The organism is Kribbella sp. NPDC104740 (assembly GCF_055583505.1).
On sequence record NZ_JBVJNV010000005.1, the window covers coordinates 336,386 to 392,088 of the forward strand.

54 protein-coding genes, 2 tRNA genes and 1 pseudogene (2 of these 57 running past the window's edge) are annotated in these 55,703 nt (G+C 70.4%); 27 read left to right on the forward strand and 30 right to left on the reverse strand.

Features of this window, described 5'->3' with window-relative positions; genetic code table 11:
* Together ACZ6Z4_RS27195 and ACZ6Z4_RS27200 are read left to right on the forward strand one after the other, a co-directional pair.
* On the forward strand, positions 1-346 hold the end of the coding sequence (locus ACZ6Z4_RS27195) for an ABC transporter ATP-binding protein (RefSeq protein ID WP_465569870.1). The gene continues 1,466 nt to the left of window position 1, outside the view; 346 of the gene's 1,812 nt are visible here — the last part of the coding sequence; the start codon falls outside the window, past its left edge; it ends in the stop codon at positions 344-346.
* A complete protein-coding gene (locus tag ACZ6Z4_RS27200) occupies positions 343-834 on the forward strand; it encodes a S26 family signal peptidase (protein ID WP_465569872.1) in 492 nt (163 codons plus the stop codon). The genes ACZ6Z4_RS27195 and ACZ6Z4_RS27200 overlap by 4 nt, the downstream gene beginning before the upstream one ends.
* Here the strand turns inward: ACZ6Z4_RS27200 and ACZ6Z4_RS27205 are convergent.
* Positions 827-1,705: an alpha/beta hydrolase gene (locus ACZ6Z4_RS27205; protein ID WP_465569874.1), complete on the reverse strand. Its 879-nt coding sequence runs from the start codon at positions 1,703-1,705 to the stop codon at positions 827-829. The genes ACZ6Z4_RS27200 and ACZ6Z4_RS27205 overlap by 8 nt on opposite strands.
* Positions 1,706-1,802: 97 nt before the next feature.
* On the opposite strand from ACZ6Z4_RS27205, the gene ACZ6Z4_RS27210 reads away from it, so the two are divergent.
* The 6 genes from ACZ6Z4_RS27210 (at position 1,803) to ACZ6Z4_RS27235 (ending at position 7,128) form a co-directional block, all read left to right on the forward strand.
* Positions 1,803-2,336, forward strand: a complete 534-nt coding sequence (locus ACZ6Z4_RS27210) for an EXLDI protein (RefSeq protein WP_465569876.1) — start codon at positions 1,803-1,805, stop codon at positions 2,334-2,336.
* 135 nt (positions 2,337-2,471) lie between these two features.
* On the forward strand, positions 2,472-3,416 hold the full coding sequence (locus ACZ6Z4_RS27215) for an ATP-binding cassette domain-containing protein (RefSeq protein WP_465569878.1): 945 nt from the start codon (positions 2,472-2,474) through the stop codon (positions 3,414-3,416).
* Complete coding sequence (locus tag ACZ6Z4_RS27220) at positions 3,413-4,204, forward strand: ABC transporter permease (protein ID WP_465569880.1); 792 nt, start codon at positions 3,413-3,415, stop codon at positions 4,202-4,204. Before ACZ6Z4_RS27215 ends, ACZ6Z4_RS27220 begins: the two co-directional genes overlap by 4 nt.
* Positions 4,205-4,260: 56 nt before the next feature.
* Positions 4,261-5,169, forward strand: a complete 909-nt coding sequence (locus ACZ6Z4_RS27225) for a hypothetical protein (RefSeq protein WP_465569883.1) — start codon at positions 4,261-4,263, stop codon at positions 5,167-5,169.
* Positions 5,162-6,448: a methyltransferase family protein gene (locus ACZ6Z4_RS27230; protein ID WP_465569885.1), complete on the forward strand. Its 1,287-nt coding sequence runs from the start codon at positions 5,162-5,164 to the stop codon at positions 6,446-6,448. The genes ACZ6Z4_RS27225 and ACZ6Z4_RS27230 overlap by 8 nt, the downstream gene beginning before the upstream one ends.
* Positions 6,449-6,483: 35 nt before the next feature.
* The gene (locus tag ACZ6Z4_RS27235) at positions 6,484-7,128 is read left to right on the forward strand and encodes a TetR/AcrR family transcriptional regulator (protein ID WP_465569887.1); all 645 of its coding nucleotides are present in this window, start codon (positions 6,484-6,486) and stop codon (positions 7,126-7,128) included.
* A gap of 14 nt (positions 7,129-7,142) precedes the next feature.
* Here ACZ6Z4_RS27235 and ACZ6Z4_RS27240 read toward each other — a convergent pair whose 3' ends face one another.
* On the reverse strand, positions 7,143-7,835 hold the full coding sequence (locus ACZ6Z4_RS27240; RefSeq protein ID WP_465569889.1) for a pyridoxamine 5'-phosphate oxidase family protein: 693 nt from the start codon (positions 7,833-7,835) through the stop codon (positions 7,143-7,145).
* A gap of 67 nt (positions 7,836-7,902) precedes the next feature.
* Here ACZ6Z4_RS27240 and pdxR point away from each other — a divergent pair, with 67 nt between their 5' ends.
* The gene (gene pdxR / locus ACZ6Z4_RS27245; RefSeq protein ID WP_465569891.1) at positions 7,903-9,306 is read left to right on the forward strand and encodes a MocR-like pyridoxine biosynthesis transcription factor PdxR; all 1,404 of its coding nucleotides are present in this window, start codon (positions 7,903-7,905) and stop codon (positions 9,304-9,306) included.
* Here pdxR and ACZ6Z4_RS27250 read toward each other — a convergent pair.
* From ACZ6Z4_RS27250 to arfA, 6 genes are all read right to left on the reverse strand, one after another.
* Complete coding sequence (locus ACZ6Z4_RS27250) at positions 9,295-10,197, reverse strand: glycoside hydrolase family 43 protein (protein WP_465569893.1); 903 nt, start codon at positions 10,195-10,197, stop codon at positions 9,295-9,297. The two genes, pdxR and ACZ6Z4_RS27250, sit on opposite strands and share 12 nt — an antisense overlap.
* Before the next feature lie 83 nt (positions 10,198-10,280).
* Positions 10,281-12,500 carry a family 43 glycosylhydrolase gene (locus ACZ6Z4_RS27255; RefSeq protein ID WP_465569895.1) on the reverse strand — a complete coding sequence of 740 codons (2,220 nt, stop codon included), beginning with the start codon at positions 12,498-12,500 and terminating at the stop codon, positions 10,281-10,283.
* A 25-nt stretch (positions 12,501-12,525) separates the two neighbouring features.
* Complete coding sequence (locus ACZ6Z4_RS27260; protein WP_465569897.1) at positions 12,526-13,353, reverse strand: carbohydrate ABC transporter permease; 828 nt, start codon at positions 13,351-13,353, stop codon at positions 12,526-12,528.
* Complete coding sequence (locus tag ACZ6Z4_RS27265) at positions 13,350-14,231, reverse strand: carbohydrate ABC transporter permease (protein WP_465569899.1); 882 nt, start codon at positions 14,229-14,231, stop codon at positions 13,350-13,352. The genes ACZ6Z4_RS27260 and ACZ6Z4_RS27265 overlap by 4 nt, the downstream gene beginning before the upstream one ends.
* Positions 14,228-15,556, reverse strand: coding sequence for an ABC transporter substrate-binding protein (locus ACZ6Z4_RS27270; protein WP_465569901.1), 1,329 nt, complete (start codon positions 15,554-15,556; stop codon positions 14,228-14,230). Before ACZ6Z4_RS27270 ends, ACZ6Z4_RS27265 begins: the two co-directional genes overlap by 4 nt.
* Positions 15,553-17,061: an arabinosylfuranosidase ArfA gene (arfA, locus tag ACZ6Z4_RS27275; RefSeq protein WP_465569903.1), complete on the reverse strand. Its 1,509-nt coding sequence runs from the start codon at positions 17,059-17,061 to the stop codon at positions 15,553-15,555. Before arfA ends, ACZ6Z4_RS27270 begins: the two co-directional genes overlap by 4 nt.
* A gap of 154 nt (positions 17,062-17,215) precedes the next feature.
* Here arfA and ACZ6Z4_RS27280 point away from each other — a divergent pair, with 154 nt between their 5' ends.
* Positions 17,216-18,217 (forward strand): LacI family DNA-binding transcriptional regulator, encoded by a 1,002-nt coding sequence (locus ACZ6Z4_RS27280; RefSeq protein WP_465569905.1) that lies wholly within the window; start codon positions 17,216-17,218, stop codon positions 18,215-18,217.
* On the opposite strand, the gene ACZ6Z4_RS27285 is transcribed toward ACZ6Z4_RS27280, so the two are convergent.
* Complete coding sequence (locus tag ACZ6Z4_RS27285; RefSeq protein ID WP_465569907.1) at positions 18,214-19,833, reverse strand: M14 family zinc carboxypeptidase; 1,620 nt, start codon at positions 19,831-19,833, stop codon at positions 18,214-18,216. The genes ACZ6Z4_RS27280 and ACZ6Z4_RS27285 overlap by 4 nt on opposite strands.
* Positions 19,725-21,134, reverse strand: coding sequence for an FAD-dependent oxidoreductase (locus ACZ6Z4_RS27290; RefSeq protein WP_465569909.1), 1,410 nt, complete (start codon positions 21,132-21,134; stop codon positions 19,725-19,727). The genes ACZ6Z4_RS27285 and ACZ6Z4_RS27290 overlap by 109 nt, the downstream gene beginning before the upstream one ends.
* Before the next feature lie 86 nt (positions 21,135-21,220).
* Between ACZ6Z4_RS27290 and ACZ6Z4_RS27295 the strand changes: the two genes are divergently transcribed.
* Positions 21,221-21,772 carry a TetR/AcrR family transcriptional regulator gene (locus ACZ6Z4_RS27295; protein WP_465569911.1) on the forward strand — a complete coding sequence of 184 codons (552 nt, stop codon included), beginning with the start codon at positions 21,221-21,223 and terminating at the stop codon, positions 21,770-21,772.
* Here the strand turns inward: ACZ6Z4_RS27295 and ACZ6Z4_RS27300 are convergent.
* Both ACZ6Z4_RS27300 and ACZ6Z4_RS27305 read right to left on the reverse strand, forming a co-directional pair.
* Positions 21,769-22,509, reverse strand: coding sequence for a rhomboid family intramembrane serine protease (locus tag ACZ6Z4_RS27300; RefSeq protein WP_465569913.1), 741 nt, complete (start codon positions 22,507-22,509; stop codon positions 21,769-21,771). The genes ACZ6Z4_RS27295 and ACZ6Z4_RS27300 overlap by 4 nt on opposite strands.
* Before the next feature lie 114 nt (positions 22,510-22,623).
* Positions 22,624-23,166 (reverse strand): peptidylprolyl isomerase, encoded by a 543-nt coding sequence (locus ACZ6Z4_RS27305; protein ID WP_465569916.1) that lies wholly within the window; start codon positions 23,164-23,166, stop codon positions 22,624-22,626.
* A 244-nt stretch (positions 23,167-23,410) separates the two neighbouring features.
* On the opposite strand from ACZ6Z4_RS27305, the gene ACZ6Z4_RS27310 reads away from it, so the two are divergent.
* On the forward strand, positions 23,411-24,190 hold the full coding sequence (locus ACZ6Z4_RS27310) for a hypothetical protein (protein WP_465569918.1): 780 nt from the start codon (positions 23,411-23,413) through the stop codon (positions 24,188-24,190).
* Between the two features lie 94 nt (positions 24,191-24,284).
* Here ACZ6Z4_RS27310 and ACZ6Z4_RS27315 read toward each other — a convergent pair whose 3' ends face one another.
* Positions 24,285-24,704 (reverse strand): hypothetical protein, encoded by a 420-nt coding sequence (locus ACZ6Z4_RS27315; RefSeq protein WP_465569920.1) that lies wholly within the window; start codon positions 24,702-24,704, stop codon positions 24,285-24,287.
* Between the two features lie 178 nt (positions 24,705-24,882).
* Positions 24,883-25,365 carry a methylated-DNA--[protein]-cysteine S-methyltransferase gene (locus ACZ6Z4_RS27320; protein WP_465569923.1) on the reverse strand — a complete coding sequence of 161 codons (483 nt, stop codon included), beginning with the start codon at positions 25,363-25,365 and terminating at the stop codon, positions 24,883-24,885.
* A gap of 156 nt (positions 25,366-25,521) precedes the next feature.
* Between ACZ6Z4_RS27320 and ACZ6Z4_RS27325 the strand changes: the two genes are divergently transcribed.
* The 4 genes from ACZ6Z4_RS27325 to ACZ6Z4_RS27340 all read left to right on the forward strand — a co-directional run bounded on the left by ACZ6Z4_RS27325 (position 25,522) and on the right by ACZ6Z4_RS27340 (position 29,853).
* Positions 25,522-26,355, forward strand: a complete 834-nt coding sequence (locus ACZ6Z4_RS27325) for a DUF4328 domain-containing protein (RefSeq protein ID WP_465569926.1) — start codon at positions 25,522-25,524, stop codon at positions 26,353-26,355.
* A gap of 205 nt (positions 26,356-26,560) precedes the next feature.
* Positions 26,561-28,696: a DUF4328 domain-containing protein gene (locus ACZ6Z4_RS27330; protein WP_465569928.1), complete on the forward strand. Its 2,136-nt coding sequence runs from the start codon at positions 26,561-26,563 to the stop codon at positions 28,694-28,696.
* A gap of 95 nt (positions 28,697-28,791) precedes the next feature.
* Complete coding sequence (locus tag ACZ6Z4_RS27335; protein ID WP_465569930.1) at positions 28,792-29,568, forward strand: sugar phosphate isomerase/epimerase family protein; 777 nt, start codon at positions 28,792-28,794, stop codon at positions 29,566-29,568.
* Positions 29,569-29,706: 138 nt separating this feature from the next.
* Positions 29,707-29,853, forward strand: a complete 147-nt coding sequence (locus ACZ6Z4_RS27340; protein WP_465569932.1) for a hypothetical protein — start codon at positions 29,707-29,709, stop codon at positions 29,851-29,853.
* A 33-nt stretch (positions 29,854-29,886) separates the two neighbouring features.
* Here the strand turns inward: ACZ6Z4_RS27340 and ACZ6Z4_RS27345 are convergent, their stop codons facing one another.
* From ACZ6Z4_RS27345 to ACZ6Z4_RS27355, 3 genes are read right to left on the reverse strand one after another with little or no spacing between them, the layout of a single operon-like run.
* Positions 29,887-30,921: an S-adenosylmethionine:tRNA ribosyltransferase-isomerase gene (locus ACZ6Z4_RS27345; protein WP_465569934.1), complete on the reverse strand. Its 1,035-nt coding sequence runs from the start codon at positions 30,919-30,921 to the stop codon at positions 29,887-29,889.
* A complete protein-coding gene (locus tag ACZ6Z4_RS27350) occupies positions 30,918-31,625 on the reverse strand; it encodes an SDR family NAD(P)-dependent oxidoreductase (RefSeq protein WP_465569936.1) in 708 nt (235 codons plus the stop codon). The genes ACZ6Z4_RS27345 and ACZ6Z4_RS27350 overlap by 4 nt, the downstream gene beginning before the upstream one ends.
* A gap of 34 nt (positions 31,626-31,659) precedes the next feature.
* Positions 31,660-33,846, reverse strand: a complete 2,187-nt coding sequence (locus ACZ6Z4_RS27355; protein WP_465569938.1) for a discoidin domain-containing protein — start codon at positions 33,844-33,846, stop codon at positions 31,660-31,662.
* Positions 33,847-33,943: 97 nt separating this feature from the next.
* On the opposite strand from ACZ6Z4_RS27355, the gene ACZ6Z4_RS27360 reads away from it, so the two are divergent.
* Positions 33,944-36,169: an outer membrane protein assembly factor BamB family protein gene (locus ACZ6Z4_RS27360; protein WP_465569939.1), complete on the forward strand. Its 2,226-nt coding sequence runs from the start codon at positions 33,944-33,946 to the stop codon at positions 36,167-36,169.
* Here the strand turns inward: ACZ6Z4_RS27360 and ACZ6Z4_RS27365 are convergent.
* Positions 36,166-38,016 carry an FAD-binding oxidoreductase gene (locus tag ACZ6Z4_RS27365; RefSeq protein ID WP_465569940.1) on the reverse strand — a complete coding sequence of 617 codons (1,851 nt, stop codon included), beginning with the start codon at positions 38,014-38,016 and terminating at the stop codon, positions 36,166-36,168. The two genes, ACZ6Z4_RS27360 and ACZ6Z4_RS27365, sit on opposite strands and share 4 nt — an antisense overlap.
* A gap of 82 nt (positions 38,017-38,098) precedes the next feature.
* Here ACZ6Z4_RS27365 and ACZ6Z4_RS27370 point away from each other — a divergent pair, with 82 nt between their 5' ends.
* The 3 genes from ACZ6Z4_RS27370 (at position 38,099) to ACZ6Z4_RS27380 (ending at position 41,537) form a co-directional block, all read left to right on the forward strand.
* Positions 38,099-38,719, forward strand: a complete 621-nt coding sequence (locus ACZ6Z4_RS27370; RefSeq protein ID WP_465570201.1) for a TetR/AcrR family transcriptional regulator — start codon at positions 38,099-38,101, stop codon at positions 38,717-38,719.
* The gene (locus ACZ6Z4_RS27375; RefSeq protein ID WP_465569941.1) at positions 38,720-40,261 is read left to right on the forward strand and encodes a glycerol-3-phosphate dehydrogenase/oxidase; all 1,542 of its coding nucleotides are present in this window, start codon (positions 38,720-38,722) and stop codon (positions 40,259-40,261) included.
* 76 nt (positions 40,262-40,337) lie between these two features.
* Positions 40,338-41,537, forward strand: coding sequence for a DUF4328 domain-containing protein (locus tag ACZ6Z4_RS27380; RefSeq protein WP_465569942.1), 1,200 nt, complete (start codon positions 40,338-40,340; stop codon positions 41,535-41,537).
* A 3-nt stretch (positions 41,538-41,540) separates the two neighbouring features.
* On the opposite strand, the gene ACZ6Z4_RS27385 is transcribed toward ACZ6Z4_RS27380, so the two are convergent.
* Together ACZ6Z4_RS27385 and ACZ6Z4_RS27390 are read right to left on the reverse strand one after the other, a co-directional pair.
* The gene (locus tag ACZ6Z4_RS27385; RefSeq protein ID WP_465569943.1) at positions 41,541-42,308 is read right to left on the reverse strand and encodes a protein phosphatase 2C domain-containing protein; all 768 of its coding nucleotides are present in this window, start codon (positions 42,306-42,308) and stop codon (positions 41,541-41,543) included.
* A gap of 12 nt (positions 42,309-42,320) precedes the next feature.
* On the reverse strand, positions 42,321-43,253 hold the full coding sequence (locus ACZ6Z4_RS27390; RefSeq protein ID WP_465569944.1) for an NAD-dependent epimerase/dehydratase family protein: 933 nt from the start codon (positions 43,251-43,253) through the stop codon (positions 42,321-42,323).
* A 106-nt stretch (positions 43,254-43,359) separates the two neighbouring features.
* Between ACZ6Z4_RS27390 and ACZ6Z4_RS27395 the strand changes: the two genes are divergently transcribed.
* Positions 43,360-43,959, forward strand: coding sequence for a pentapeptide repeat-containing protein (locus ACZ6Z4_RS27395; protein ID WP_465569946.1), 600 nt, complete (start codon positions 43,360-43,362; stop codon positions 43,957-43,959).
* A gap of 100 nt (positions 43,960-44,059) precedes the next feature.
* Here the strand turns inward: ACZ6Z4_RS27395 and ACZ6Z4_RS27400 are convergent, their stop codons facing one another.
* The gene (locus tag ACZ6Z4_RS27400; RefSeq protein ID WP_465569947.1) at positions 44,060-44,701 is read right to left on the reverse strand and encodes a VanZ family protein; all 642 of its coding nucleotides are present in this window, start codon (positions 44,699-44,701) and stop codon (positions 44,060-44,062) included.
* Between the two features lie 296 nt (positions 44,702-44,997).
* Here ACZ6Z4_RS27400 and ACZ6Z4_RS27405 point away from each other — a divergent pair, with 296 nt between their 5' ends.
* From ACZ6Z4_RS27405 to ACZ6Z4_RS27420, 4 genes are read left to right on the forward strand one after another with little or no spacing between them, the layout of a single operon-like run.
* Positions 44,998-45,441 carry a helix-turn-helix transcriptional regulator gene (locus tag ACZ6Z4_RS27405; RefSeq protein ID WP_465569948.1) on the forward strand — a complete coding sequence of 148 codons (444 nt, stop codon included), beginning with the start codon at positions 44,998-45,000 and terminating at the stop codon, positions 45,439-45,441.
* 5 nt (positions 45,442-45,446) lie between these two features.
* Positions 45,447-45,857, forward strand: coding sequence for a VOC family protein (locus ACZ6Z4_RS27410; RefSeq protein WP_465569949.1), 411 nt, complete (start codon positions 45,447-45,449; stop codon positions 45,855-45,857).
* A 49-nt stretch (positions 45,858-45,906) separates the two neighbouring features.
* On the forward strand, positions 45,907-48,321 hold the full coding sequence (locus tag ACZ6Z4_RS27415) for an ATP-binding cassette domain-containing protein (protein ID WP_465569950.1): 2,415 nt from the start codon (positions 45,907-45,909) through the stop codon (positions 48,319-48,321).
* Between the two features lie 25 nt (positions 48,322-48,346).
* The gene (locus ACZ6Z4_RS27420) at positions 48,347-48,865 is read left to right on the forward strand and encodes a hypothetical protein (RefSeq protein WP_465569951.1); all 519 of its coding nucleotides are present in this window, start codon (positions 48,347-48,349) and stop codon (positions 48,863-48,865) included.
* A 24-nt stretch (positions 48,866-48,889) separates the two neighbouring features.
* On the opposite strand, the gene ACZ6Z4_RS27425 is transcribed toward ACZ6Z4_RS27420, so the two are convergent.
* Both ACZ6Z4_RS27425 and ACZ6Z4_RS27430 read right to left on the reverse strand, forming a co-directional pair.
* Entirely contained in the window at positions 48,890-49,849 is a 960-nt protein-coding gene (locus ACZ6Z4_RS27425) for a threonine ammonia-lyase (protein WP_465569952.1), read from the reverse strand.
* A 19-nt stretch (positions 49,850-49,868) separates the two neighbouring features.
* Positions 49,869-50,306, reverse strand: coding sequence for a hypothetical protein (locus ACZ6Z4_RS27430; RefSeq protein WP_465569953.1), 438 nt, complete (start codon positions 50,304-50,306; stop codon positions 49,869-49,871).
* Positions 50,307-50,325: 19 nt separating this feature from the next.
* Between ACZ6Z4_RS27430 and ACZ6Z4_RS27435 the strand changes: the two are divergent.
* Positions 50,326-50,484, forward strand: a pseudogene (locus ACZ6Z4_RS27435) (histidine phosphatase family protein); the annotation flags it as partial.
* 56 nt (positions 50,485-50,540) lie between these two features.
* Here the strand turns inward: ACZ6Z4_RS27435 and ACZ6Z4_RS27440 are convergent.
* Positions 50,541-51,158: a P-loop nucleotide/nucleoside kinase family protein gene (locus tag ACZ6Z4_RS27440; RefSeq protein WP_465569954.1), complete on the reverse strand. Its 618-nt coding sequence runs from the start codon at positions 51,156-51,158 to the stop codon at positions 50,541-50,543.
* Between the two features lie 195 nt (positions 51,159-51,353).
* Here ACZ6Z4_RS27440 and ACZ6Z4_RS27445 point away from each other — a divergent pair, with 195 nt between their 5' ends.
* Positions 51,354-51,947 (forward strand): nucleotidyltransferase domain-containing protein, encoded by a 594-nt coding sequence (locus ACZ6Z4_RS27445; RefSeq protein WP_465569955.1) that lies wholly within the window; start codon positions 51,354-51,356, stop codon positions 51,945-51,947.
* A gap of 349 nt (positions 51,948-52,296) precedes the next feature.
* Here ACZ6Z4_RS27445 and ACZ6Z4_RS27450 read toward each other — a convergent pair whose 3' ends face one another.
* The 6 genes from ACZ6Z4_RS27450 to gyrA all read right to left on the reverse strand — a co-directional run.
* Positions 52,297-52,788 carry a hypothetical protein gene (locus ACZ6Z4_RS27450; protein ID WP_465569956.1) on the reverse strand — a complete coding sequence of 164 codons (492 nt, stop codon included), beginning with the start codon at positions 52,786-52,788 and terminating at the stop codon, positions 52,297-52,299.
* 311 nt (positions 52,789-53,099) lie between these two features.
* A tRNA-Ala gene (locus ACZ6Z4_RS27455) sits at positions 53,100-53,175 on the reverse strand.
* Positions 53,176-53,185: 10 nt separating this feature from the next.
* Positions 53,186-53,317: a DLW-39 family protein gene (locus ACZ6Z4_RS27460; protein WP_237771553.1), complete on the reverse strand. Its 132-nt coding sequence runs from the start codon at positions 53,315-53,317 to the stop codon at positions 53,186-53,188.
* A gap of 35 nt (positions 53,318-53,352) precedes the next feature.
* Positions 53,353-53,426: transfer RNA gene (locus ACZ6Z4_RS27465), tRNA-Ile, on the reverse strand.
* 95 nt (positions 53,427-53,521) lie between these two features.
* On the reverse strand, positions 53,522-54,529 hold the full coding sequence (locus tag ACZ6Z4_RS27470; protein WP_465569957.1) for a DUF3566 domain-containing protein: 1,008 nt from the start codon (positions 54,527-54,529) through the stop codon (positions 53,522-53,524).
* Positions 54,529-55,703, reverse strand: the final stretch of a protein-coding gene (gyrA, locus tag ACZ6Z4_RS27475) for a DNA gyrase subunit A (RefSeq protein WP_465570203.1). The gene runs 1,417 nt beyond the window's last position; the window shows 1,175 of its 2,592 coding nt (coding positions 1,418-2,592); the start codon falls outside the window, past its right edge; the stop codon is at positions 54,529-54,531. Before gyrA ends, ACZ6Z4_RS27470 begins: the two co-directional genes overlap by 1 nt.

A 55,703-nucleotide genomic window follows, 5' to 3' on the forward strand; every position in this document is an offset into this window, starting at 1 on the left:
AGTGACGCTGTCCGGTGGCCAGTGGCAACGACTGGCGATCGCTCGCGCGTACGCCCGCGACAATCACGACCTGGTCATCCTCGACGAGCCGAGCTCGGGCCTCGACGCCGAGGCCGAGGCGGCCGTCCACCAGGGACTGGCCGAGCACCGCGCCGACCGGACCAGCCTGCTGATCTCGCACCGCCTCGGTTCACTCCGTACGGCGGACCACCTCGTCGTCCTGGACGACGGCCGGGTCATCGAGCAGGGCGACCACGCCACGCTGATCCGCCGGCAGGGGCTGTACGCGCACCTGTTCGCGCTGCAGGCGGAGGGCTATCAGGACCTCGTGCAGGAGGCGTCGTGATCGTGGCGACCGCTGTGCTGATGCTGCTGCTGGCCGCTACGTTGGTGTGGGTACGCCGGACCTGGCTGCGGGTGACCGTGGTCGGGCCGAGCATGCTGCCGACGTACCGGCCCGATGACCAGGTGCTGACCCGCAAGGTGCGGGCGGGCCGGATCCGGGCCGGGGAGGTCGTGGTCTTCGAAGGGCCGGCGGCCGACGAGGAGCACGCGGCGGCGCTGCTCGACCAGTTCGTCCGCGACTACGCGGTCGTCGAGCGCCGGCCGCTCGCGGCCGCGCCGCCGGAGCGGGTCCGGCGGCGGATGATCAAGCGGGTCGCGGCGGTGCCGGGGGAACGCCTGCCGTTCGACGTACCGGGGTATCCGGCGGGTTCGATCGTTCCGGCCGGAAGCCTGGCCGTTGCCGGGGACAACGCGGCAGCGAGCGTCGACTCCCGGCAGTACGGCTTCATCAACTTCGACCAGGTGGTCGGGCGGGCGAAGGTCAGCTGAGTACGCCGGCCAACTGCTGGTCGAAGTCGGCCGGGAAGGTGTGGGCGAGGTCCGGCAGGACGGTGACGGTCAGGCCGTAGGTGTCGAGGTGGGCGTCGGTGACGACGTCGAGCAGGTCGTCGTCGGCGCCGATCCAGATCGTTGCCGGGGACAACTTATTGGTGGTGGCAGCCGGAAGGGTGCGCAGCGCGGGCGCGAGCGCGAGGACGCCGGCCGGAGGCTGGGGCAGGCCGGTGAGCGCCCAGTCGACGGCGACTCGTCCGCCGGCGGAGAACCCGGCGGCGATCAGCGGCAGACCTTCGAGCTCGGCGGGCAGGTGCGTCAGCGCGCGAGCGACGTCGGCGCGAGCGGCCTCGGGGTCGGGCCAGGTGCGGTACATCGGGGACATCAGCTGCGAGGACTCGACGCAGACCAGCGCACAGCCGAGGTCGAGCACCGGAGCCCAGTCCCGTGCCGCGTGAGCAGCCCGCTGGCCGGCCCCATGAAGGGCAACGACCACCTGAACACATTCTCCAGCAGGTAGTTGGATCAGTGGGGGTGTGGGATCTGCTGAACGACGTTGCCGACTCGTGGTGACGAGCTGCTGAAATTCCGGGCGCTGCTGGAGCGCGGCCAAGTCGTCGTCCTCGGTGAGGATCGACTCCTCCCACCAGCCGCCGTCCGCAACTGCGCGCTGGAGAACGGCCAGCGCCTCGTCCGGGCGATCGAGCGAGCCGAGCAGACACGCGCGCAGGTGCGCGAGCTCGGCCGACCACGGGGTCAGGTCCTCGGCGGCATCCATCAGCGCGAGCGCGTCGGCGGCGCGGTCGGCGTCGTACAGGGCGGCGACCTCGTCGGTCAGGGCGTCGTAGCGGTCCTCGGCAGCATTCACGGACGCATCCTCGCAGGCCGCTGAGAAATCTACGCAGACATATACGTAGACACCTACGTAGGGCATATGTATAGTTCTACGTAGAAGGAGAGAGCACATGCCGAACAAGACGATCTACGTGTCCGACGACGACCTCGCGCTCTACAAGCGCGCGCAGGAGATCGCCGGCAACCTGTCCTCCGCGATCTCGACCGCGCTCCGGCGCTACGTCGAGATGGAGGAAGGCCGGCTCGAGGGGTACGACGAGATCACCGTGCGGGTCGGCCGGGGCGCCGGCCGCAAGCAGCGGTTCTCCGGGGTCCTGCTGGCCGAGGGCGGCCGGTCGAGCAAGGACGGCTACGAGGCCTTCAAGGTCTACCGCAGCCGGACCGGCAAGTTCGTCCTGCACGCCGACCGGCGCGACCAGTACAAGCAGGGCTCGACCAAGCCCGCGGCCACCGACGACGGCGGCTGGCGGAGCTGGATCGGGACCCTCGGCCTGCTCGACTCGTCCTGGAGCATGGCACAGGGCGAAGCGACGCTGTACGTCGTGGAGACCGTCGCCGAGCTGCGCGAGCTGATCCCCGAGGACCTCTACGTCCTGGTCGAGGAGGCGGCGAACCAGCCCGCCGTCGAGGACCTCGACATCTGATCCCGCCGCACTGACCAACTCCACAGCACCACCTGCTCCGGCGGCCGCGGGCCGTCCGGTCTGATTCGCACACCCTCCTTCCGACTCCCCACCCCTTCGGCGGCGCGAGCCTGCCCAAAAACCGAACGAGGAACCATGAACCCAGCGATCGAGGTCCGCGGGCTGCACAAGTCCTACGGCGACCAGACCGTGCTCGACGGCATCGACCTGACCGTTGCCGAAGGCACCATTTTCTCGCTGCTCGGCCCGAACGGCGCCGGCAAGACCACCGTGGTGAACATCCTGTCCACGTTGATCACCGCCGACGCCGGCCAGGTCCGGGTCGGCGGCGTCGAGCTGGCCGGCGCGCCGGACACGGTCCGGGCCGCCATCGGGGTCACCGGTCAGTTCTCCGCGGTCGACGGGCTGCTCACCGGCGAGGAGAACCTCTGGCTGATGGCCGACCTGCACCACCTCGGCAAGGCCGCCGGGCGGCGCCGGGCGACCGAGCTGCTGGAGCAGTTCGACCTGGTCGAGGCCGGGCAGAAGACCGCGATGTCGTACTCCGGCGGCATGAAGCGCCGCCTCGACCTGGCGATGACGCTGGTCGGCGACCCGCGGATCATCTTCCTGGACGAGCCGACCACCGGGCTCGACCCGCGCAGCCGGCACAGCATGTGGCAGATCATCCGGCAGCTGGTCGCCGGCGGCGTCACGGTCTTCCTCACCACGCAGTACCTGGAGGAGGCCGACCAGCTGGCCGACCGGATCGCTGTGCTCGACCACGGCAAGCTGGTCGCCCAGGGCACGCCGGAGGAACTGAAGCGGCTCGTCCCCGGCGGCCACGTCCGGCTCCGCTTCACCGCGCCCGACGAGCTCGACCTGGCCGCGGGCGTGCTGCCGGCCGGCGTACCGGACCACAGCGCGCTGGTCCTGCAGGTCCCGAACGACGGCAGCGTGCAGTCCCTGCGCCAACTGCTCGACCGGATCAACGACGCCTCGCTCGAGGTCGACGAACTGACCGTGCACACCCCCGACCTGGACGACGTCTTCTTCGCCGTCACCGGCCACCCCACCGACGAGAAAGTGACGACCCGATGAGCACCACGACCCTGCACCCGCTGGCCGACACCGCCACCATGCTGCGCCGCAACCTGCGGCACCAGCAGCGCTACCCCTCGATGACGCTGAGCACGCTGGTCAGCCCGGTGATCATGCTGCTGCTGTTCGGCCTGGTCTTCGGCAAGACCTTCCAGGCCGGGATCGGCGGCAACGGCTTCGACTACCTCGACTTCCTGGTTCCCGGGCTGCTGCTGGTCACGATCGGCTCCGGCACCGTCTCGACCGCGGTCGCGGTCTGCACGGACATGACCGAGGGCATCGTGGCCCGGTTCCGGACGATGGCGGTCTTCCGGCCGGCCGTCCTCACCGGGCACGTGATCGGCAGTCTGCTGCAGACGCTCGTCAGCGTCGCGCTGCTGATCGGCGTCGGCCTGCTGATGGGCTTCCGCCCGACGGCGACGTTCGGTGAGTGGCTGCTCGCGACCGCCCTGATCGCCGGTACGGCGATCGGCCTGACCTGGCTGTCGGTCGCGCTCGGCCTGACCTCGAAGACGCCCGAGGCCGCCAGCAACATCGTCCTGCCGTTCAGCCTGATCCTGCCCTTCCTGAGCAGCACGTTCGTGCCGATCGACTCGATGCCGGCCGGGCTGCGCTGGTTCGCGGAGTACCAGCCCTACACGCCGATCATCGAGACGCTGCGCGGCCTGCTGATCGGTACGCCGTACAGCGGGACCGACGCCTGGCTCGCCGGGGTCTGGTGCGTCGCGATCACGATCGGCGGCTACCTCTGGTCGCGGCGCCTCTACAACCGGGGAACAGCGGCCTGACCTGCAGAAAGGCCAGGTTTTGAGCACTCGCTCAAAACCTGGTCTATGCTGCGTTCATGACCACTCCCGAGCAACCGCCGCCCCAGGTCGCCTGGACCAAGCGGCTCCCCGCCCTGCTGATCGTCGGCGCGGCCGCCGTCCTGGCCCCGCTGACCCTGATCCAGACCGGCCGCCTCGACACCGCCGCGCTGTTCGTCGGCGCACCGCTCGCGATCGCCGTCGTGATCGCCCTGCTGCCGCCCGCGAAGAGCCTGCACGGGCTGACCTTCCGGGTCGTGACGTTCGCGCTGATGATCACGTCGGCGTTCCTGCACGAGGGGGCGGCGTGCGTGCTGATGGCGGCGCCGCTGGTGTACGGCGTCGCGCACTTCGTGGCGGAGGTGGTGCGGCAGTCGCGGATCCGGCAGGCGGGCCGGCGATATCAGGCGGCGCTGGCGATCTTCCCGCTGCTGGTCGCCGGGCTGGAGGGGACGGCGTACCGGGTGGATCCGGTGCAGCGGGTGAGCGTCGAGCGGGTGGTGGCGATGACGCCGGCCCAGGTCGACAGCCGGCTCGCGGAAGGGCCGGACTTCTCGGCGGCTCGGCCGTTCTTGCTGAGGCTGACCGGGTATCCGACGCCGGAGGTGGCGACCGGGTCGGGACTCCAGGTCGGGAGCGAGTGGTTGTTCTCGTTGGGTGGCGACCCGATCGCGACCAGGGTGACCGCGCACGATCGCTTCCGGACCGAGTTCGCGGTGGTGGCGGATCAGTCGAAGACGCAGCGGTGGTTGCACTGGGAGGCCGCGACGGTCGAGCTGTCCCCGCGGCCGGACGGGACGACGAAGGTCAAGCTGACCGTCGAGTTCACCCGCCGGCTGGACCCGAGCTGGTACTTCGGGCCGATCGAGAACGCGATGGTGGGCGCGGGGCTCACGCACTTCGCGGACAGCCTCGGGCTCGATGAGGCTGAGCGCACCGATGACTGAGTTGGTCGTCATCCGCTGGCTGTGCCTCGGGGTCCCCGCGCTGCTCGTCCTCACCCTGTGGAAAACCTGGGACTGGCGGCGCGCGGAGGCCGGGCGGGGCGCGGGGCCGGGCGCAGGAGCGCCTCTGCTCGGGTTTCTGTTCGCCTTCGTTGCGCTGGGAGCGACCAACCGGTTGGCTGTTCGGCTGGGGTGGTGGTCGTTCGAGGAGGTGGCGGGGAGCTTTCTGGGGATGCCGCTGGATCTGTGGATCGGGTGGGCGATGTGTTGGGGAGCACTGCCTGCGCTGGTCGGTGGGCGGCTGGTGGTGTGGGTGCTGGTGTGCGGGTGGGTTGATGTGCTGGTGATGCCTCGGCTCGACGGGTTGGTGCAGCTCGGGCCGCACTGGCTGCTCGGGGAAGGGCTTGCGCTGTCAGCTGTGTTGGTTCCTGCGGTGCTACTGACTCGGTGGACCAGCGAGCGCACTCACCTGACCGGCCGCCTGCTCCTCCAGCTGTTCGCCTTCACCGGACTGGTGCTCTGGCTGTTGCCGTCGGCGGTGATGGGCGAGGGCGACGGCTCGTGGGATCACCTGGTCGACGGTCCGGTCTGGCGGACCTCGCTCATCCTCCAACTGATGGCCCTCGCGGCAGTGCCCGCGCTGGCCGCCGTCGCCGAGTTCGCCGCGGGTGGCGGTACGCCGTACCCGTGGGATCCACCGCGCAGGCTCGTCACGACCGGTCCGTACGCCTACCTGGCCAATCCGATGCAGGCGTCGGTCGTCGTCATGCTCGCGCTGATCGCGGTCGGCACGCAGAGCTGGTCGCTCGCGCTGGCGACCGTCGGCGCGGTCTGCTTCTCGCAGTTCGTGGCCGACCCGCACGAGCGCGCGCAGCTCGCCGCTCGTGAGCCCGAGTGGGCGGCGTACGACCGAGCAGTGCGGCCGTGGATCCCGCGGCGTCGCCCGTACCAGCCGCAGGGGGAGCTCTACCTCGCCGAGAGCTGCACGATCTGCAGCCAGGCCAGAACGCTGATCGAGTCGACTTGTCCACAGGGGCTCAGCATCCAGCCCGCCGAGACGTATACGGTGGCTGCACTCCGCCGCGCTCTGTACGTCGGGCCGGACGGCACCCGAGTGAGCGGGCTGGGTGCGCTCGCCCGGGCCTTCCAGCACAGCGGACCGGGTTGGGCGTACGCCGGCTGGCTGATCGGGCTGCCCGTCGTACGGCCGGTGCTGCAACTGCTGCTCGACGGCATGGGCGGCGGGGAACGCGATCTGCCGGGCCGGGAGCTCGGTCCCTGACGGCGACCGGTGGACTTGGAGAGGAACCTCTGACGATGGCGAAGACCACCCGAGCCGACCTGCTCGCGGCCGCGCTGCGGACGATCGGCGAGCGCGGGTTCGCGGGGGCGTCGGCGCGCACGATCGCGACCGAGGCCGGGCAGAACCAGGCGCTGGTCTTCTACCACTTCGGCACCGTCAACGACCTGATCGCGGCCGCCTGCCGGGAGAGCACCGAGCAGCGGGTCGCGCTCTACCGCGACCGGTTCGACCAGGCCGGCACGTTCGCGGAGCTGCTCGCCGTCGGCCGCGAGGTGCACGTGACCGAGCACTCCGAGGGCAACGTCGCCGTGCTCGCGCAGCTGCTCGCCGGGGCGCGCGGCAACGAGGTGGTCGGTGCGGCAGTCGCGGACGCGCTGAACCTGTGGGTGGTCGAGGTCGAGAAGACGCTCGCCCGGGTGCTCGCCGGCAGCCCGCTGCTCCCGCTCGTCGATCTCGGCGGTCTGGCCCGGTCGATCTCGGCCGGGTTCGTCGGGATCGAGCTGCTCGACGGCGTCGATCCCGAGGGCGCGACCCGGGCACTGGCGTCGCTCGAGCAGCTCGCCGTACTGACCGAGACGCTGCTGTCGGAGCTCGACAACCTCGGCCCGGTCACCAGCCGCCTGGTGAAGCGGAAGCTGAACGCGCTCACCAACCAGTAGCGGCGCCCAGGTCCTCACCAACCGGTCGCTGCGGGGGCGCCCAGCTGGTTCGCCCGAGTCCGGACGTGCGCGGGGACGAGCAGGTCGCAGTCGTCGTTGGTGATCGGCTCGTCGGCGACCACGCGCAGCGGGACCACGCCGGTCCAGTACGGCAGGTCGAGGTCCTCGGGCTCGTCGTTCGCGCCGCCGGCCCGGGTCTTCACCGAAGCCTCGGTCAGGTCGAGCGCGAGCACCGAGGTCTTGGCCAGCTCCTTCTTGTTCGGGACGCGCGATCCGTGCGAACGGCCGGGGACGAGGTGGTCGACGATCACCGTCAGCCCGTGCAGCTTCTCGGTGGGATCGGTGACCAGCCGCGGAGTCCCGAGGACGACAGCCGACCGGTAGTTCACCGAGTGGTGGAACGCCGAGCGCGCGAGCACGAGACCGTCGACGTGCGTCACCGTCACGCAGATCGTCTGGTCCGGCGCGGCGACCACGCTCCGGGCGGCGACCGAGCCGTGCAGGTACAGGGTTCCGTCGGGTCCGCGGTCGAGGTCCACCCCGTACGCCGTCGGCAGCACCAGCGGGTCGCCGTCGAGCACGACCCCGAGGTGGCAGAACATGCCGGCGGCGAGCACGTCGTACAGGGCCTGGCGGTCGGTGGCGGCGCGTTCCTTCGAGCGGCGCACCCGGGTCCGGTCGGTCGGCGACAAAGGAATCGTGGTCATGGTTCGAGCGTGGCAGAGTAGTGGCATGCCTGCCCGGTCCACTTCGCGGTCATTCGAGTAGTCCATTGTGAGGGCTTCGCTGCCGCTGACCGTCGATCGCGCCGCCGGCGTCCCGCTGCACCTGCAGCTCGCCGAGCAGATCCGCGCGGCGATCCGGGACGGGCGGTTGCAGTCGGGGCACCGGTTGCCGTCGACACGTGATCTGGCGCGCGAGGTCGAGGTCTCGCGCGCGGTCGCGCAGGCGGCGTACGACCAGCTGCACGCGGAGGGCTGGATCGCGGGACGCACCGGGTCGGGGACGTACGTCGCCGACGTGGCGCCGCTGCCCCCGGCCGAGCACCGCGCTCGCCGGCGGAACGCGACAGCGGACTCCGGCCCCGCGCAGCCGCCGCGCCGCGAGCCGGGGCTGCTGACCTTGCGGCCCGGCATTCCTTTCATCGCCCGCTCGCCGGATCCCGGCTGGCGCCGCGCCTGGCGCGAGGTTTCTGGCCAGTCACCGCCACGAGGCTACGACCATGCGGCCGGCCTGCCCGAGCTCCGGGCGGCGCTCGCCGAGCATGTCGGCCGCGTGCGCGGGATCGCCTGCGGCCCGGAGAACCTGGCGATCACCAACGGAACAGTCCACGGGCTGCACCTGCTGCTGTCGACCACACTCACCCCCGGGGACCGGATCGCGATGGAAGACCCCGGCTACGTCAGCGCCGCCAACGCCGCACGCGCGCACCGGGTCGACATCGTCGACGTCCCGGTCGACGCCGACGGGTTGCAGGTCGCGCAGCTCCCGGACGACGTCGCCGCGGCGTACGTGACGCCCTCGCACCAGTACCCGCTCGGCGGCCGGCTACCCGTTGCCCGACGCAACGAACTGGTCCGCTGGGCGCGCCGCACCGGCGCCACGCTGATCGAGGACGACTACGACAGCGAGTTCCGGTACGACGTCGCGCCGCTGCCCGCGCTGGCGCAGCTCGATCTCGACCGGGTCGTGCACCTCGGCACGCTGTCGAAGATGCTCAGCCCGTCGCTCCGCCTCGGCTGGCTGGTCGCCTCCACCGCCGTGGTCGACCGGATCACGGCGTACCGGGAGCACACCAGCGACTGGCCGGCCTGGCCGATGCAGGCCGCGCTGCTCGCGATGCTCCGCGACGGCTACCTCGACCGTCTCGTCCGCCGCTCCAGCCGCCTGTACGCCGACCGCCGCAACCTCACCTGCCGCCTGCTCGCGCCGTACGGGCGGGTGGTCGGGCAGGACGCCGGGCTGCACATCACCCTGCTGCTGCCCGACCACGTCGACGACAACGCCCTCGCCGCGAAAGCCCGAGCCGCCGGCATCGCCGTCGCACCGCTCCGCGACTACCGACGCACCATCCCCGGCCCACCAGGCCTCGTGATCGGCTACGCGACCCCGTCGGACGAGGACCTGCTCACCGCCCTCAAGCTCCTCGCGGGTCTGCTCGCTGCCTCACGGCCGTGACGGGTTGTCCTTCAGCGGCGGCTGGACCTTCGGGGTGTCGCCGTCCCAGGTGAGCTCCGACAGCCACATCGTCCGGCCGGGCGGGTCCACGCCGACCAGTGCCGGGTCCCAGGCGTGGTAGACGAACCAGTAGCGGCCGTCCTTCTCCAGCACCATGTTGTGGCCCGGGCCGGCAGCGGCCTCCGAGGTCGTGAGGATGGGGTCGCCCGACTTCACGCACGGACCGGCCGGCGTCGCACAGACCGCGTGGCCGACGGCGTACTCGGCCTTGTCGTACGCGTTCGCCGAGTAGAAGAGGTGGAACTTGCCGTTGCGCTCCACCAGGTACGGCGCCTCGACCAGGTTGCCCTCCCAGGGCAGGTCCTGCTTGATCAGCTTGGTCGTCTCGCCGACCAGCTCCAGGCCGTCGGCCGACAGCTTGGAGACGTAGATCCAGGTGTCGACGCCGACCGCGTTGCCGTCGTTCTTCCAGTACAGCCAGCGCTGCCCGGTCGCGTCCGTGAACGGGCTGGCGTCGATCGAGCCACCGGCAGCTGCCTGACAAACCAAGGGATTCCTCGATTTGTCGACATATGGACCTTCGGGCCGAGAGGCGACCGCCACCCCGATGCACTGCCGCCCGGCGGCGTCGTTCGAACTCGTGTAGTACATGACGTACCGGTCGGCGCTGTGGACGGCGACCTCCGGCGCCCACACCTTCCCGGCCGACGTCCAGGCGGGCAGCTCGGGCAGGGCGTCGCCGACCTGCTCCCACTCGACCAGGTCCGCCGACTTCAGCGTCTGGATGTTGCCGAGCGGCCCGTTGGTCGCGAACGCGTAGAACGTGTCCCCGGCCGCGATCACCTGCGGGTCGGCGAAGTTGTTGTCGTAGACGGGGTTGCTGAAACCCACACTCGCTCCTTCCGAAGGCGGACCGGAGCCGCCGCACGCCGCCACCACAAGCAGCAGCAGCGACAGGGCCGGTCCGCGCAGCATCATTTGCTCTCGAAGAACCGCAGGTAGTCGAACGTCGCGACCGGCGCCGGGTTCGCCCCGGTGAACTCGCCGTGCGCGAACAGTCCCAGCTTGGGCGTCTCGCCGGCCGGCAGCACCCACGACGCGCCCCAGACCCACTTCTTGCCGTCGACGCTCGTCCCGGCCTGGTAGACGTGCTCACCCGCCGCGTTCCGGTGGAACGCGAGCCGCATCCACAGGTCCTTCGCCGACCGCCCGATCGCCGCACCGCCGTAGCTGGTCGCGCCGTCGGAGGCCCGGGCGACGAGCTCCCGCCCGTACTCCGTCTGCCGGGTCCGCCAGATCGACACGTCGCCGAGCCGGGCGAAGTCGTCGTCGTTGCGGTACGCGATCATCCCGGCCTGCTGGTAGTTGCGGATGTCGCCCTCGCCGAGGTCGAGGTGCAGCTTGGTCTCCGCGATCCACCGGTCGGTGGCCGGCGTCCGGTGGAAGAGCAGCCCGGCGTTGTTGCCACCGCCGACCAGGTCGGCGTTCTGCAGCGGCCAGGAAAGCTTGCCATCAGCAACCACCGCGTTGCTGTCCGGACGGACCCACGACCACTGCGAACCGAGCGCTCCGGTGAACTCGTCCGCGGCGAGCAGCTTGCCCGGTTTCGGCTGCGGCGCCAGCGCCTTCACCGGCTTGGCGACCGGCCTGACGGTCAGGTTGTCGAGCTCCGCCGAGCCCAGCCAGCTCACCGGCGCGGCCTTCACCTGCAGCTTCGGTACGGCGAGCCGCGCCTCGGCGTACAGGTCACCGAGGCCGGAGTCGCTGAGCCGCACGGTCACCACGCCGTCGGCGACCTGCACGCTCAGCTTGTTCCACTGCGCCCGGTCGAAGTCGGCCGGGATGGCCGCACTCGCGGTCTTCCCGCCGGCGACCATGGTGATCTTGCTCGCCGACACCGACGCGACGACCGAGCCGCCGACGACCGTCGTGAAGCTGCTGCCGAGCCGGACATCCGCGTCGACCCGCACCGAACCAGCCGGCGCGGACTGCTTGGTCGTCGCCGCGCCCTGGATCTGCGCGGTCGGCCCACCCAAAGCATCACCCGTACGACGGGTCGCCAGCCACAACCCGGAGGCCGGGTCAGCAGCCGTGATTCCCGCGCTCGAACCCGTCGTCGGCGCCGGCTGCGGCGTGTCCGACGGACCGGCACCCGCGCGGGTCCGCGGCCAGCCGTCGATCCAGTCGATCCGGTCGACCAGCATCGGCCGCCGGTTGATGCCGAACGGGTCGGTCAGCCACGGCGTCGCGCGGTCGATCGCGTGGTACAGGATGTGGTCCTGCCCGGCCGCGTCGGTGAAGAACGCGTGGTGGCCGGGGCCGATCCACTTGTTGCCGTTCTGGGTGAGGACGGTGGTGCCGCCGACCCGGGACTCGTTCATGCTCGCGCCGTCGGCGTCCAGGAACGGGCCCTTCGGCGACTTGGACCGGCCGGCGAAGACGGAGTACCCGGTGGTCGGGCCCGCGCAGCAGTTCATCGACGAGGCCATCAGGTAGTACCAGCCGTCGCGGTAGACGACGTACGAGCCCTCGTAGCGGTCGCCGACGGTGACCTGGGTGGGTTCGCCGACCGCGTGCAGGCCGTCGGCGGTGACCTCGGTGACGGAGATGCCGCCGTAGAAACCGCCGTAGTACAGGTAGCGCTTGCCGTCGGCCGCGGTGAGGAGGGCCGGGTCGATGGTGTTGAACCAGCCGCCGTTGCCGTCGGACTTGGGCGTCACCACCGGGCCGCCGCTGGAGGTCCACGGGCCGCTCGGGGTCGGCGCGGTCGCGACGCCGATCGAGTAGTCACCGCCGGGGTTGGCGGCGCTGTCGGTGACGGTGAAGTACATGACGTAGCGGCCGCCGAAGTACCGGATGTCCGGCGCCCAGAAGAACGAGCCGGGCGCGGCCCAGGCCGGCTTCGTCTGGTCGTCGAAGACCGTGCCGAGGTACTCCCAGGAGCCGAAGTCCTTGGTCCGGGCCATGTGCATCAGGCCGAACGGGCCGCCGGAGACCAGCGGGTCGGAGGTGGCGTAGGCGTACCAGTAGCCGTCGCGGCCCTGGATGATCGAGGGGTCGGCGAAGGTGTCGGCGAACGGCTGGGAGATGTCGTTGGTCGTGGTCACCGGCGCGGGCGCCGCGACCGCGGCCGTCGTACCGGTGGCGACGGCCGCGACGGCGAGCGCCGCGGCGAGGAGACGTCTGGGAGGCACTGGCGGGTTCCTCTCGGGTGGGGTTTCAGCCTTTGATGCCGCTGCGCGCGACACCTTCGATCACGTACCGCTGGACGAACACGTAGAGGATCAGGACCGGGACGGCGGCGACGGTCGCGCCGGCCATGATGACGGGGTAGTCGGTCGTGTAGGCGCCCTGCAGCAGGCTCAGGCCGGCCGGCAGGGTGAGCCGTTCGGGACTGAACAGCACGAACAGCGGCCAGACGAAGTCGTTCCAGTTCGCCAGGAACGACAGCACGGTCAGCGTGGCCAGCGCGGGTTTCGCGTTCGGCAGGATGATCCGGGTGAAGATCGTCCAGGCGTTCGCGCCGTCGATCAGCGCGACCTCCTCGAGCTCCTTCGGGATCGCCAGGAAGAACTGCCGCATGAAGAACACCCCGAACGCGCCGGCCGCACCGGGCACCACGAGCGCCCAGAACGTGTCCAGCCAGCCGAGCTTGTCCATCAGCAGGTAGTTCGGCATCAGGAACACGAAGCCCGGGACGAACAGCGTGAGCAGGATGAACGTGAAGATCGCCTTCTTGAAGCGGAAGTCCATCCGGGCCAGCGCGTAGCCGGCCATCGACGCGACCACGACGACCAGGACGGCGTGCAGGCTGGCCGCGGCGAAGCTGTTCAGCGCCCAGCGCAGTACCGGGTTCTGACCGCCGGTGGTCAGGATCTCGCCGTACGCGCGGCCGCTCGGGTCCTGCGGGACCAGCGTCGGCGGGTCCGCCTGGGACTCGCCGATCGTCTTGAACGACGTGATCACCATCCAGAGCAGCGGAAGGACGACCAGCAGCGTCAGCAGGATCACCAGCACCCAGAAGGCGGGCGAAGGTCGGCATCTCATGACTTGCGCTCCCTCATCAGGGCGAACGAGATCAGCGCCACCACCGACAGGCAGATCGCCAGCAGGTAGCTCATCGCCGCCGCCTGGCCCATCCGGAACTGGCTGAAGCCGATGTCGGTGATCACCATCAGCGCGGTCGTGGTCGTGTCACCCGGTCCGCCCTGGGTGATCAGCAGCGCCTGGCCGAACATGTTCGCGCTGGCCAGCAGCGTGATCGTCACGATGAAGACGGTCACCGGCCGCAGACCCGGCAGCGTGACGTGCACGAACTGCTGCCACCGGTTCGCGCCGTCGAGCTCGGCCGCCTCGTACTGGTCGGCCGGGATGTCCTGCAGCCCGGCCAGGTAGATGATCGCGTTGAACCCAGTGGTCCACCAGACCGTCACCGCGACCAGCGCGACGAACGCGTACGGCTGCTCGGTCGTCCACCCGATCTGCGGTACGCCGAACACCCCGAGGAACGCGTTCAGGATCCCGAACGTGGTGTCCATGATGTAGCGGAACATCAGCCCGATCACCGCCACGCCCAGCACGTACGGCGCGAAGTACACGGCCCGGAAGAACGTCCGCCCCGGGAAGTGCCGGTTCAGCAGCACGGCCAGGCCGAGCGGCACCGCGACCAGGAACGGCACCGACGCGAGCGTGAAGATCCCGGTCGCCCGCATCCCGTGCCAGAACGGCTCCGCCGTCGCCGACAGCGGATCGAACAGGTCCTTGTAGTTCTGCAGCCCGACGAACGGCTTGCCGGGCAGCTGGAAGTCCCAGTCGTGCAGGCTCATCCACAGGCCGAAGACGGCCGGCCCGAGGACGAACACCGTGAACAGGACGAGGTACGGAGCGAGGAACAGGTACGGCGTGGCTCGCCCGTGTCCTCTCATGCCCCGTACTTCTTGCGGTTGGCCTCCAGGATCTTGTCCGCCCGGGCCGCCGCGTCGGCCAGGGCCTTGGCCGGCTCGGTCTTCTGCAGCACCGCCTCGTTGACCGCCTTGTTCAGCTCGGCCAGTGCGTCACCGATGCCCGGCACCGGCGGCGGGAAGTGCAGGTCGTCGATCTGCGTCGCGAGCGCGGCCTGCTCCGGCAGCGCCTTGAACTCGGCCGACTCACGGACCTGCTTGCGAGCCGGCACCTGGCCGCCCTTGGCCCACTCCAGCGACTTCTGGCTGACGTAGTTCACGAACACGCGGGCCGCGGTGGACTTGTTCTGGTCCGGCGTCTTCAGCTTCGGCAGGCAGAACTGGTGCGAACCGGCCCAGGCCGCCTTGGTGCCGCCGATGTTCGGCAGCGGAGCGACGCCCCACTCCAGGCCCTTCTTCTCCTTGAACGTGTTGATGTTCCAGATGCCGTTCCAGACGAAGGCGTTCTTGCCGTTCATCACCGCGATGTTGTCGGCGTCCTGGGCGACGTTCTTCGGGCTGTGCCCGTTCTTCACCAGGTCACTGAACCAGGTCAGCGCCTTCACCCCCGGCTCCTCGTGCCAGACCGTCTTCGAGGAGTCCTCGTTGAACAGGTTGCCGCCGTACTGCCAGAGCAGCGCCTGCACACTCAGTACGCCGGTGAACGGGAACGGCGTCGCCCAGTGGCCCTGGATCCCCTTGCCCTTCAGCGCGTCCAGCGCGGCGGCGTACTCGTCGGCGGTGGCCGGCGGCTTGGCCGGGTCGAGACCGGCCTGGGTCATCAGCGCCTTGTTGTAGAAGAACCCGAGCGGGTGCACGTCGAGAGGGATGCCGTAGCGCTTGCCGTCGTACTCGCCGGCCTTCCAGACCACGTCGGCGAAGTCCTCCTGCTTCAGCTCCAGCGCCTTCGCCACGTCGTCGAGCGGCTCGATCACGTTCCGGGCGGCGTTGGTGGCCAGCGAGTCCACGTGCATGATCGCGACCGCGGGACCACGGCCGCTGCTGACCGCGGTCGGCAGCTTGGTGTAGTAGTCCGACCACTGCATCACGGTCATCGTGACCTTGATGTTCGGGTTCTCGGCGTTGAACTGGTCGACCAGCTTGCGCATGAACGGGCCGTCACCACCGGTGAAGCCGTTCCAGAAGTCGAGCTCGACCTTCGGGCCCTCGTAGCCCTTCGCACCGCCGTCACCGGTCGCGGGCGCCGCGCCGGGCTTGCCCGCCGAGCCTTCCCCGCAGCCGGCCAGGACGCCTGCCGCGCCGAGTGCTCCGATACCGCCCAGCACGAGTCGCCGGTTGATGGTGTTCACCGTGTACCTCCAGGGGAGAGCCTGATCATGTGCCACGAAGCAGGGGGCAGCGTGGCGCGGCAGATGCCGTTGTCGATGCCGGTCCCGTCGACCGGTCGGGGGACGACCCGGTCCGGCTGGGCGGCTGTGTTCACCGCTGACCGGTCGTCGTCGTACACACCAAGGTGTTCCGTGAGCCGCAGGTCCCCGAGCGCCTGCAGCGGTACCTCGAGCGGGACCGTCTCGGTCTCGCTGCGGTTCACGACGAAGATCGCCACCTCACCGGTGCTCTCGTCGTACGTCGCGGTGCTCCACAACGCCGGTACGTCGCCGTACCGGGCGGTGCTGACGGTGGGCCCGGCGATCTCGGTCCGCAGGACGGTCGAACCGGCGTACCGGGCGGTGAGCGCGAACGGGTGGAAGGTGGTCTGCCGCCAGGCCGCGCCGCCGGGATCGGTCCGGATCGGGCCGATCACGTTGACCAGTTGCGCGAGGCAAGCGATCTTGACCCGGTCGGCGTGCCGCAGCAGCGTGATCAGCAGGCTGCCGACCACGACGGCGTCGTCGACGCTGTAGGTGTCCTCGATCAGCGGGCCGACCTCGCGGACGCCGAGGCCGAGCTCGCCGGGGAAGCGCTGCTGGTACCAGACGTTCCACTCGTCGAAGGAGAGCGTGATCTCCTTGTCGCTGCGCTTCAGCGCCTTGACGTGGTCGGCGGTGGCGACGATCGCGGTGATCATCTGGTCCATCTCCTGCGCCGAGGCCAGGAAGCTGGCCTGGTCGCCGTCCTTCGGCTCGTAGTACGCGTGCAGGCTGATGTGGTCGACCAGGTCGTAGGTGCGCTCCAGCACCGTGCGCTCCCAGTCGCCGAAGGTCTCCATCTGGGCGTTGCTCGAGCCGCAGGCGACGAACTCGAGGTCCGGATCGACCCGGCGCATCGCGTTCGCGGTCTCCTCGGCCAGCCGGGCGTACTCCTCGGCGGTCTTGTGGCCGATCTGCCAGGGCCCGTCCATCTCGTTGCCCAGGCACCAGACCCGGATGTCGTGCGGCTCCTTGGTGCCGTTGGCGACCCGGCGATCGGGCAGCTCGGTGCCGGCCGGCAGGTTGCAGTACGACAGCAGCTCGACGGCGGCCTGGATCCCCCGGGTGCCCAGGTTGACCGCCCAGATCGGCTGCACGCCGGCCTTGCGCGACCAGGTGACGAACTCGTCGGTGCCGAACTGGTTCGGCTCGATCGCCCGCCAGGCCAGGTCGAGCTTGCGCGGCCGGTCCTGCTTCGGGCCGACGCCGTCCTCCCAGTCGTAGTTGGAGACGAAGTTGCCGCCGGGGTAGCGGACCGCGGTGACGCCGAGCTCGCGGACCAGCGCCAGGACATCGGTCCGGAACCCGTCCAGGTCGGCGTCCGGGTGCTCCGGCTCGTAGAGGCCGGTGTAGACGCAGCGGCCCATGTGCTCGACGAACGAGCCGAACAGGCGCCGGTCCAGACTCCCGACCACGAACGCGGGATCGACCGCCAGACGTGCCACAGGCCCTCCTGAGTGGTGTTTACAACGTTTACCAGCGAAGCTGTTGGGGGATTTCTACAACGATTGACATCCGCTGTAAAGAGCTGACCGTTCCGAGCTGCGGAACCGGGCGTGGCAGACTTCGGCCGAGCGAGCAGGGGAGAGGGAAACGACGATGGTGACCAGGCTGAGCGACGTCGCGGCGCGGGCCGGGGTCTCGGTGAAGACGGTGTCCAACGTCATCAACGACTACCCGCACATCACCGCGCAGACCCGGGCCAAGGTCCAGGCCGCGATCGAGGCGCTCGACTACCGGCCGAACGTGAGCGCCCGCTCGCTGCGCAAGGGCCGCTCGGACTTCATCGCGCTGGCCATCCCGGAGATGGCCTCGCCGTACTTCGCGGAGCTCGGCGCGGCGATCTCCCGGGCCGCCAAGAAGCGCGGCATCACGGTGCTGATCGACCAGACCGAAGGCGAGGCCGCCGCCGAGAAGCTGGTCCTGGACGGGATGCGCGGGCAGCTGATCGACGGCATCATCTTCTCGCCGATCACCACCTCACCGGCCAAGATCGGCGAGACCGAGACCGCCAAGCCGATCGTGCTGCTGGGCGAGCGGGACGCGGGCGGCCGGCTCGACCGGGTCGCGGTCGACTCGGTCCAGGCGTCGTACGACGCGACGACGCACCTGATCGGGCTCGGCCGGCGGCGGATCGCGGCGATCGGTGTCGGCGGCGGCGCGGGCACCGGATCCGTGCGGCGGAAGGGCTACCGCAAGGCGCTGAAGGCGGCCGGGATCGAGCACGACCCGGCGCTCGAGCTGGCCGGGACCGGTTACCACCGCGAGGACGGCGCCGCGTCGATGCGCGAGCTGCTCGCGCTCCCGGAGCCGCCGGACGCGGTCTTCTGCTTCAACGACCTGCTCGCGCTCGGCGCGCTGCGGACGCTCGCCGAGGCCGGGCTGTCGGTCCCGGACGACGTCGCCGTGGTCGGCTTCGACGACATCGAGGACGGCCGGTACCACTCGCCCTCGCTGACCACGATCGCGCCGGACATGGAGTGGCTGGCCGAGCACGCGGTCGAGCTGCTGCTCGACCGGATCGCCGGGAACGGTGAGGCCGCGCGCCGCGACCTCACCGTCCCGCACACGTTGACGATCCGGGAGTCGACCGGCGGCTAGAAGGCGCTCGCGCAGGTCGTCAGGTTGGCCGTCACGCTTGCACCGCGGGCGACGGTGACCTGCCGGGTCTCCAGCACCTGACCGGTCGGGCGCTCACAGGTCAGCGTCCACGACTCCGTCCCACCCTGCTGTACGACGGCCGGCCGCGTCGACGGGTTGGTGTGCCAGGTGTAGCTGCCGCTCGCCGGGACGACCATCGTGGTGTCCAGGACGTCGGGCAGCTGGGTGCCGTTCCAGGTCTTGGTGGTGAACGACTTCTTCAGCCGGAGCACGGCGCCGGCCGGGCCGGAGCCGGTGACGATCGAGTGCCGCGCCGGGTTGATCGTCGACTCGGCCGCGAGCAGGAACGCCGAGCGGTTGCCCTTGCCCGCCGTACCGCCGGAGCCGAAGTAGTAGTTGACGACGTTCGAGAACGCCGGGTGGAAGCTGTTCGCGCCGTGCTCGAAGGTGAACCCGAGCCCGCCGGTCGCGTAGTACGACCAGTCCTCCGTCGTACCGGTGGTGTCGTACAGCTCGTAGCTGAACTGGCTGTCGTAGCCGTTCTGGGCGGCCATCTGGTCGCCGAGCGCCTTGTAGATCGCCTCGTCCGGCGTCGGGCCGGCTCCGGCGTACCCGGGCTCGCGGAGGACCAGGTTCGAGTAGGTGTGGTTGGTGATCAGCGTGGTCACCTGGTGCGCGGAGACCAGGGCCTGGACGTTGCGCGACTCGGGCTCGCTGAACGCACTCGCACCGCGGTACGTCTCCGAGGTGAGGCTGGTCGACGCACCCGGGCCGCCCCAGAAGCCGGAGTAGTTGCGGTTCAGGTCGGTGCCGCGGGAGCGGTTGGCGGACTGCGCGCACTGGCCCTGGGTCGGGATCTGGCCGTTGGTGATCCGGCAGTTCTTCCGCTTCAGCTCGTAGCCCAGGGTGCGGCTCAGGTTGAAGCCGTCCGGGTTCACCACCGGCACGAAGATCACGCGGGCCTTGTCGAGGATGTTGGTGATCCGCGGGTCGACGCCGTCGTTCTTCAGCAGGTCGTAGGCGAACTCCATCGTCAGCTCGCCGGACGGCCACTCGCGCGCGTGGTGCAGCCCGAGCATCAGGAAGACCGGCTTGCCGTTGCTGACGTTGACGTCCCGGGTCACCTCGATGCCACGGATCGCCCGGTTCTCCAGCGAGGTGTTCTTCAGCGTGAACTGCTTGACCTTCGTCGGGTACTGACTGGCCAGCGCGGCCATGTCGTTGGTGTAGTCGGCGAGCTGCCGGTACGCCGTCCGCCCGCTCGGCAGCGTGGCCGCGAGCTTGTTGCCGTGCACGGCTTTCGCGTACGCCGCGTCGGCGGCCTCGCGCTCCCGGTCGGCGCCCTGGAGGTCGTCCTCGAGCGTGGACCAGGTGAGGCCGGCCAGCTCCAGCAGCCGGCGATCGTGGTTGCCATAAGCAACGACATCGACGAAGGTCTTCCCGGCCGACTCGGCCAGGTCCAGGTCGAGCGTGCTCAGCCGCTGCTTGTCGGCGGCGGTCGGGGTGTTCACCCGGAGCAGCTGGACCAGCTCGTCGTTCTGGTACGCCGAAGCCTTCGGGTCAGGCGGCGCGGCCGCCTGCACCTGACCGCCGGCACCGACGGCGAGAGCCGCCACGAGCGCCAGGGGGACCAGTCGTTTCCATCGGGCGGGATGGGACACGGTGACCTCCAGTAGTGAGGTTGCAACGTTCGGTAACTGGAGGGTAGAGGTCGGCAGGGGGTCGCGGAAGCCATTTCGCCCGGCGGACGGGAAAACCCGCGCTCAGCGGGTCCGGACAGCCGACAAGCGCACGGCCAACCCGCGCTGGACGGCCGGCAGCTTGCCGAGCAGGCGCAGCAGCAGGTTGCGCGCCGGGCGGAGCGCGGGGGGGGGGGGGGGAGAGTGGCGATCCGGGTCAGGCGGCTGGCGAGCGACACCACGTCGAGTGCCTCCGCGCGGGCCTGCGTCGCGTAGAGGTCGAGCTGGTGCTCGTCACCTGTTTCCAGCGCGGTGTCCAGCGCCTCCCCGAGGGTGATCGCGTCGCGGAGTCCGAGGTTCATCCCCTGGCCGCCGGCCGGGCTGTGGGTGTGAGCGGAGTCGCCGGCCAGGATCACCCGCCCACTCCGGTACGCCGGCGCCACGCGCTCGTGGATCCGGAAGCGGGAACCCCAGATCACCTCGGTCACCTGCACCGAGGCCCGTCGGCCTGCCCCTGGTCCCCGGCTGTCGAGCAAGCTCTGCGCGTACGCGACACTCACCTGCTCCGGCGCCTCCTGGACCTCGGCGACCAGCCGGAACGACCCGTTCGGCAACGGTGCGACCACCAGCACTCCTTGGTTCGCGAGATAGAGCTGCACCTCCTCACCCGTGGGCCCACCGTCCACCCATACGTCGGCCAGGCTGAAGTTCAGCGGCAGCGTGTCGCCGATGTCGTCGCCGAGGCCGGCCAGATCGCGGATCCGGCTGTGCATGCCGTCGGCCGCGACGACGTACCGGGCGGTGAGCGTCTCGCCGGTGGCGAGTGTGACGACCGCGTGGTCGTCGTACTGGGTGAGTCCGGTCGCCTCGCACGGGCGGCGGACCTTGCCGCCGAGAGCCTCGAAGCGATCGACCAGGACCTGCTCGGTCAGGTCCTGCGGAATCATCAACGTGTACGGGTACTTCGTCGCCAGCCCACCGAACGGCACCGCGATCAGCTCGCGCCCACCGTCGCGGATGCTGAACCGCTCCGCCGGCACCCCGAGCTCCACCAGCCGCTCACTGGCCCCGATCCGCTCCAGCATCTCCAGCGTCCGCGCGTGAATCACCGCCGCCCGCGAGGTGTTCGCTCCCGCACCCACCTTGTCGATCACCACGACCTCACGCCCGGCCCCCGCGAGCATCACCCCGACCGCCAGCCCGACCGGCCCGGCCCCGACCACCACGACGTCCGTCATCTCCGCCTCCTGGTCAACGCTTGTTGACTTAGACGGTACGGCGGTCCCGCTGGCCAGGTCAACACCTGTTGACCTAGGCTGCGTCCATGCGACGCTCCGGCGACCAGACCAAGGCCGCGATCCTCACCGCCGCCCGCGAACGCTTCGCCGCCGACGGCTACGAACGCGCCACCATCCGCGCCATCGCCGCCGACGCCGCCACGGATCCGGCGCTGGTCATGCGCCACTTCGGAACCAAGGAGAAGCTGTTCGCCGCCGCGGCAGACTTCGACCTGCAACTGCCAAAACTGTCGACCCTGCCAAAAGAGGAACTGGGCGCAAGCCTGGTCCAGCACTTCCTCACCCGTTGGGAGCAGGACGACACCCTGCAAGCGCTCCTGAGAGCAGCAGTCACCAACGCCGCGGCTGCTGAGCGGATGCGGGAGATCTTCAGTACGCAGTTGGCCGTTGCCGCGAGTGGGCTGTCCGAAGAACCTGAAGTTCGCGCCGGCCTGGTCGCCGCTCAGACTCTCGGCCTCGGACTCTGCCGGTACGTACTGAAGCTCCAACCCGTGGCCGACATGTCTCGGGCGGATGTGGTGGCGTGGTTGGGGCCTACCGTCCAGCGGTATCTGACGGCGGCCGACCCGTCCGCCTAGGTCCTGGTCTTGTTGCGGCGGCGGTTGGTTTCCTGGAGGAAGAGCCAGGCCAGCGCGGCGCCGACGACGAAGCCGCCGAGGTGGCCCTGCCAGCTGATGTTGGGGAAGGTGAAGGAGATCACCGCGGTGATCGCGACGTAGGCCAGGATCCAGGTGACGTCCATGCCGCGGGCGCGGCTGATCACCAGGAGGGCGCCGACCAGGCCGAGGACGGCGCCGGAGGCGCCGAGGGTGGCGCTGAGCGGGTTGCCGAGGATCCAGACCGCGACGCCGCCGCCGAGCGCGGACAGGAAGTACAGCAGGGTGAAGCGCAGCCGGCCGAGCATCTGCTCCAGCTGCGGACCGACCTGGTAGAGCATGAACAGGTTCGAGAAGATGTGGAAGATCTGCACGTGCGCGAACGCGGACGTGAGCAGCCGCCACGGCTCGGTGTCGACCAGCGCGGGCACCAGGACCAGGTCGTTGACGAACCCGATGCTGCTGGTGCGGATCGCGATGAAGACCAGCACGTTGATCGCCAGCAGCGTCAGCGTGACGACCTGGGTGTTGCCGCGGGCGACCCCGCCGAGCGACGTCCGGGTCCGCGGGACCGACTTGACGCCCTCGCTGAAGCAGGACGGGCACTGGAAACCGACCGAGGCCGCGTTCATGCAGGCCGGGCAGATCGGCTTCTCGCAGCGCTGGCAACGCACCCCGGTGGGCCGATCCGGGTGCCGGTAGCAGACGGTCTCGGTCACGGGCTGGTCCTCTCGGTACATCGCCGGCGGATCGGTCGCGGTCCCCGGAGTCACGAACGGCCGATCCGTGAAGATCGGCCGTTCGGTGCCCAGGTACCGCGGTCGGGCGGTGGTTCAGCTGGTGCGGGTCTCGATCTTGACGCTGTTGATCACGACCGGCTCGACCGGGCGGTCGGCGCCGCCGGTCTTCACGGTGGCGATCGCGTCGACGACCTTGCGGGACTCGTCGTCGGCGACCTCACCGAAGATGGTGTGCTTGCGGTTCAGGTGCGGGGTCGGGACCACGGTCACGAAGAACTGCGAACCGTTGGTGCCGCGGCCGAACTGGATGCCCGCGTTGGCCATCGCCAGCAGGTACGGGCGGTCGAACTGCAGGTCCGGGTGGATCTCGTCGTCGAAGGCGTAGCCCGGCGAACCGGTACCGGTGCCCAGCGGGCAGCCGCCCTGGATCATGAAGCCGGAGATCACCCGGTGGAAGCCCAGGCCGTCGTAGAAGCGCTCGTTCTTCTTCTCACCGGTCTCCGGGTCGGTCCACTCCTGGGTACCGTCCGCGAGGCCGACGAAGTTCTTCACCGTCTTCGGCGCCTCGTTGGGGAACAGCCTGATCACGACGTCGCCCATCGTCGTCTGCAGGGTCGCGAACAGTTCTTCGGCCACGGGAGTACTCCTCATCGGGTTACAACTGACGCCCTCGATCCTGTCACGGCGCTCCAAGCCGGCGGGCACCGACCGGCCGGGACAACGTTTGCCACCGGACCGGTGGCCCGGCCGCCCGGTTTATCGCCTGGGTACGTCGTACGATGCAGATGCAGCCGGATTTGTCCAGAAGCCGTAGAGGTCGTCCCAACCCGTCAGTGGGCCGGACCGAGCCCGTGGCGCGGGCGACCACCGAGGAGGAACCGTGGGTTTGTTGAAGTCCAAGGGCCGGGTCGAGACCGCGAAGGACCGGGTCCGGCCGCTCGCCGAGTCGGCGTCGCACAAGGTCGGTGCGGGCGCGGGGCAGGTCCGCGACCACCTCGGACCGGCCGTGGGCACCGCACGGGAGAAGGTGTCGCCGTACGCCGAGAAGGCCGTCGAGCGGGGTGCGTCGATCGCGCACACCGCGGTGGAGAAGGCCGGGCCGGTGATCGACGACGCGCTGGCCAAGGTCGGACCGGCCACCGAGCACGCCGCCGAGAAGGCGCGCGAGCGGATCAACGACGACCTGCTGCCGAAGGTGACCGCGGCACTGGCCGCGCTGGCCGCCGCGGCCGAGCCGGTGGTCGAGGAGACGTCACGCCGCGGCAAGGCCACCAAGGCCGCGCTGAAGGGTGAGCTCGAGGTCCCGAAGAAGAGCCACAAGCTGCGCAACCTCGCGCTCTTCCTGGGCTTCGGTGCGCTGGCGGCGGCCGCCGTCCGCAAGCTGCTGACCCCGCCGGAGCCGGCCTGGCAGTCGACCCCGACCAGCGGTCGCGACTACAGCTCGGCGCCCGCGTCGCGCCCGACGCCGGCCACCGACAAGCCGGCCGCGGCCAAGCCCGCCGACACCGCCGCCTCGAACGGCACGCCGAACGGCAAGACCGAGGCCGACGACAAGGCCGACGAGACCAAGGCGGCGTCGAACGGCACCGCCAAGAAGGCCACCCCGTCGGCCCGCAAGCCGGCCGGTGGCACGGACAGCACCAAGCCGTCCGGCTCCTGACACCGCAACGACGAAGGCCGCGCACCCGTTCGGGTGCGCGGCCTTCGTGCTGCTCGGGGTGTTCCCGGGGCCACCGACCCCGGGGCTGCCGGGCTCAGTCCTTGGCGCCGCTCGCCTTGCCTTCGTCGCCGCGTACGTCGGCGGCTTCGCGCGGATCGTCGTCGCGCGGGTCGCCGGCGTACTCGTCGTCGAGGTCGACGTCGTCGCGGCCGGTCGTGGTCGAGATCCGGCCCGCCGACAGCAGCTGCGTCGCGTACCGGTGGGTGATGCACGGGTAGGTCGCGCCGCAGTGCACGCAGACGGCGTCGTTGCGGTGCATCCAGGGCAGGACGCCGAACCGTTTGGTCTTGGTCAGCGGCTCCCGGTCCGGGGCGTGCAGCTGGAGGGCTTCCCGGGCGGCGTTCTGGATCTCCGGCGCCGACCACTCCTCGGCACTCTTGTCCATCAACGCGTGCAGGTCCGGGGGGAGGGAGTCGCCGGCGGTGACCGGCGGTTCGGCAGGGGACTGGGTCATCTGTGGTCTCCGGGCTGAAGGTCGGGGCGGTGCACGACCGGACCAGGCTGGAACGGCTGTCTGAAGCGTGTCAGTCTGATCGCTCGCAGCGACACTAGCCGCTCAGCGGCCTACTCCTGCCACCGCCCGGCAGTACTCCCGAGTAAGGGTTTCGTCATCTTCTCGCCAGGGCCGGGAGTCAGCTCCAGAGGTTCTCGAAGGCGACCCGGGCCTCGAGCTCCAGCAGGTGCCGTTTGCGCGGGATGCCACCGCCGAAACCGACCATCTTGCCGCCCGCGCCGACCACCCGGTGACAGGGCACGACCAGGGGTAACGGGTTCCGGTTGCAGGCCACACCGACGGCCCGGGCAGCGCCGGCGTCGCCGACCGCCTTGGCGACGTCGCCGTAGGTCTGCATCTCGCCGTACGGGATGCGGGTCAGCTGCTGCCAGACCGCGCGCTCGAACGCCGAGCCGCCACGCACCGCCAGCGGCAGGTCGAAGTCGGTCCGCTCGCCCGCGAAGTACGCCTTGAGCTGCTCCTGGGTCTCGGTGAGCAGCGGGTCGGGCACGGTGACCGGCTCGATGTCGTCGAGGGCGCCGAACGAGACCCGGCACAGCCCGGTGTCGTCGACGGCCAGGGACAGGTCACCGATGGGCGAATCGATCACGGACCAGCGCATGAGCCCATCCTCCTCCCCGGCACCGACACTTTGTGCCGGTGCGGCGGCACAATGGGATGCGGGGCGTGACGCCGGACACACAATGTCCTGGATTCGTCACAGTGTGTGTGCTATTCCTGAGTCGCCCTCTTCCCGACCGGCAGCGAGGGGTTGTCCGTGACCGAGCAGACCCCCGACTCCGACCTCCCGCGGTACCTGCCGGGCACCTTCCGCTCCAGCACCCCGCCGGCCTACCCCCAGTACGGCGTACCGGAGGCCGGCGGCGCGCACCTGCTGCCGAAGCGCCCGCCCTCGCCGCCGCTGGACCGCTGGTTCACCTCGGAGCACGCGATGGGCCTGGCCGCGTCGATCCTGATCGGCGCCGTCACGGTGATGAGCTGGGCCACCGCCTGGTCGGACTGGAACTCCTACCGCACCCTGCGCCTGTACGCCGGCGACGCCGACCGGATGGACGACGCCGACCTGATCTCCGGCCTGTTCGGCATCATCGCCGCGCTCGCCCTGTTCACCTCGGCGGCGGTGTTCATCGTCTGGCTCTGGCGGGTCCGCTGGAACGCCGAGATGTTCTGCCGCGGCGAGCACCGCTACACCCGCGGCTGGGTGCTCGGCGGCTGGGTCGTCCCGGTGGTCAACCTCTGGTACCCCAAGCAGGTCGTCGACGACATCGTCGCGGCCAGCGACCCGCGGACCCCGCCGCACCTGCCGACCCTGCGCGGCATCCCGGGCACCCGGCTGGTCTGGGCCTGGTGGCTGACCTGGGTGGTCGGCCTGGTGCTCGACAACATCGGCCAGCGCAGCGTCCTGGACGGAGCCCCGCAGCTCGGCGAGCTGCGGGAGAACGCGTGGATGTCGACCGTCTCCGCGGTCAGCACGACGGCGGCGGCGGTGCTCGCGATGATCCTGATCCAGCGGATCAACGACCTGCAGACCGAGCGCCCGTGGACGCCGTGGTGGGCGACTCCGGCGGACCCGGGGAATCCTGCCCGGTGAACCACCCCGTCACGGACCGTCCACTGGGTCGTTACAAGTGGTGATGGGCGTTGGAAAAGAACTCGTTAAGTCGATACCCTCCGTGCTGGGCTCGGCTCCCCACGGGTACTTACTTCGTGGTATCAATGGGGCTCGGTCACGCGGGGGCAGGATTCGACCGAGACGCCGAACAGACGGAGTTCCAGCAACGCGAGGGACGCACGACGTGAGCCACCCGCAAACGGCGGTCTTGTCCGCTGCCGAAGACCACGACGAGTGGCAGCCACATGCTGCTGAGGAGTTCCAGCAGGTCGGTACCGTCGGCAAGATCGCGACCGGTCTGCTGGCCGCGTCCACGCTGACCCATCTGCTGGTCACCTGGTCGGACTGGAACACCTACAGCGCGGTCAGCCAGTTCCTCGGCGACGGCGCCGACGTCGACATGGCGATCCTGAACCGGGCCGACACGATCGCCCGGCTCACCTCGATCCCGAACGTGATCGTCTCGGTCGCGGCCGCCGTGGTCTTCGTGATCTGGCTGTGGCGCGCGCGGGTCAACTCCGAGGTCTTCTGCCAGGCCGACCACCGCCGCAGCCACGGCTGGGTGCTGGCGAGCTGGTTCTGCCCCGGCCCCAACCTCTGGTACCCCAAGCAGATCGTCGACGACGTCTGGCTGGCCAGCGATCCGAAGACGCCCGTGTACGCCGACGACCTGCGCCGGTTCAGGCCACCGCTCCTCACTCAGGTGTGGTGGATCACCTGGGTCGGCGCTCTCGCGTTCGACGTGGTGATCCGCCGGTTTCTGATGTGGATGAGCCCGACCAAGGCGACCCTGCTCGGGATCGCGCTGGCCGGTGCGGCGTCGCTGCTGCTGACCGCGGCCGCCGCGGTCGGCGGCACGCTGGTGATCCGCAAGATCAACGCGATGCAGGCCGGCCGCGAGTGGGTCCCGTGGTGGGACCAGCGCGAGCCGAAGCTGACCGCCGTCCCGACGTACGCCGACGACGACACCTCCGAGCAGCAGCCGATCGCCGAGCCGATCGCCACCGCTCCCGCGCTGCGCCTCGAGCGCTCCCCGGAGCGCCGTTCCGGCTACACCCAGCAGCCCCCGAACCAGTACGCCGCCAACGAGACGACCTTCGGCGGTGGAGCGGCCGGGACCAACCCGTTCGCCGCTCCCGCCGCGGGTGCCGGGCTCGCCGCCGAGGCCGTCAGCGGCGGAGCCACCGGCTCGCCGTTCGCGCCGCCTGCTCCCGCCGAGGAGGAGGCGCCGGCCTGGAGCCCGTTCGCGCCGGTGGCTTCGGAGACCTACCAGGACGCCGGTCCGGCGACCGAGCAGTTCAGCCCGGTGGAGACGTGGCGCGAGGAGCGGGGGCCGGTCGAGGAGGCCACCCCGTCGTACCAGCAGACCGCGTCCGGTCTGGAGTCGCCGAGCTGGGCCGACACCGGCAGCTACGGCACCGCCTCGACCTCCGACGACCTGCTGTCGGCGCCGCTGCCGAGCTGGCAGGCCGAGACGGTCGCCCCGCCGACGCTGAACGCCGCGCAGCCCGACCCGTACTCGTACCAGCCCGAGCCGGCCGCCCCCGCCGCCGAGCCGGAGCCGACCTGGTCGTCGTCGTACGCGCAGGGCTACTCCTACGAGACCACGTCGGACTACCTGACGTCGTCGGCGCCGATCCCCGCACCCGAGCCGGAGCCCGAGCCTGCACCTGTTGCGCGCGCCGGCCGCCGGGCCGCTCGGGTCGCGGTGGACAGCCCCTCGACGGTCCAGCAGCCGACGTACCAGGAGCCGAGCTACCAGCAGGAGAGCGACGACTACCTCACGCCGTCGAAGCCGCTGCCCTCGGTCCCGTCGTACGGCCCGGAGCCGACGTACTCCCCGGAGCCCGCCGCCTACACCCCCGAGCCCAGCTACGCGCCGGAGCCGACCTACGCGGCGTACGACGCCCCGGCGGTCCCGTCGAGCTACGAGACGGCGTACACCCCGGACTACAGCTCCTCGTACACCGAGTCGACGTACTCGGACTACAGCTCGTCGTACGCGCCGCAGCAGCCGGCCGAGCCGTCGTACGAGTCGTACAGCTCGACCTACGACTCCTACAGCTCGCCGGCGCAGAGCAGCTACTCCGACAGCAGCTACGACTACAGCCCGAACTACGCGCCCGAGTCCTACGACAGCAACTACGCGTCGACCGACTACAACTACTCCCAGCCGGCCGAGCCGCAGTACCAGCAGCAGGCGCCGTACTCGTACGAGCCGGCCGAGCCGCCGGCCGCCCCGGCCTCCGGTACGCCGGACGGCGAGGACACCGGCGAGCACAGCGCCCCGCGGACCCACCCCCGCCGCCGCTGGGTCTGAGACCCGCCCTCCCGAAGAGGCCTGATCCCTCCCCCCGGGATCAGGCCTCTCTTTCATCCTGCGCGGAAAGCGCTTGCACGCTAGGGTTGACTGTCATGACCCTGGCTTTCTCCACGCTCGGCTGCGCCGGCGCTCCGCTCGACACCGTCCTCGACCTCGCCCAGGCCAACCAGATCACCGGCCTGGAACTGCGGGCCGCCGACGAGGAGTTCACCCACATCGGGTTGACCCCGGCCGAACGCCGGACGCTGCGCTCCCGGATCGAGGACGCCGGCCTGGAGATCCTCGCGGTCGACAGTTACGTGCACCTGTGCGGCGTCGAGGAGCAGCCGCTCGCCGAGCACCTGGAACTGGCCCACGACCTCGGCGCCCGCGGCGTCCGGGTCTTCATGCGCGACGACCCCGAGGCGACCGGCGAGCCGACAGCCGGCGAGCTGCGCGCGATGGACCGGGTCGCCCGGTCGTCGACCGAGGTCAGCGTGCTGCTGGAGACCCACGACACGCACTCGTCCGGCCGGAGCATCGCCGCGTTCTGCGCGCTGCTCGACCGCGAGGTGCCCAGCCACAACGCCCGGGTGATCTGGGACGCCGCCCACACCCGCCGGACCGGCGAGACCGCGGCCGAGTCGCTCGAGCTGCTCCGGCCGTGGCTCGAGTTCGTCCAGATCAAGGACCACGACTCGCACAACAACTACAAGCCGGTCGCGATGGGCGCCGGCGATTACCCGATCGCCGACCTGCTGAAGGCCCTCGACGGCACCGGCTACCCGCTGTCGCTGGAGTGGGAGCTCAAGTGGCACCCCGACCTGCCGCCGCTGTCCGAGGCACTGCCGGCGACGCTCGCCTGGCTCGGCGGTTCAAAATCGAACTAATTGGCCTAGGCCACAATCACGACTCGATTCGGGCCAGGTGCATGACAACGGGCACCGGTCGGTCGTCAGACAGGTGAAGTCCCGACGGGGGACCTTGCAGGTAAGGACATTCACGATGACTGTTACCAGCGTGCGGTGGTGGGTCGGTTGAGTCCGCGGGCCGTGGACAAGCGGGCCCGGCCGGGGAACGAGGGCGGGTTGCCCGCGACGGAGCCGGCCGCCGACCTGAGCGGGGTCGGGCAGCCGGAGGAGACCAAGGAGCCGGTCGAGGCCGAGCAGCACTGAGCCGGACCGGCCGGCCTGCACAGGCCCGGCCGGTCAGTGCCGCAGCATCAGGCACACGTCGCCGAACTCGTGCCACAGGTAGTGCTGCTCCAGCGCCGCGTCGTACGCCTGCTGGACGACAGCACCGCCGACGACGGACTCCAGCAGGAGCAGGTGCGACGCCTCGGGTGCGTGCATGCCGGTGATCAGCCCGTCCACAACCGACGCCGGCCGGTCGGGCCCGAGGACCAGGTCGGTCCAGCCACTCGACGCCAGCACTGCTCCGCTCGGCAGCGCGGTCGACTCGATCGCACGCACCGCAGTGGTCCCGACAGCGATCACGCGGCCGCCGTTCGCCTTCACCCAGTTCACCAGGCGCGCGGTGTGCTCCGGTACGGCGTACCGCTCGGGCAGCGGGGGCTCGTGGCTCTCCAGCGACGACACCCCACAGTGCAGCAGGATCGGCGCGATCAGTACGCCGGCCGCCGCCAGCTGACTGACCAGCTCGAAGCTGAACGGCCTGCCCGCGCTGGGCATCTCCGCCGAACCCGGCTGGTTGGCGAACACGGTCTGGTAGAGCCCGAGCGGCCACTGCCGGTCGACGTACTTGTAGGTGATCGGCCGCCCGTGCTTGCGCAGGTACCCGACCACGTCGCTCGCCGGTGGCTGCGCTCGCCACAACCGCGTCGAACCTTCCTGGTACGGCGCCAGCAGCCGCAGTACACCGTCCGGCAGCTCCACCTCGTCGCCACTCGCCCCACCGAGCATGGGAGAGCCGCCACTGCGCAGCTCGACCACCCACGTCCCGTCGTCGAGTGCTGTCGAGAAGTGCACCACCACAGGCGCCACACCCGAGCCAGTGATCCAAGAGCCGTCGACAGCAGCCGCCAGCGTGCCGGACGTGTTCACCAGCAGCAGGTCACCCGGCCGCAGGTGTTCACCGATCCGGTCGAAGCTGGTGTGCCGCACGGTCGCCCCCTCCGCGACCAGCAGCTTCACCTGATCCCGAGCCAGCCCGCGCGCCTCCGGCGGCTCGACGGCGTTCAGCTCGTCGGGCAGCGTGAACCTGGTCTGCGGGTGGACCTTCACGACGTCACCGCGGGCGCGAACTCCGCCGCCCGGTAGCGCCCGCTCGCCGGGCGGCCGTCGAGCAGCCCGAGCAACGCCGGTACGACGGTCGCCGGCTCCGGCCGGTCCGAGATGTCCTCGCCCGGGAAGGCCGCCTGGTGCATCGCGGTCCGCAGGTCGCCCGGGTCGACGGCGTACACGGCGAGGTCGGGGTGCTCGGCCGCGAGCACGGCGCTCGCGTGGTCGAGCGCGGCCTTCGACGAGCCGTACCCACCCCACCCCTCGTACGCCTCGACCGCGGCGTCCGAGCTGACGTTGAGCACGATCCCGGCCGCGGTCCGCAGCTCGGGCAGCAGCGCCTGGGTCAGCGCGATCGGCGCGACCACGTTCACCTCGTACACCCGCCGGAGCTCGGTCAGATCGGCTCCGGCCAGCCGCTGCAACGGGCTCGGCCCGAGGTAGCTGGCGTTGTTCACCAGTAGGTCGAGGCGGCCGAGCTCCCCGACCGCGTCCACCAGGTCGGCCCGGTGCTCGGGATCGGTGACGTCCCCGGCGAGCGGGACGACGTCGGTCTTTGCGGCCAGTCCGTCGGCCGCGTCCTTGAGGGCGTCGGCTCCCCGAGCGGTGATGATCAGCGACCATCCCCGCTCGGCGAGCCCGTGCGCCAGCGCCAGTCCGAGGCCCGTCGACGCCCCGGTCACCACAGCAACAGGAGAAGAAGTCATGCCCGCCACTGTGGTACCTCAAGTCAGCTTGAGGTCAAGAGCCGTACACCTCGTACTCCGAGAGCTGCCCGGCCGGCCAGCCCGTGTTGCCGGTGAAGGTGAGCCGGACGTACCGCGTACTGACCGCACTCGGCAGCGTGATCGTGGCCGTGTTTCCCGAACCAGGGTTGAAGGTCCGGCCCGCCGCGGCCGCGAGCTGCGTGTACGACGAGTTGTTGGTGCTGCCCAGCACCGCGATCGTCTGGGTGCGGGTGCCCCAGGCCGAGCTCGGCGGGAGCTTCAGCACCAGCCGCTTCACCGACTGGTTACTGCCGAGGTCGACGGTGAGCGACTGCGGCCACGCGTTGTTCGCGCTTTCCCAGTAGCTGTTGGCGTTTCCGTCGACCGTGTTGGCCGGCGCGTAGTTCTGCACCTGGCTGGTCGCGGTGACCTGCTTGCCCGCGGCGAGGTTGCCGGTCGGCGTACCGGGATCGGCGCCGCCGCCGGTGCCCGGCTCGACCCAGTTGCAGCCGCTCCAGGTCGAGTCCCAGCCGCTGTTGCCGGAGCCGCGGTTCAGCGCGAAGGTCCCACCGGGGTACGCGCAGTTGTAGACGCCGGCCCGGCCGACGCCGCTGGCCCGCACGTTGCTGACGGTCGCCGACCCGGTCGTCTCGGCCTGGAACGCGAAGGTCCCGGCGCCTTCGATCGAACCGCCGTCGACCGTCACGTTCTGCACCGGACGCCCGGCGCCGCCCCCGTCGACGAACTGGTACGCCGACCACGGGCTCGCCACGAGCCGGTTGTTGGTCAGCCGCACCTGCGCGTTGATCTGGCTGTCGTACGCGTCGACGCGGATCGCGCCGTGCGGGTGGTTCTGTCCCCAGTTCGGGTTCATCGCCCCGGTCCGGAGCAGCGTGTTGCCGGAGACGTTGATCGTGCCCGCGAGCGGGAAGAACGGCGAGCCGAAGGACTGGTTCGAGATCGCGATCCCGCCGCCGAGCGCGTTGGTGTCGGCGATCAGGTTGTCCCGGACGGTGATGTCGGTGCCGCCGTAGATCGCGATGCCGTTGGCCAGGTTCGGCTGCACGATCGTGTTGTTCGCGAACGTCGAGCTCCGGTTGGCGGCGTGCAGCGACCAGGCCGCGAGCGCGTCGTCACCGGTGTTGCGCAGGTAGTTGTTCCGGACCTGCGCGTTGTACGCCGTACCGTTCAGGTTCAGCCCGTCGGCGGTCAGGTCGTAGAAGCGGTTGTTCTCGACGACCAGGTTGTCGTTGTTGCCGGTCAGCCAGAGCCCGACCTTCAGGTGCTGCAGCCACAGGCCGGAGACGACCGAGTTCGGGCCGAGGCTGCCGTTCACGAAGTTGTCCGGCGAGTTGTCGTTGCGCTCGGTCACCTCGCCGATCACCGCGAAGTCGTGCAGCTTCACGTTGCCGCCGCCGTTCGGGCGGTCGATCAGGTGGTGGCTGAGCAGCACCGAGTGCCAGCGCCCGGCGCCGCGGATCGTCACGCCGTCGGGGTTGATGGTGCCGCCGACCTTGAACCGCCCGGCCGGGATCCAGACCGTCCCGCCGGAACCACGGGCGCTGTCGATGGCGCTCTGGATCGCGCCGGTGGAGTCGCTGTTGCCGTTCGGGTCGGCGCCGCGGTCGGTGATCGAGATCGAGCCGCCCGGCTGACCGGCCGGTCCGGCGACGTTCTCGAACTCGACGTCGTCGATCGTGTACGGGCCGGCGGTGTTCTCGCCGTCGACCTGCAGCTTGATCTTGGCGCCGGCGTTCACCGTCCGGCCGAGCTGGAGCCGGGCGTGGTCGTAGAGCTTGTGCGTCCTGGAGCCGGCGATCCAACCGGTGTCGAGGTAGCTGTACTTCGACGTCACGGCGAGCTGCTGGGACAGCTTCTGACCGTCCACGTAGACCGACAGCGTGCCACTCCGGCCGTCCGGTACGGCGTACGCGACGGTGATCGCGTTGGTGGTGGCGGGCGCCGTGAACTCGACGTACTGGCCGCCGTTGAGCGTGACTGCCTGGCGGTTCGAGGCCTCGGCGGCGAGCGTGCCCTGGGCGTAGCTCGGGCCGATCCGGCTGCCGTTGGTGGCCGAGCTCTCGGCCTCGACGATGGTGAACGGAAGCGTGGCGCCGACCGCCTGGACGGCCTGTGGAGCGGCGGCGGCAGGGGAGAGGCCGGCACCGGCGAGCGCGGTGGAGGCGACAGCGAGCAGGGCGATATGTCTGGGGGCGGACATAGAGCACCTTCCTTGGGGGCGGTAAGGAAAAGGACGTCTCTGCGAAATTCTTCACTTGTTCTCCGCAAAATATCCACAGAACCACCGACCTGTCACTATGTCGCGGGTGACGGGGCTACGCGAGCGGTGGAACGACCTGATCCCGGGAGCGGCCGCGCTCGCCGACGACCTGACCGCGCGCTACCGCGCCGACGACCGCCGGGCCTACCGCGACCAGTACCTGCAGCACGTCCTCGACGCCCTCGGCACGCTCGACCAACTCAGCACCGACCCGACCGCCGTCTACCTCGCCGCCTGGTTCCACCGGGCCGTGCACGAGCGCGGCGGGCTGACGGACGCGGAAGCCTCAGCAGCTCTCGCCGAAGAGACGCTTCCGACGTACCACGTGACCTCGGCCAGGGTCGCCGAAGTCGCTCGCCTGATCCGTCTGACCGGTACGCCGACCGTCTGGTCGGAGACCTCGTCCGACCCGAACGGCGACGTCCTGCTCGACGCGGTGAACTCGACGCTGGCCGCGGTGAACTACGCCAACCACGCAGCCGAGGTCCGCCGCGACGCGACCGACCGCGGCACGGCGGTCAAGCAGCGGCACGCCGTCGTCCAGGAGCTGCTGGACGGACCGATCTTCCACACCCAGCTCGGCCGCGACCGGTACGCCGCGGCCGCGCGCACCAACCTGAAGGCGGAGCTCGAGGTCCTCGACGGGGAGATCCCGGCACCCTGGCGGGGCTGGCAGCGCGCGACACTGATCGGCCTCGCGGTGATCAGCGCGCTGGTCGCCACGGCGGCGGGCTTGGGCGCGACCACCAGTCCGTGGCGGTCAGGTGCACGGGACGAGGCGACCTGGCCGGCCTGGGTGCTCGTCGCGGTCTCGCTCGCCACCGTCCTCGCTCTGCAGAAGCTTGCCCAGAGCAACGATCGTCGATCGCGGTGGATCGCCGGTGGGATCGCGGTCGCGGCGGCGGCCGGTCTGCTGATCACGATCCTGCTGATCCCGGAGCGGACGCCGGCGACCGGTCCCGGTGAGCGGGTGCCGCTGGTGGTCCTGAGCCTGGGGCTGCTGGTGATCGGCGGTCTGGCCGCGCTCGCCGCGAACGCGCTGACGGCGCCGCTGCCCTCGCGCAACCATGGGCAGATCATCGCGGCCTTGGGGACCGCCGCGGTGGTGGTGGCTGCGGCGGTGCTCTTCGCCGACCCGGCGGGTCGCGCGTACCTGCTGCGCGCGAACGAGCAGATCAGCGGATCGGCCGCGCCGGAGGTCCAGGCGCCGCGGTCCGACCTGAGCGGGCGGATCGCCTGGGAGAGCCCGACCACCTCGCTGCGGTCGGACGCGGTCGCCGACGCGGTGGAGACCCGGTACGGCATCGCGATCTCCCGGCAGAGCGGCTCGATCGAACTGCTCGACCCGGCCACCGGCGACGTCCGCTGGCGGCACACCCGCTCCGACACCGCCGCACTCCCCGCCCTGTACGCCGTGAGCGACGGCCGCCAACTGCTCGCCGACTTCGACGACTTCGGGTACCTGCTGCTCGACGCCTCGACCGGCAAGCGCGAGGCCGCGTGGCCGGAGTCGACCCGCGACCACTCGGTCGCGCACGCGGACCCGCTGCTCACCGGCGAGCAGGTCTCCCGAGGATCGGACAAGCTGCGCGGCGTCGACCCGGACGGCAACGAGCGCTGGACCTTCGAGCCCGGGCGCTGCACGAGTATTGGCGCGACCGCGACGGCGAACACCGTGGTCACCTTCCTCGGTCACAGCTGCGGGCAGCGGCCGTCCGAGCTGACCGGGCTCGACCTCGCGAGTGGCAAGCAACTGTGGAACCGTCCGGCGAACTGGCGTGGCGTGACCCGACTGGTGTTCGGCGACCTGGTGGTCGCGATCGAAGCGCAGCAGGGGACGCGCGGCATCCTGGTCGCGCTCGACGCGCGCACCGGCGAGGTGAAGTGGCGCTTCGACCTGCCGGACGCGTGGGCCTGTGACAGCAAGCTCGCGGCGGCCGGCGGGCAGGTCGTCCTGCTCAACTGCCCGTCGGCGTCGACGCAGCACAGCACGGTCGTCGCGACGGTTCTCGACGCACGCACCGGAACCGTCGCCTGGCAGCGGACGGTCGCCGGGGACCTCAGCCTGCCGGTCTCGGTGACGGACGACGCGCGGATCGTGGCGCTGCGGCCCTCGACCACCGGCTGCGACGTGACGGTGCTGGCCCAGGCCGCCGACCGACGTGTCGCCCTCCCCGAGGAGGTCGACTGCAGCCAGGGAATCCATGCCCTGGGCAACCAGTTGCTGGTCTCGGGCGAGGACGCGGTGATCGCTCTCCGTTAATCAGGTAACAGAATGCCTGGGCTGAGGATTCCGCTCGGATCCACCACCTGCTTCACCGCCAGCAAACTCTCGATCGCCAGCGCGCCGACCTCCTCGGCGTACGCCTCACGATGATCGGTCCCCACGCCGTGGTGATGCGTGATCGTCCCACCTGCCGCGCCGATCGCCGTACTGGCCGCGGTTTTCGCGTGCTGCCACTGCGCCACCGGGTCGTCGGCCTGCGCACACACCACGGTGAAGTAGAGCGAAGCCCCGGTCTCGTACACGTGCGACACATGGCAGAGAACCAACGGCGGCGTCCCCTGCTCACCCAGCGACTTCACCAGCGCATCAGTGACCGCAGCCTTCAGCGCCGGCAGCTTCGACCAGAACCCGGCCGTCTCCAGCGTCTCCACGAGCGCCCCCTCGTCGAGCAGCGGGTCCCGCAGGTACGGCGCGCGATAGCGGCCCTTGCGCCAGGTCTCACCCGGCTCCTCCCCGAGCGGCTCGCCTCCTGCTTGGGCGAGCACCTCCGCGACGGCAGCACGCCGTACGGCGGTCGCCGTGCCCTCGAACCCGACGATCACCTGTACGCCGCTCGCCCCACCGAGCACCTCGGGATCGGCCAGGTTGACCGCCGTCTCCGCCTCGTCGGACAGCCGCAGCACGGTCGGCAACGGCCCGTCCTGCGCCAGCCGCCGGATCGCGTCGAGCCCCTCGGTGAAGCTCGCGAACCGCCAGCCCTCGAAGAACCGCTCGACCGGCCGCGGCCGGATCCGGACCAGCACCGACGTGATGATCCCGAGCGCGCCCTCAGACCCCAGCCACAGCTGCCGCAGATCCGGCCCCGCCGCGGACATCGGCGCCCGCCCGAGCTCGACCGTCCCGCGCGGCGTCGCCACCGACACCCCGACCACCATCTGGTCGAACCGCCCGTACCCCGCCGACGACTGCCCGCTCGACCGCGTCGCGGCGTACCCGCCGATCGAGGCGCCTTCGTACGACTGCGGAAAGTGCCCGAGCGTGTAGCCGCGCTCCTTGAGCGCCGCCTCGGCGGCGGTTCCCCGTACGCCGGCCTCGATCCGTGCTGTCCGGGACACCTCGTCGATCTCGGTGAGTCGATCAAGCCGCTTGAGGTCCACCGCGATGAACTGCTTGGTCGGCACCAGCCCACCCACCACCGAGGTCCCACCGGCGTACGGCACCACCGCGATCCCGAGCCCTGAGCAGACCTCCAGCAGCCGCAGCACCTCGTCGTGCGACCCCGGAAACACCACCGCCTCCGGCATCCCGCTTCGATCCCCGGCTCGGTCTTTCAACAGATCGGGAGTGGAGTAGCCGCGCGTGTGAGCCCACCGCGTCGCGAAGTCGACCTGCACGTGCTCGGCCCCGAGCAGCTCCACCAACTCGCGAGGAGCGACCCCGTCCGCGCCCGCCTCGCGCTCGCCCGCGCCCGCCCCGCGCTCGCCCGCGCCCGCCTCGCCCGCGCCCGCCTCGCCCGCGCCCGCCTCGCCCGCGCCCGCCTCGCCCGCGCCCGCCTCGCCCGCGCCCGCCTCGCCCGCCTCGCGCTCGCCCGCCTCGCCCGCGCCCGCCTCGCCCGCCTCGCGCTCGCCCGCCTCGCGCTCGCCCGCCTCGCGCTCGCCCGCCTCGCGCTCGCCCGCCTCGCGCTCGCCCGCCTCGCGCTCGCCCGCGCCGGCAGAGCCGGCTGCGGCCGGGGCGGCCGACCCTCCCTTCCCCTCCGCTTCGCGTCGGCGCACCCCGAGGTGCTGCAGCGCAGCGAGCGCGGCGGCCGGCACCTCCACCGTCTGCGCCGGGTCGCCCCAGCGGCCCGGCGTGAGTTGCACCACCGGGAGGTCGGACTCGGTCATACAGGGCTCCCCATCGGTGGGTTCGGGAGGTACCGTCCGACTGTTCCGGCACCTCGGACTCGCTGATACACTCTGACGCGTGATGTCTCAGCGTAGCAGCGACCTCGAGTCGACCCCGTCCGGCCGCCCGGCGCCCGCGAACGCGATCGGTGAGGAGCGGATCCTCGACGCGGCGTACGAGCTGCTGCTCGCGATCGGGATGCGCCGGATGACGATGGCCGACATCGCCCGGCACGCCGAGGTCTCCCGCGCGACGCTCTACCGGCGCTGGCCGAACGTCCAGGCCGTCGTCGCCGCGCTGATGACGCGGGAGTGGACGACCGCGCTGATGTCCGCCTTCCAGCCCGACGCCGTCGACGGCCGGGCCCGTCTGGTCGAGGGCGTCGTCGAGGTGGTCGGCAAGACCCGGACGCATCCGCTGATGCGCAAGATCATCGAGCTCGACCCCGAGTTCCTCACGCCGTACCTGCTGGAGCGCCGCGGCAGCAGCACGGTCGCGCACCTCGCGCTGGTCGCCGAGGGCATCAAGGCCGGTCAGGCCGACGGTTCGATCCGCGCCGGCGACCCCGACTGGCTGTCCCGCCAGATCATCCTGGTCTCGCTCGCCTCCGCGGTCTCCGGCCCGGTGCTGGCGACCCACGAGGAGTACCCGCACCTCGACGAGGAGCTCCGCGCGATGCTCACCCGGTACCTGGAGCCCTAGATGATCTCGGTCGGCAACTCCAGCCTGAACGCGGCCCGCCGCACCAAGGAGCTCGACTGGCTGGACACCCGGCGGAAGGTCGACGTCCTGGTCGTCGGCGGCGGCGTGACCGGCGCCGGGGTCGCGCTGGACGCGGCCGCGCGCGGGCTGACCGTCGCGCTGGTGGAGAAGCACGACCTGGCCTTCGGTACGAGCCGTTGGAGCTCGAAGCTCGTCCACGGCGGCCTGCGCTACCTGGCCTCGGGCCACGTCGGGATCGCCTACGAGAGCGCCGTCGAGCGCGGCATCCTGATGAAGACGACCGCCCCGCACCTCGTGCACCCGGTCCCGCAGGTCGCCCCTTGGTTGCCTGAGGCAAGGTTCATGCAGGCGGCGCTGATCCGTTCGGCGTTCCTCGGCGGCGACGTGCTGCGCACCTTCGCTCACACCAGCGACGATTTCCTCCCGCACTCGCGCCGGGTCAGCTCGGCCGAGGTCCTGCGCTACGCGCCGACCGTCCGCCCGCACGGCCTGCGCGGCGGCTTCCTGACCTGGGACGGCCAGCTGTATGACGACGCCCGGCTGGTCGTCGCGATCGCCCGCACCGCCGCCCTGTACGGCGCCCGCGTGCTGACCCGCTGCGCGGCCGAGCAGGTGACCGGCCACGGCGCGGTCGTCGTCGACCAGCTGAGCGGCCGGCGGATCGACGTCGCGGCGCGGATGGTGATCAACGCGGGCGGCATCTGGGCCGACCAGGTCGCGACCGGGATCAAGCTGCGCCCTAGCCGCGGGACGCATCTGGTGCTGCCGCAGTCGGTCTTCGGCGAGCTCTCCGCCGTACTGACCGTGCCGGTGCCGGGGGAGCCGCGGCGGGTCGTGATGGCGATCCCGGCGCCCGACGGGCGGGTGTACGTCGGGCTGACCGACGAGGACGCGCCGGGCCCGGTCAGCGACGTGCCGGAGGCCAGCGACGCGGAGATCGACTTCCTGCTCGGCACGATCAGCGCGGCGGTCCGCGAGCCGATCACCCGCGCCGACCTGCTCGGTACGTACGCCGGGCTGCGCCCGCTGCTCGACACCGGCCACCACCGCGGCGAAGACAAGACCGCCGACATCTCCCGGCGGCACGCGGTGATCACGTCCCCCGATGGGCTGGTCACGATCGTCGGCGGCAAGCTCACGACGTACCGGCGGATGGCGCAGGACGCGCTCGACACGGCGCTGAAGCAGTCCTCGATCGAGGTCCGCCGACCGTGCCTGACGCACCGCATCCCGCTGGTCGGCGCCGCCGACCGCTCCCGCCTCGCGACGGTCCGCGCGCCGTCGCGCTTCGTCCAGCGCTACGGCATCGAGGCTCCCGACGTGATCGCCGGGGACCGCGCCCTGCTCGAGCCGATCGCCCCTGGGCTGGCCACCACTCAGGCGGAGCTCCTCTTCGCCGTACGGCACGAGGGTGCCCTCGACGAGAACGACATCCTGGACCGCCGCACCCGCCTCGGCCTCTCGGCCGCCGACCGCGCCCTGGCCCTCCCCGCGGCCCAAGCAGCCTTCGCCGCCGTCTGAACCTGTGGAAAACCTCGGGGCGCTCCCAGGTCTGAGATAACTTGTGGGGTAGCGGCGACCTGGGGAGGTGGGGATCGTGAGTCAGCCGTATGGCCAGGGTCCGTACCCCGGCAGTCACCCGCAGAACGTCGGCCAGTTCCACGGCGGTCCGCCGCCCGCTGCGCCGCCGAAGTACCGGACGCTGCGTCGCCTCGCGCTGGTAGCGGTCGCCCTGATGGCCGGCACCGTGCTCGTCAGCGTCATCCAGACGATCCTGATGTGGAGCTCGTACGAGGACGTGAAGCGGCTGATCTACGGCCTGCTGTCCGAGGACGAGATCGACCAGGGCGCCGAGGCGGTCGTCGGCGCGGGACCGCTGCTCGACGGGCTCGGCTACCTGTTCGCCGCGGCCGGGATCGTCGTGGTGATCTGGCTCTGGCAGGCCCGCGAGAACACCGAGATCCTCAAACCGCCGTTCGCGACGACGTACCAGGGCGGCTACAACACCGGCAACGGCGCCCACCGGCACTCCACCGGCTGGACCGTCGGCGCCTGGCTCTGCCCGGTCGTCCAGTTCTGGTACCCGTTGCAGGTCGTCGGCGACGTCGTCCGTGCCAGCGAACCGCCGAACCAGCCCGGCGTCGCGCGCTCCGGCCGGATCCGCGCGCTGCTGTACGGCTGGTGGGCGGCCTGGGTCGCCTTCTGCGTCGTCGCGGTCGGCAGCGGCCTGTTCGCCGGGATCAGCTTCGTCACCTGGATCGTCCGCCTGGTCGACCGCGCCGACGAGGCCCGCCTGACCGGCGACTACGTCGACATCTACGACCTGCAGGACTACCTGGTCCGGCTCGCGCTCGGGATCAACATCGCGTTCACGGTCGGCACGCTGCTGCTGATCGTCGCCGGCGCGACGTTCTCGCTGCTCCTCCTGCAGATCAGCAGCTGGCACGACGGCCGGATGCCGCAGTCCGGCGTCCCGCTGGGCCCGACGCTGCCGTACAACTCACCGTCGTACCTGCCGCCGGCCGACACGACTCCGCAGTACGCGCCGCGTCCCGCGCAGTCCAACCCGTACAGCTACGGACCTCCCGCCGCCCAGCCCCCGCCGGCCCAGCCGCCGCGCCCCGGCGGCCCGTACGGCCCCGGCGGGTACGGCGGCACCACCGGCTCGAGCCCGAACGGCCCGGGCCCGACCCGCCCGCAGGACCAGAGCCCGCCCGCACCGCGCGCGGACCCGCCGCGCTCGCCCTGGCCGACCCGCGAAGGCGGCCCGCCGGAGTACCCCGCCGGCTCCCGCTGACCCTCAGCTCAGCCGAAGCAGCACGGCACTCGCGTCGTCGTGCCGCTTCCCCCTGAAACTGCCTGGCGCCGCCGCGGCGTCGTACGCTCGCACCCGGTCGATCAGCTCCCGAGGCCCACCCGTCTCCAGCACCTCGACCAGCTCTCCCCATGAGTGCCCGTACCGCTCGGCGTACCGCGAAGCCCCGTCCGTCATCACCGCCACCGACGCGACGTCCTCGCGCGCAGTCACCCCACTCACCGCCTCGTACGCCGCATCCGGCTGCGTGCTCGCCACCCAGAACCCACCCGCCTGGTTCCGCGCCTTCCGCACCGCCTCGAACGTGTACTCCGGTAGGTACTCGACCCGATCGTCGACCACCGCCGCCACCGCACCGCCAGGCGCCCGCAGCACCACCGGAGAGTCCGCCAGCACCAGATGCTCGACGCTCTCCACCCCGACCCGCACCATCGCCACCGTCGACGACGGACTGTCCGGGTTGCTCAGGTCGCAGGTCCCGACATGAAGCTTCCGAACCCCGTCGATCGCCCCCGCCAGCAGCTCCACCAACGAGTCACCCGACCGCCCCACCAGCGGAAACGACAACTCCATCCCCAACTGCCGAACCAACCACGTCACATCGTGCCGACACCCAGACTCCATCCCAGCAGGCGCTGTAGCCCCATCCAGCACAACCACGAAGTCGGGCCCGGTCACCACCAGGTCCTCGTTGACCCCCGCCAGACGATCAGGGGCACCCTCACAAACCGACCAGATCTCCACGGCGCCCATTCAACCCGGCTGCTAAGCGTGCGCCTCCTGCGGCTCGGCAGCGGCGTGCGCTCCCCACGTATCAACCAGCGACTGATCCAGCGAAACCTTCGCCGTCCACCCCACGGTCTTCTCGATCAACGCCGTGTCCGCCTGCTGCCACGGGACAGCATCCGCCGGCGACCCCGCGTGCCCCGCGTGCACAACCCCCTCGACCACCTTCGCCCCCGTCCCACTCAGCTCGATCAGCCGGCTCACCACGTCCCGCGCCAGCGCAGCCCGCCCCGACCCCACGTTCAGCACCGGCGGCGGCTTCTCCTCGGTCAGCGCCACCGCAAGCACCGCGTCCGCCACATCCCGCACGTCGACGTAGTCCCGCCACGCCTCCAGCGACCCCATCTGCAACGTGTCCGTCTCCCCGACCTGCCGCACCACCCGCCCGAGCAACGTGCTCGCCGGCGACCCCGGCCCGCTGATGTTGAACGACCGCACCACCACCGCATCAGCACCGTTCCGCCGAGCCCGCAGCACCAGCTCCGACCCCGCCAGCTTCGTGAACCCGTACGCCGCCCCCGGCTTCAGCTCCGCCTGCTCGTCCTGGCTCGTCCCGTGCGGCGCACCGCCGTACTCCGCGGCCGAGCCCAGCTGCACGAGCCGCGCGTTGTTCGCCGTCCGCTGCATCGCCGACAGCAAGGCGTCGACCGCGACCACGTTCCCGCGGGTCAGCGCGACGGCGTCGCCGTGCGTCGCGGCCGCGGCGTTCACGATCACGGTCGGCTTGTACATCGCGAGCAGCGCGTCCAGGGCATAGCAGTGCCCGGTGGCGAGGTCGAAGCGCCGGTGTGGATCGCCGGTGCTCCGGGTCATGCCGCGGTGCTCGATCCCGCGGTCGCCGAGCTGCGCGCAGATCCGGCCTCCGAGGAAGCCGCCGGCGCCGAACACCATCACCCGCTCCGATCCGGTCACCCGGCCCATCTTGCCCGCTCCGGTTGACGATCCGAGGAACTTTGTCCGTCGGGGTCGTCACAATGCTGAGCACAGGACCCGCGCCGCGGGGCCGAGAGGAGATCTTGTGGCCAACCGCCGTGCGCCCGCGACCGAGTCCACCGTCCGGGACTGGGACGACGCCGACCCGTCGGGGCAGACCTACACCCGGGTGCTGTTCCTGGACTCCGACCTGACCGAGGTGGCCAACACCGGCGGCGTGTTCGAGGAGTGCGTGTTCCGCGGCGTCCGGTTCAACGCCTCGACGCACACCGACGCCGCGTTCGTGAACTGCACGTTCGCCCGCTGCTCGTTCTTCGACACCACGTTCACCCGCTGCAAGCTGATGGGCAGCACGTTCGACGACTGCACGTACAACCTGCTCAAGGTCGACGGCGGCGACTGGTCGTTCACCAGCCTGCCGGGCGAGGACCTGCGCGGCGCCGAGCTGACCGGCGTGAAGCTGCGCGAGGCCGACCTGACCGGCGTACGGGCGGCCAAGGCGTCGCTGCGCAACGTCGACCTGTCCGGTGCGATGCTGCAGCGTGCCGACTTCACCGGCGCAGACCTGCGGGGTTCGGACCTGACGTCGCTCGACCCGCTGACGGTCCAGCTGCGGGATGCGATCATCGACCTGCCGCAGGCGATGGCGATCGCGCAGGCGCTCGGGCTCGAGGTCCGGCCCTGACTGTGGACAGCTTCAAAGTTATCCCCCGATTCGTCCACAACCTGTGGATAACTTCCCACTCTCCGTGGTCGGGACGTCGTCGTACGCCGGAATCGGTGACTCAGCGCAGCCGAGCGACCGGCCGGAGCCGACTCGTCCGCTGAATCATCGCCGGACGGGCCGTGACATCGGTGCGGCGATGCCGGGCCGGCGGACGCCCGCGCGTGGTCAGCAGCGCGGCATGCTCCACGACGTACTCGGGACTCGTCAGCGGCCGCGTCCGGTTCAGTGCCTGTACGCCGGCCGCCAGCCCGACCCCGGCGAAAGCACCGGCCGTGTTCGCGATCAGGTCGTGCACCTGGCACGAGCGCCCGAGCTGGGGGACCAGCGCCTGGACCGCCTCGACGGACGCCGACAGGCCGATGCCCGCCGCGATCCCGTCGGCCGGACGCCCGCTGGCCAGCGTCAGCATCCCCGCGGCCGGGACGAACAGCAGCACGTTGAGCAGCCCCTGGAGCGAGGTCAGCCCGCCGGTCGTGGTCAGGTGGGTGCCGCAGACCCCGATGCCGCTGTGGTGCGCGGTCGGGCTCAGCGTCGCGGCCAGGACCAGCGCGAACGACGCGGGCAGGAACAGGGATGCCAGCCGGGGAACCAGCCGGTCACCGCGCCGCCGGACCGCCGAGACGGCGATCGGGATCGCCATTCCGGTGAGAACGAGCCACGTGTCCAGCAGGTGCGGGATGCCGCGATAGGTCTCGAGCACGTATCCGGATCCTCCGTCGTCAACCGGCCTCACGCGCGCCCGAGCGGACCCCGCGCGAAACACAACGTCAGTGGTTCTCGCCCTCGTTGGTTTCCTCATCAGACGATCGGTCGGCGGCCGACCCGCTCGCCAGCCCCCTCCGGACATCTGCACGCACCCGCAAACAAACGGTGGTCGCCCCGTGACAATCCGTGGTGGAACTGTCACCGCGTATCGGGGCCCAAGGCAACATCCATCGGCAGTACCGGGCCGCCGGGCGCTCGACCGTGCGCCTTCGCGATGGCACCATTTCGAGGGTGAGCACCTCGGACGACGCGCAGCGGCTGCGGGACCTCAAGCTGCTGCGCCGGGTCCGGGACCGGATCGACCGCGAGTACGCGCAGCCGCTCGACGTCGAGGCGCTGGCCCGCGGCGTCAACATGTCGGCCGGGCACCTGAGCCGCCAGTTCAAGCTCGCGTACGGCGAGGCGCCGTACGGGTACCTGATGACGCGGCGGATCGAGCGCGCGATGGCGCTGCTGCGGCGCGGCGACGTGAGCGTCACCGACGTCTGCTTCCAGGTCGGCTTCTCCTCGCTGGGGACGTTCAGCACCCGGTTCACCGAGCTGGTCGGGATGCCGCCGAGCGAGTACCGCCGGCAGGTCCGGCCGCCGGCCGAGCCGCCCTCGTGCATCACCAAACAGGTCGCCAGACCGATCAGGAATCAAGAAGCACCGCAGGCTTGGCCGCCAGTAGCGTGAACGCCATGGACATCAAGATTCACGCCAGCTTCCTGCCACACGAAGACCCCGACGCCTCGATCGCGTTCTACCGCGACACGCTCGGCTTCGAGGTCCGCAACGACGTCGGCCAGGGCACGATGCGCTGGGTCACGATCGGCCCCGAGGGCCAGCCGGACACCCAGATCGTGCTGCACCCGCCGCTCGTCGACCCCGGACTGACCGAGGAGGAGCGCAAGACCATCACCGAGATGATGGCCAAGGGCACCTTCGCCACCATCGTGCTCGCCACCAAGGACCTGGACGGCCTGTTCGACCAGGTCCAGGCCACCGGGGCCGAGGTGATCCAGGAGCCGACCGACCAGCCGTACGGCGTCCGCGACTGCGCGTTCCGCGACCCGGCCGGCAACCACGTCCGCATCAACCAGGTCGGCTGACACCCCGCCGTACCGACCGAGCCGCGACCACCCGACCGACGGAGCACCGATGACCCCGAGAGCCACCAAGACCGCCGCGAAGAAAGTTGCGCCGAGTCGGGCGCGGCCGGCGTACGACGCTGACAGCCACGACCTGATCCGGGTGCACGGTGCCCGCGAGAACAACCTCAAGGACGTCAGCATCGAGTTGCCGAAGCGGCGGCTGACGGTGTTCACCGGTGTCTCCGGGTCGGGCAAGAGCTCGCTGGTCTTCGGCACCATCGCCGCGGAGTCGCAGCGGCTGATCAACGAGACCTACAGCACCTTCGTCCAGGGCTTCATGCCGTCGCAGGCGCGGCCCGAGGTGGACGTGCTGGAGGGCCTGACCACCGCGATCATCGTCGGCCAGGAGCGGATGGGCTCGAACCCGCGCTCCACGGTCGGCACGGCGACCGACGCCAACGCGATGCTGCGGATCCTGTACAGCCGCCTCGGCAAGCCGTACGTCGGGTCGCCGCAGGCGTTCTCGTTCAACGTCGCGTCGATCAGCGGCGCCGGCGCGGTGAAGATCGAGAAGCACGGGCAGACCGTCAAGGAGCGCCGCAGCTTCTCGATCACCGGCGGCATGTGCCCGCGCTGCGAGGGTCGCGGCTCGGTCTCCGACATCGACCTGACCCAGCTGTACGACGAGAACAAGTCGCTGTCCGAGGGCGCGTTCACGATCCCGGGCTGGAAGTCGGACAGCTTCTGGACCGTCCGGGTGTACGCCGAGTCGGGTTTCGTCGACCCGGACAAGCCGATCAAGAAGTTCACCAAGAAGGAGATGCAGGACTTCCTCTACCGGGACCCGGTGAAGGTCAAGGTCGACGGCGTCAACCTCACCTACGAGGGGCTGATCCCGAAGATCCAGAAGTCCTTCCTGTCCAAGGACGTCGAGTCGATGCAGCCGCACATCCGCGCCTTCGTCGAGCGGGCGGTCACGTTCACGACCTGCCCGGAGTGCGAGGGGACCCGGCTCACGCCGGAGGCGCGGGCCTCGAAGATCAAGGGGATCAGCATCGCCGACGCGTGCGCGATGCAGATCAGCGACCTGGCCGAGTGGGTCCGCAAGCTCGACGAGCCGTCGGTCGCGCCGCTGCTGTCGGCGCTCGGCGAGACCCTCGACTCGTTCGTCGACATCGGCCTGGGCTACCTCAGCCTGGAGCGCCCGGCCGGCACGCTGTCCGGCGGCGAGGCCCAGCGGACCAAGATGATCCGGCACCTCGGCTCGCCGCTGACCGACGTCACGTACGTCTTCGACGAGCCGACGATCGGCCTGCACCCGCACGACATCCAGCGGATGAACGAGCTGCTGCTGCAGCTGCGCGACAAGGGCAACACCGTCCTCGTCGTCGAGCACAAGCCGGAGGCGATCGCGATCGGCGACCACGTCGTCGACCTCGGCCCCGGAGCCGGTACGGCGGGCGGCCAGGTCGTCTTCGAGGGCACCGTCGAGGACCTGCGCACCGCCGACACCCTGACCGGCCGGCACCTCGACGACCGCGCCACGGTCAAGGACGAGGTCCGTACGCCGACCGACGTCCTGGAGATCCGCGGCGCGAACACGAACAACCTGCAGGACGTCGACGTCGACATCCCGCTCGGCACGCTGGTCGTCGTCACCGGCGTCGCCGGCTCCGGCAAGAGCTCGCTGATCCACGGCTCGGTCGCCAAGCGCGACAGCGTGATCTCGGTCGACCAGGGCGCGATCAAGGGCTCGCGGCGGAGCAACCCGGCGACGTACACGGGTCTGCTGGAACCGATCCGCAAGGCGTTCGCGAAGGAGAACGGCGTCAAACCGGCCCTGTTCAGCGCGAACTCCGAGGGCGCCTGCCCGAACTGCAACGGCGCCGGCGTCATCTACACCGACCTCGGCATCATGGCCAGCATCACCACCACCTGCGAGGTCTGCGAGGGCAAACGCTTCTCCGCCGACGTCCTGGAGTACACCTTCGGCGGCAAGGACATCAGCGAGGTCCTCGCCCTCCCCGTCGCCGAGGCCCTCGACTTCTTCGCCGAGGGCGACGCGAAAACCCCCGCCGCCCACAAGATCCTCCAGAATCTCGCCGACGTGGGCCTCGGCTACATCAGCCTCGGCCAGCCTCTGACCACCCTGTCCGGCGGCGAACGCCAACGCCTGAAGCTCGCCACCCACATGTCCGAGAAGGGCGGCATCTACGTCCTCGACGAACCGACCACCGGCCTCCACCTCGCCGACGTCGAGCAACTCCTTGCCCTGCTCGACAAACTCGTCGACTCCGGCAAGTCCGTCATCGTCATCGAGCACCACCAAGCCGTGATGGCCCACGCCGACTGGATCATCGACCTGGGCCCCGGCCCCGGCCACGACGGCGGCCACGTGGTCTTCGAGGGCACCCCCGCAGCTCTGGTGAAGTCCCGCAAAACCCTCACCGGCAAACACCTGGCGGAGTACGTCGGCAGCTGAGCGAGTGACCAGCGCCGGACGATCGATGAAGCAGTGGGTCGTCCTCGTACTCCTGGCCCCAGCACTCCTGCTGACCGCCTGCGGTCCGCCATCCGCAGGAATGATGGGCATCACCGTGGACGCCGACGGCCGACCGATCGGCGTCCTGGAGGTGTGTGAGGGCCACATCGACGGAGCCAGGCTGTACGAGACCCCTGTCGCCGATTCCGGCGAGTCAGCGCCCGAACCGGCGACAGTGGGCGACTGGGTCGTCTCTCCCGCTGTGGAATCGTCAAGCCTCGTGGACCTCGGCACGCCGACAAGCGACTGGAGGACTGACTCGCCGTTGAAGGCACTGCAACCAGGACGGTCCTACACGTTGTACGGCTGGACCACCGACCACTCGTGGTCAGCAGGCGGCGTCGAGTTCTCCACCGAGGACCTGAAGCTGCTGCGGCCCGGCCAGGTTCGCTACGACGCCGGTTTGCACGCTGACGAAGAGAATCCGGAAGACACGACAGCGACGGTGCCCGCCGCCGAGTTCCGCACGCGTGCGTGCGGCTGAGGCTTACACGCTGCCGTAGCCCGGTCAGGCGATCCAGCGGCGATGCGAGATCGGGTCGACGTTGCTCCCGCACACGACGGTCACCACGCTTCGCCCGGCGAACCGCTCGGGATCCTCGAGCAGCGCCGCGACGCCGAGCGCGGCCGACGGCTCGACCACGAGCCCGGCCTCGTCGTACAAGATCCGCAGTCCGGCGACGATCGATTCCTCCCGCACCAGTACTGCGTCGTCCGCCACCACCAGCAGGTCGCCCAGCACCTCCGCGATCGGAAACCGCCCCGCCACCCCGTCCGCGATCGTGTCGGCCGACTCGGTCGTGACCACGCGCCGTTCCCGCCACGACCGCGTCATCGCCGGCGCGCCCATCGGCTGCACACAGATCACCTCGACCTCCGGCGCGAGCTCCTTCAGCACCTGCCCGATCCCGGTCGCCATCGCCCCACCGCCCAAGGCGATCAGCACCACGTCGAACGGCGTCCCGCTCTCCACCAGCTCGAGCCCGATCGTCGCCGCACCTTCACAGGTCTCGAGGTCCAGGCTGTCCTCCAGCAACCGGATCCCGTCATACCGCGCGATCGCCGCCGCCCGCTCCCGAGCCAGCTCGTGATCCCCGTCCACCAGCTCCAACCGGGCCCCCAGCGCCCGGATCCGCTCCAGCTTCACCCGCGGCGCGAACCGCGAAGCCACCACGGTCACCTCGAGCCCCCGCCCACGCCCCGACCAAGCGAGCGCCTGCCCGAGATTCCCCGCACTCGCGCACACCACGTCCCGCTGCCCATCGGCCACCAACTGCCCGGCCACCAACTCGGTACCCCGCCCCTTGAAGCTCCGCACCGGGTTCGCCGTCTCCAGCTTGATCCCCACCGCACACCCGAGCCGAGCCCCCAACGGCTCACACCCGAAGAACGGCGACCCGAGAAACACCGGATCGATCCCCGCCCGAGCCGCCCGGATCCGCTGCACATCAAGCCGAGTCGTCGCCACGCCTCGGAGCCTAGGGCCGCTAGGTGTCGTACTGCAGCCCGTCCCACGGCTCGTAGTACGCGATGAAGTCCCCCGGCTCGATGTGGATCGAGTACTCACCCTCGAACTCCTCGGCCACCCAACCGAAGGTCACGCCGTCGACCTCCACGGTGAACGGCGCGACCTCGATCGCCTCCAGCACGTACTCCCCGAGCTCCGCCAGCCGCGCCGCGACCAACTCGTCCTCCCCAACCGGCCCCGCCTGCCCGGGCGGCCCGCCTCCCGGCCGGCCAACTTCCTGCACGCGCACCTCGTCGAACGTCCCGTCAGCCTTCCACAGGAACAACCCGACGTACGCCGAGTCCAGCTCGAACAGCTCCTCACTCAGGAAGAACTTCCGCCCGTCCGCGGCCGTCCCCGCGTACGGCACGTGATAGTCGTCCGGCACGATCGTGAACCGCTCGGGTGCCTCGTCCACAACAGCTCCTAGGAGTTCGATGACCCGCCACCTCTACCTGACCCGCCACGCCGAGGCCACCCCCGACGGCCACACCCTCACCGAGTCCGGCCGCCACCAAGCAGCCCTCCTCGGCGAACGCCTCCGCGACGTCCCCCTCACCACCATCCACCACAGCCCGTTGCCCCGAGCAACAGAAACCGCCCACCTGACGGTCATCCGCTACACCCCCGACCGTCCGTCGTCAGTCCTCCTCTACAACGACATGCAGCACCTCCCCACCACACTGCAGTGGACAGGCTTCCCACCCGACCTGCTCTCCCGCGCCGAGCCGTTCAGATGGACGTCCACTTCCGCCAGAACATCGGCCAGCGGCCGCTGCATGTCCACCTGAAGGTAGTTCCCCGACGGACGCTGGACCCGCCCCATCCATTCCCGAAAGAGCGCCGCACCGTCCACCGGTTCCTCACCCAGATCCACCGGCGGACTGTCGATACCGCGCCGGTGAGTCCGCAACCGCGGCCGCCGAGCAAGCCTCTGCTCGAGCAGCTCCAAATCCTCGATCCGGCACTCGACGTACCTGTACGTCGCATTGCCCGCCCGCGCGATCTCCATCCCCTCACTCACGATCCGCGGCCAGAAGCACGGACTGTCCATCACCACACAATGCCCCTGCGCCAGCACATGCCGAGCCTGCGCATACATCACCTCGTACGCCGCCCTGGTACTCCCGTCGACATCGAACCCCGCGTCCAGAACAGCAGACTTGATCACGTCGTAGTCGACAACAACCGCGCCGAAGGCCTCGACAACATGAGCGGCAACCGTGGACTTCCCAGCCCCAGGCACACCCGACATCTGCAGCAGAAACATCTCGCTCCTTCCAAGAGCCCGAACCCAAATTGCCATGCCGACCTCCGCACTGCCCGTTAAGCTGCGGCCAGCGTCAGAGCCCAAAGGAGGTGGTCCACATGCGTAGTTTCCACGCGGTGCCGCCTCGTTGGTCCGCCCAGCGGCTCTGACCCTCCCCGAGGCTCACCGCATCCACTGATGCGAGGAGTTCCTCCCTTGAGTTCAGTCGACCAATCAGAAGCCCTCACCGCGACCCGCGCCGCGTTCCAGGACTACCCGTCCAACTACTGGATCGCCGGAGGCTGGGCCCTGGACCTGTTCGCCGGCCGCGTCCGCCGCTCCCACGGCGACGTTGACGTCCTGGTCCTTGCCCGCGACCTGGACCAGGTCTCCGCGACCTTCACCACCCCGCGCCCGTCGATCCAGGACCCACAGACCGGCAAGCGCCGCCCCTGGGCCGTCGGCGAACAACTAGCCCCCGGCCCGAACGCCCTGGTCTTCCCCGACTGCCTCCACCCGTCCCCGATCCAGATCCTCTTCGCCGCCTCCGAAGCCGACGAGTGGATCTACCACCGAGGCCGCGGCGCCATCCGAAAACCCCTCACTGAGATCACCCGGACCTCGCCCACCGGCCTCCCGTACCTCGCCCCGGAGATCGTCCTCCTCTTCAAGTCCCGAGGCCCCCGCCCAAAGGACACCGCCGACTTCACCGACGTCGCCCACCTCCTCGACCCGGCCCGCCGCCGATGGCTCCTCGACCGCATCGCGCCGCTCTACCCACACCACCCCTGGCTGCCTGCCCTCCGCTGACCGCCAAGTGGGGCACAGGCTTCTACCTGTGCCCCACTCCGAGCAGTCGCGCCCGAAGGCCCCCGCTCGCGATCACGCAGGAAGTCGCCTCCTGCCGCAGAGCCGTTAGCAGACCGCGGCGATCACCTGGCAGCATGCAGGTCATGTCGACCGACTACGGACAACCGATCGGCCAGGTCTTGGGCGACCGCTTTCAAGCGCCCGAGCTGCTGCCAGGTTTGGACCGCGCTGGAAGGCATCGGGGTTCTCACCACTCAGCTGGACATGCTGCGCGAGCGAGCCGTCGATTCCTTTCGCGGGGACGACGACTAGCGATCCGACCGTCCGATCAAGTGAGGCCGGAACCCCGTCATTGCTGAAGTTGCTCGATGCACGCCTGGCGCACGACTCCGGGTAACTCGTCCTCCGGCCGGCCCCACGGTGCGCCCATTTCGTCGGCGAGTCCCCAAAGATCGCCGAGAGGCTGCTCGAAGGCCTCGGCGGCGTACTCGTTGGCAGTCACCACTCCGACGACTTGATCGACGACCCAGGTCGAGCGGACCCGGCCAGTCAGATACATGTCGGCGATGTGGTTGTACGCCACCTTGAGAGCGGCCTGCCTCGACGACAAAGGGTCGACGCCGGCGTCCGCGAGAGCTGCCGGCAGAAGGTCGCGAACCTCACGGGTGTCCCGCCCGCTGAGGCCGGCCAGTTCCGCCAGCGACCTACCGTCGCATCCCTGAACGAGCCAGTTGGCCGCCCACATCGGCACGGCCTCTGCGTGCAGGGTGTCCAGGGCCAGCCACGCTGCGACCAGGGCGGGGGTCGGCGTTTCCCCGTCCGGAACGGTCTCCTCCACCATGGCCCCATTGTGCTGGGGGTCGGGTGTTGTCGGCATGGGCTTTATGAGCGCCGTCGCGCAGCTTCAGTTGGCCGGTGTGCGCAGTGAATGCTCGGACGACGTGGGTTTCTCTGGCCTCGCTCCGGCACAAGCGGCCACCCGAAAGACCACCCCAGCCACAGAGTGGTCACTGAGGGCGCCAGCCCGCACAGTTCGCGCGCTAAGCGCAGGGTGGGTGGGAGCACGCGGAGCGGTCGCCTGGAGGAGCGGAGCGACGGAAGGCGGCTGCGGAGCGCGCGTGGGGTCTACCGATCAGCGCGGGGGAGAAGATGTGGTGGAGACGAGGGGACTCGAACCCCTAACCCCTGCCTTGCAAAGGCAGTGCTCTGCCAGTTGAGCTACGCCCCCGTGGGGGTGATCAGCGGCCCGGGGTGACCGGGTCGACGGCCTCGGCCCAGAGGTCCTGCTCGGCGCGGGCCTGCTGGGACTTCTTGTAGACGAAGTATCCACCGACGCTCGCCAGCAGTACCAGCAGAATCTTCTTCAGCACCGGGACTCCTCGGATCGGCGTCGATCAGGGTTTTGTGGGCCTAACTGGATTTGAACCAGTGACCTCTGCCTTATCAGGGCAGCGCTCTAACCAACTGAGCTATAGGCCCGCACTTGCGGGGTCGAACCGGAGAGAGATTACCGCACCGGGACCCCGACTCCCAAATCCGATCGGGCCCTCGCCGGGCCCGATCGGGGGAGTGGCTCAGTCCTCGGACGCGAGCGTGACTTCGAGGCCGCCGAGCAGCGTGGCGGCGATGTTGTAGAGGAACGAACCGAGCGTCGCGAGCGCTGTGATGATCAGCACGTCGGCGCACGCCAGCAGGGTGGTGAAGCCCATCACCTTGCCGGTGTTGACGTAGTTCTCGATGTCGAACGGTTCGGCCGCCGGGGTGCCGAGCACCTCGGTGACGGTGTTGTTGATGTTGTCGAAGACGCCGGCGGCGCCGATCGCGGACCAGACGATGAAGACCGCGACCCAGGTGACGATGCCGAAGGCGATCGACAGCAGGAACGCCGTCTTCATCACCGACCAGGGGTCGACGCGGGACAGCCGCAGCCGGGCCTTGCGGACCTGGCCGCGGGACCGGGCGACCGGCTCGGCGTCGTCGGCCGGGCGGGTCTTCTCGGCGGCGGCGTCCTTGACCGCGGCGGCCTTCTCGAGCACCGCGGCCTTCGCCGCGCTGACCCGGTCACCGAAGCTCTCGCCGGGCTTGGCCGGGGTCGTGACCTTCCCGGTCTGCCCGTACGCCGTACCGCCCGCTCGCGCGGTCCCCGCAGCTCCAGCAGCTCCCGCACCAGCAGCACCAGCGCCGACAGCCCCAGCCTTACCGGCAGCGCCAGAAACCCCAGCCCCCGGCGCCGAAGCGCCACCAGACCGCTGCTCCGGACGCCCAGGCGTACTCGGCGCGGCCGGTCGCCCACCCGGCGCCTGCGTCGTCACCGGTCGCACCGGCGGCTGCTGCGGCGGCCGGGACGGCGTACCGGGCTGTGCCGCCGGCCGGCCCGCGGTGCGCGGATCGGCCGGAGCGGAGCTCCGGGGGTCGCCCTGGCCGTTCGCGGTCGCCGGGCGCGGCTGCGCGCCGTTGTTACGACCGTTGGAGGCCGGTGTGGCCGGTGGGGTGGACGCAGCCTTCCCGTTGCCACCTTGCGGCGGTCGGGACTTGGCGCTGTCCGCCCCATCAGGCCAGTTCGGCCTCGAGCGGTTGGTCATCAGATGCCCTCCTGGCCGGCGTCGTCGTCTTCGACGGTAGCCGTGCCCTCGACGTCAGTCGAATGCTGGTCATCATTCTTGACGCTCTCGGGGGCGGTTTCGGTTGTCGCTGCGTCCACATCCTGGGCACCTTCGGTGACCGGCTGGCCCGACTCGTCGAGCTCCTCGTCACTGACGGTGAGATCGGTGTTGCGCGCGATCGCGACCACGGCGTCGGACTCGCCGACACCGGCGAACCGGACACCCATCGTGTCGCGGCCCTTGACCGGCACCGAGTCGACCCGGCTGCGGACGACCTGGCCGCTGCCCTTGATCGCCAGCACCTGGTCGGCGTCGACGACGATCAGCGCACCGACCAGCGACCCGCGCTCGTCGTTCAGCTTGACGGCCTTGATGCCGAGACCGCCGCGACCCTGCTGCCGGTACTCCGAGACGCGGCTGCGCTTGGCGTAGCCGGCATCGGTGACGGTGAAGACGTACTGCGCGTCCTCCTCCGAGCCGGCCCGGATCACCGACATCGAGAGCAGCTCGTCGCCGTCGCGGAACTTCATCCCGGTCACACCCGAGGTCGCCCGGCCCATCGGCCGCAGCTGCTCGTCGTTCGCGGTGAAGCGGATCGACTGCCCCTTGCGGGACACCAGCAGCAGGTCGTCGGCCGCGGTGGCCAGGTCGGCGCCGATCAGCTCGTCGTCGTCCTCGCGGAAGTTCACCGCGATGATGCCGCTCTGCCGGGCCGAGTCGTAGTCGGTCAGCGCGGTCTTCTTGACCAGGCCGCGCCGGGTCGCCAGCACCAGGTAGTCGGACTGCTCGTAGTCACGCAGCGTGAGAACCTGGGCGATCTCCTCGTCCGGCTGGAACGAGAGCAGACCGGCCACGTGCGAACCCTTGGCGTCGCGCGCCGACTCCGGCAGCTGCCACACCTTGGCCCGGTAGACCCGGCCCTTGGTGGTGAAGAACAGCATCCAGTGGTGGTTCGTGGTGGCGAAGAAGTGCCCGATCTCGTCCTCGGCGCGCATCGTCGCGCCGCGGACGCCCTTGCCGCCGCGGTTCTGCACCCGGTACAGGTCGGTCTTGGTGCGCTTCGCGTAGCCGCCGCGGGTGATCGTGACGACCACGTCCTCGTCCGGCACCAGGTCCTGCACCGACAGGTCGCCGTCGGCGGCGACGATCTCGG

Excerpts from the sequence above, each read along its gene's own strand:
- ACZ6Z4_RS27210 (WP_465569876.1), top strand. The coding sequence starts at position 1,803 with ATGCCGAACAAGACGATCTACGTGTCCGACGACGACCTCGCGCTCTAC.
- ACZ6Z4_RS27215 (WP_465569878.1), top strand. The coding sequence starts at position 2,472 with ATGAACCCAGCGATCGAGGTCCGCGGGCTGCACAAGTCCTACGGCGAC.
- ACZ6Z4_RS27220 (WP_465569880.1), top strand. The coding sequence starts at position 3,413 with ATGAGCACCACGACCCTGCACCCGCTGGCCGACACCGCCACCATGCTG.
- ACZ6Z4_RS27225 (WP_465569883.1), top strand. The coding sequence starts at position 4,261 with ATGACCACTCCCGAGCAACCGCCGCCCCAGGTCGCCTGGACCAAGCGG.
- ACZ6Z4_RS27230 (WP_465569885.1), top strand. The coding sequence starts at position 5,162 with ATGACTGAGTTGGTCGTCATCCGCTGGCTGTGCCTCGGGGTCCCCGCG.
- ACZ6Z4_RS27235 (WP_465569887.1), top strand. The coding sequence starts at position 6,484 with ATGGCGAAGACCACCCGAGCCGACCTGCTCGCGGCCGCGCTGCGGACG.
- ACZ6Z4_RS27240 (WP_465569889.1), bottom strand. The coding sequence starts at position 7,835 with ATGACCACGATTCCTTTGTCGCCGACCGACCGGACCCGGGTGCGCCGC.
- ACZ6Z4_RS27260 (WP_465569897.1), bottom strand. The coding sequence starts at position 13,353 with ATGAGATGCCGACCTTCGCCCGCCTTCTGGGTGCTGGTGATCCTGCTG.
- ACZ6Z4_RS27265 (WP_465569899.1), bottom strand. The coding sequence starts at position 14,231 with ATGAGAGGACACGGGCGAGCCACGCCGTACCTGTTCCTCGCTCCGTAC.
- ACZ6Z4_RS27280 (WP_465569905.1), top strand. The coding sequence starts at position 17,216 with ATGGTGACCAGGCTGAGCGACGTCGCGGCGCGGGCCGGGGTCTCGGTG.
- ACZ6Z4_RS27290 (WP_465569909.1), bottom strand. The coding sequence starts at position 21,134 with ATGACGGACGTCGTGGTGGTCGGGGCCGGGCCGGTCGGGCTGGCGGTC.
- ACZ6Z4_RS27295 (WP_465569911.1), top strand. The coding sequence starts at position 21,221 with ATGCGACGCTCCGGCGACCAGACCAAGGCCGCGATCCTCACCGCCGCC.
- ACZ6Z4_RS27315 (WP_465569920.1), bottom strand. The coding sequence starts at position 24,704 with ATGACCCAGTCCCCTGCCGAACCGCCGGTCACCGCCGGCGACTCCCTC.
- ACZ6Z4_RS27320 (WP_465569923.1), bottom strand. The coding sequence starts at position 25,365 with ATGCGCTGGTCCGTGATCGATTCGCCCATCGGTGACCTGTCCCTGGCC.
- ACZ6Z4_RS27335 (WP_465569930.1), top strand. The coding sequence starts at position 28,792 with ATGACCCTGGCTTTCTCCACGCTCGGCTGCGCCGGCGCTCCGCTCGAC.
- ACZ6Z4_RS27350 (WP_465569936.1), bottom strand. The coding sequence starts at position 31,625 with ATGACTTCTTCTCCTGTTGCTGTGGTGACCGGGGCGTCGACGGGCCTC.
- ACZ6Z4_RS27355 (WP_465569938.1), bottom strand. The coding sequence starts at position 33,846 with ATGTCCGCCCCCAGACATATCGCCCTGCTCGCTGTCGCCTCCACCGCG.
- ACZ6Z4_RS27360 (WP_465569939.1), top strand. The coding sequence starts at position 33,944 with ATGTCGCGGGTGACGGGGCTACGCGAGCGGTGGAACGACCTGATCCCG.
- ACZ6Z4_RS27365 (WP_465569940.1), bottom strand. The coding sequence starts at position 38,016 with ATGACCGAGTCCGACCTCCCGGTGGTGCAACTCACGCCGGGCCGCTGG.
- ACZ6Z4_RS27370 (WP_465570201.1), top strand. The coding sequence starts at position 38,099 with ATGTCTCAGCGTAGCAGCGACCTCGAGTCGACCCCGTCCGGCCGCCCG.
- ACZ6Z4_RS27375 (WP_465569941.1), top strand. The coding sequence starts at position 38,720 with ATGATCTCGGTCGGCAACTCCAGCCTGAACGCGGCCCGCCGCACCAAG.
- ACZ6Z4_RS27385 (WP_465569943.1), bottom strand. The coding sequence starts at position 42,308 with ATGGGCGCCGTGGAGATCTGGTCGGTTTGTGAGGGTGCCCCTGATCGT.
- ACZ6Z4_RS27410 (WP_465569949.1), top strand. The coding sequence starts at position 45,447 with ATGGACATCAAGATTCACGCCAGCTTCCTGCCACACGAAGACCCCGAC.
- ACZ6Z4_RS27415 (WP_465569950.1), top strand. The coding sequence starts at position 45,907 with ATGACCCCGAGAGCCACCAAGACCGCCGCGAAGAAAGTTGCGCCGAGT.
- ACZ6Z4_RS27420 (WP_465569951.1), top strand. The coding sequence starts at position 48,347 with ATGAAGCAGTGGGTCGTCCTCGTACTCCTGGCCCCAGCACTCCTGCTG.
- ACZ6Z4_RS27440 (WP_465569954.1), bottom strand. The coding sequence starts at position 51,158 with ATGTTTCTGCTGCAGATGTCGGGTGTGCCTGGGGCTGGGAAGTCCACG.
- ACZ6Z4_RS27450 (WP_465569956.1), bottom strand. The coding sequence starts at position 52,788 with ATGGTGGAGGAGACCGTTCCGGACGGGGAAACGCCGACCCCCGCCCTG.
- ACZ6Z4_RS27470 (WP_465569957.1), bottom strand. The coding sequence starts at position 54,529 with ATGACCAACCGCTCGAGGCCGAACTGGCCTGATGGGGCGGACAGCGCC.